Source organism: Marinobacter sp. (genome assembly GCF_041984545.1).
In the GTDB taxonomy this organism is placed as follows: domain Bacteria; phylum Pseudomonadota; class Gammaproteobacteria; order Pseudomonadales; family Oleiphilaceae; genus Marinobacter.
On sequence record NZ_JBHIXV010000024.1, the window covers coordinates 1 to 57,176 of the forward strand.

General features: G+C 60.3%; 51 protein-coding genes. 26 read left to right on the forward strand and 25 right to left on the reverse strand.

All coding sequences use genetic code 11. The features are described from left to right. Nucleotides 1-197 precede the first annotated feature (197 nt). From ACFC20_RS12035 to ACFC20_RS12045, 3 genes are read right to left on the reverse strand one after another with little or no spacing between them, the layout of a single operon-like run. Complete coding sequence (locus tag ACFC20_RS12035) at nt 198-899, reverse strand: hypothetical protein (protein ID WP_206855624.1); 702 nt, start codon at nt 897-899, stop codon at nt 198-200. A gap of 15 nt (nt 900-914) precedes the next feature. Beyond that, nucleotides 915-1,649, reverse strand: coding sequence for a HupE/UreJ family protein (locus tag ACFC20_RS12040; protein ID WP_011786636.1), 735 nt, complete (start codon nt 1,647-1,649; stop codon nt 915-917). A 48-nt stretch (nt 1,650-1,697) separates the two neighbouring features. Next, the gene (locus ACFC20_RS12045) at nt 1,698-2,081 is read right to left on the reverse strand and encodes a hypothetical protein (protein WP_041656491.1); all 384 of its coding nucleotides are present in this window, start codon (nt 2,079-2,081) and stop codon (nt 1,698-1,700) included. Nucleotides 2,082-2,161: 80 nt separating this feature from the next. Here ACFC20_RS12045 and ACFC20_RS12050 point away from each other — a divergent pair, with 80 nt between their 5' ends. Continuing rightward, nucleotides 2,162-2,440 carry a metal-sensing transcriptional repressor gene (locus ACFC20_RS12050; RefSeq protein WP_011786634.1) on the forward strand — a complete coding sequence of 93 codons (279 nt, stop codon included), beginning with the start codon at nt 2,162-2,164 and terminating at the stop codon, nt 2,438-2,440. A 31-nt stretch (nt 2,441-2,471) separates the two neighbouring features. Here the strand turns inward: ACFC20_RS12050 and dmeF are convergent, their stop codons facing one another. Further along, nucleotides 2,472-3,401, reverse strand: coding sequence for a CDF family Co(II)/Ni(II) efflux transporter DmeF (gene dmeF / locus ACFC20_RS12055; protein ID WP_011786633.1), 930 nt, complete (start codon nt 3,399-3,401; stop codon nt 2,472-2,474). A gap of 171 nt (nt 3,402-3,572) precedes the next feature. On the opposite strand from dmeF, the gene ACFC20_RS12060 reads away from it, so the two are divergent. The 4 genes from ACFC20_RS12060 (at nt 3,573) to ACFC20_RS12075 (ending at nt 7,095) form a co-directional block, all read left to right on the forward strand. After that, nucleotides 3,573-4,502, forward strand: a complete 930-nt coding sequence (locus tag ACFC20_RS12060) for a chromate resistance protein ChrB domain-containing protein (protein ID WP_206855621.1) — start codon at nt 3,573-3,575, stop codon at nt 4,500-4,502. Nucleotides 4,503-4,504: 2 nt separating this feature from the next. After that, nucleotides 4,505-5,956 carry a chromate efflux transporter gene (gene chrA, locus ACFC20_RS12065; protein ID WP_206855620.1) on the forward strand — a complete coding sequence of 484 codons (1,452 nt, stop codon included), beginning with the start codon at nt 4,505-4,507 and terminating at the stop codon, nt 5,954-5,956. A gap of 334 nt (nt 5,957-6,290) precedes the next feature. Then, nucleotides 6,291-6,593, forward strand: a complete 303-nt coding sequence (locus ACFC20_RS12070; RefSeq protein WP_375193216.1) for a DUF1778 domain-containing protein — start codon at nt 6,291-6,293, stop codon at nt 6,591-6,593. Continuing rightward, nucleotides 6,565-7,095 (forward strand): GNAT family N-acetyltransferase, encoded by a 531-nt coding sequence (locus tag ACFC20_RS12075; protein ID WP_375193217.1) that lies wholly within the window; start codon nt 6,565-6,567, stop codon nt 7,093-7,095. Before ACFC20_RS12070 ends, ACFC20_RS12075 begins: the two co-directional genes overlap by 29 nt. 62 nt (nt 7,096-7,157) lie before the next feature. Here the strand turns inward: ACFC20_RS12075 and ACFC20_RS12080 are convergent, their stop codons facing one another. The 6 genes from ACFC20_RS12080 to dctP form a co-directional block, all read right to left on the reverse strand. Then, on the reverse strand, nt 7,158-7,913 hold the full coding sequence (locus ACFC20_RS12080; RefSeq protein ID WP_375193218.1) for an Asp/Glu racemase: 756 nt from the start codon (nt 7,911-7,913) through the stop codon (nt 7,158-7,160). Nucleotides 7,914-7,934: 21 nt separating this feature from the next. Further along, the gene (locus ACFC20_RS12085; protein WP_375193219.1) at nt 7,935-9,464 is read right to left on the reverse strand and encodes a malonyl-CoA synthase; all 1,530 of its coding nucleotides are present in this window, start codon (nt 9,462-9,464) and stop codon (nt 7,935-7,937) included. After that, nucleotides 9,461-10,822 (reverse strand): malonyl-CoA decarboxylase, encoded by a 1,362-nt coding sequence (locus tag ACFC20_RS12090; RefSeq protein WP_375193220.1) that lies wholly within the window; start codon nt 10,820-10,822, stop codon nt 9,461-9,463. Before ACFC20_RS12090 ends, ACFC20_RS12085 begins: the two co-directional genes overlap by 4 nt. Nucleotides 10,823-10,844: 22 nt before the next feature. After that, nucleotides 10,845-12,182 carry a TRAP transporter large permease gene (locus tag ACFC20_RS12095; protein ID WP_375193221.1) on the reverse strand — a complete coding sequence of 446 codons (1,338 nt, stop codon included), beginning with the start codon at nt 12,180-12,182 and terminating at the stop codon, nt 10,845-10,847. Nucleotides 12,183-12,184: 2 nt separating this feature from the next. Next, nucleotides 12,185-12,706 carry a TRAP transporter small permease subunit gene (locus tag ACFC20_RS12100; RefSeq protein WP_375193222.1) on the reverse strand — a complete coding sequence of 174 codons (522 nt, stop codon included), beginning with the start codon at nt 12,704-12,706 and terminating at the stop codon, nt 12,185-12,187. Nucleotides 12,707-12,789: 83 nt separating this feature from the next. Further along, a complete protein-coding gene (dctP, locus tag ACFC20_RS12105) occupies nt 12,790-13,788 on the reverse strand; it encodes a TRAP transporter substrate-binding protein DctP (protein ID WP_375193223.1) in 999 nt (332 codons plus the stop codon). A 144-nt stretch (nt 13,789-13,932) separates the two neighbouring features. Between dctP and ACFC20_RS12110 the strand changes: the two genes are divergently transcribed. Then, complete coding sequence (locus tag ACFC20_RS12110; RefSeq protein ID WP_091992034.1) at nt 13,933-14,607, forward strand: GntR family transcriptional regulator; 675 nt, start codon at nt 13,933-13,935, stop codon at nt 14,605-14,607. Nucleotides 14,608-14,627: 20 nt separating this feature from the next. On the opposite strand, the gene ACFC20_RS12115 is transcribed toward ACFC20_RS12110, so the two are convergent. Both ACFC20_RS12115 and ACFC20_RS12120 read right to left on the reverse strand, forming a co-directional pair. After that, nucleotides 14,628-15,479 (reverse strand): universal stress protein, encoded by an 852-nt coding sequence (locus ACFC20_RS12115; protein ID WP_375193267.1) that lies wholly within the window; start codon nt 15,477-15,479, stop codon nt 14,628-14,630. A 70-nt stretch (nt 15,480-15,549) separates the two neighbouring features. Further along, nucleotides 15,550-17,037: a SulP family inorganic anion transporter gene (locus tag ACFC20_RS12120; protein WP_375193224.1), complete on the reverse strand. Its 1,488-nt coding sequence runs from the start codon at nt 17,035-17,037 to the stop codon at nt 15,550-15,552. Nucleotides 17,038-17,202: 165 nt separating this feature from the next. Between ACFC20_RS12120 and ACFC20_RS12125 the strand changes: the two genes are divergently transcribed. Then, the gene (locus ACFC20_RS12125) at nt 17,203-18,483 is read left to right on the forward strand and encodes an MgtC/SapB family protein (RefSeq protein WP_375193225.1); all 1,281 of its coding nucleotides are present in this window, start codon (nt 17,203-17,205) and stop codon (nt 18,481-18,483) included. 17 nt (nt 18,484-18,500) lie between these two features. Here ACFC20_RS12125 and alkB read toward each other — a convergent pair whose 3' ends face one another. Next, complete coding sequence (alkB, locus tag ACFC20_RS12130) at nt 18,501-19,151, reverse strand: DNA oxidative demethylase AlkB (RefSeq protein WP_375193226.1); 651 nt, start codon at nt 19,149-19,151, stop codon at nt 18,501-18,503. A 112-nt stretch (nt 19,152-19,263) separates the two neighbouring features. Between alkB and ACFC20_RS12135 the strand changes: the two genes are divergently transcribed. Together ACFC20_RS12135 and djlA are read left to right on the forward strand one after the other, a co-directional pair. Then, nucleotides 19,264-22,089, forward strand: a complete 2,826-nt coding sequence (locus ACFC20_RS12135; RefSeq protein ID WP_375193227.1) for an HD domain-containing phosphohydrolase — start codon at nt 19,264-19,266, stop codon at nt 22,087-22,089. A gap of 48 nt (nt 22,090-22,137) precedes the next feature. Further along, entirely contained in the window at nt 22,138-22,920 is a 783-nt protein-coding gene (gene djlA / locus ACFC20_RS12140) for a co-chaperone DjlA (protein ID WP_375193228.1), read from the forward strand. Between the two features lie 23 nt (nt 22,921-22,943). On the opposite strand, the gene ACFC20_RS12145 is transcribed toward djlA, so the two are convergent. Beyond that, the gene (locus tag ACFC20_RS12145) at nt 22,944-23,552 is read right to left on the reverse strand and encodes a methyltransferase family protein (protein WP_375193229.1); all 609 of its coding nucleotides are present in this window, start codon (nt 23,550-23,552) and stop codon (nt 22,944-22,946) included. Between the two features lie 178 nt (nt 23,553-23,730). Between ACFC20_RS12145 and ACFC20_RS12150 the strand changes: the two genes are divergently transcribed. Further along, on the forward strand, nt 23,731-25,218 hold the full coding sequence (locus ACFC20_RS12150; RefSeq protein ID WP_375193230.1) for an amidase: 1,488 nt from the start codon (nt 23,731-23,733) through the stop codon (nt 25,216-25,218). Between the two features lie 149 nt (nt 25,219-25,367). Continuing rightward, complete coding sequence (locus tag ACFC20_RS12155; protein ID WP_375193231.1) at nt 25,368-27,227, forward strand: putative bifunctional diguanylate cyclase/phosphodiesterase; 1,860 nt, start codon at nt 25,368-25,370, stop codon at nt 27,225-27,227. Here the strand turns inward: ACFC20_RS12155 and ACFC20_RS12160 are convergent. From ACFC20_RS12160 to ACFC20_RS12170, 3 genes are read right to left on the reverse strand one after another with little or no spacing between them, the layout of a single operon-like run. After that, complete coding sequence (locus tag ACFC20_RS12160) at nt 27,215-27,961, reverse strand: pseudouridine synthase (protein WP_375193232.1); 747 nt, start codon at nt 27,959-27,961, stop codon at nt 27,215-27,217. The genes ACFC20_RS12155 and ACFC20_RS12160 overlap by 13 nt on opposite strands. Then, on the reverse strand, nt 27,961-31,044 hold the full coding sequence (locus ACFC20_RS12165; protein WP_375193233.1) for an efflux RND transporter permease subunit: 3,084 nt from the start codon (nt 31,042-31,044) through the stop codon (nt 27,961-27,963). The genes ACFC20_RS12160 and ACFC20_RS12165 overlap by 1 nt, the downstream gene beginning before the upstream one ends. Nucleotides 31,045-31,049: 5 nt before the next feature. After that, nucleotides 31,050-32,132, reverse strand: coding sequence for an efflux RND transporter periplasmic adaptor subunit (locus tag ACFC20_RS12170; RefSeq protein WP_375193234.1), 1,083 nt, complete (start codon nt 32,130-32,132; stop codon nt 31,050-31,052). Nucleotides 32,133-32,411: 279 nt separating this feature from the next. Here ACFC20_RS12170 and ilvG point away from each other — a divergent pair, with 279 nt between their 5' ends. After that, complete coding sequence (ilvG, locus tag ACFC20_RS12175; protein WP_375193235.1) at nt 32,412-34,112, forward strand: acetolactate synthase 2 catalytic subunit; 1,701 nt, start codon at nt 32,412-32,414, stop codon at nt 34,110-34,112. Continuing rightward, nucleotides 34,109-34,387 (forward strand): ACT domain-containing protein, encoded by a 279-nt coding sequence (locus ACFC20_RS12180; RefSeq protein WP_375193236.1) that lies wholly within the window; start codon nt 34,109-34,111, stop codon nt 34,385-34,387. The genes ilvG and ACFC20_RS12180 overlap by 4 nt, the downstream gene beginning before the upstream one ends. 474 nt (nt 34,388-34,861) lie before the next feature. Here the strand turns inward: ACFC20_RS12180 and cynS are convergent, their stop codons facing one another. From cynS to ACFC20_RS12200, 4 genes are read right to left on the reverse strand one after another with little or no spacing between them, the layout of a single operon-like run. Beyond that, on the reverse strand, nt 34,862-35,305 hold the full coding sequence (gene cynS / locus ACFC20_RS12185) for a cyanase (protein ID WP_091992003.1): 444 nt from the start codon (nt 35,303-35,305) through the stop codon (nt 34,862-34,864). A gap of 28 nt (nt 35,306-35,333) precedes the next feature. Then, nucleotides 35,334-36,230, reverse strand: a complete 897-nt coding sequence (locus ACFC20_RS12190) for an ABC transporter ATP-binding protein (protein ID WP_375193237.1) — start codon at nt 36,228-36,230, stop codon at nt 35,334-35,336. Between the two features lie 55 nt (nt 36,231-36,285). Further along, nucleotides 36,286-37,113, reverse strand: a complete 828-nt coding sequence (gene ntrB / locus ACFC20_RS12195) for a nitrate ABC transporter permease (protein WP_113861203.1) — start codon at nt 37,111-37,113, stop codon at nt 36,286-36,288. 2 nt (nt 37,114-37,115) lie between these two features. After that, a complete protein-coding gene (locus tag ACFC20_RS12200; protein ID WP_375193238.1) occupies nt 37,116-38,537 on the reverse strand; it encodes an ABC transporter substrate-binding protein in 1,422 nt (473 codons plus the stop codon). 315 nt (nt 38,538-38,852) lie between these two features. Between ACFC20_RS12200 and ACFC20_RS12205 the strand changes: the two genes are divergently transcribed. After that, nucleotides 38,853-40,766 (forward strand): sigma 54-interacting transcriptional regulator, encoded by a 1,914-nt coding sequence (locus tag ACFC20_RS12205; protein ID WP_375193239.1) that lies wholly within the window; start codon nt 38,853-38,855, stop codon nt 40,764-40,766. Between the two features lie 20 nt (nt 40,767-40,786). On the opposite strand, the gene ACFC20_RS12210 is transcribed toward ACFC20_RS12205, so the two are convergent. The 3 genes from ACFC20_RS12210 to ACFC20_RS12220 form a co-directional block, all read right to left on the reverse strand. After that, complete coding sequence (locus ACFC20_RS12210) at nt 40,787-41,968, reverse strand: thiolase family protein (protein ID WP_375193240.1); 1,182 nt, start codon at nt 41,966-41,968, stop codon at nt 40,787-40,789. Nucleotides 41,969-42,153: 185 nt separating this feature from the next. Then, the gene (locus ACFC20_RS12215; RefSeq protein ID WP_375193241.1) at nt 42,154-43,305 is read right to left on the reverse strand and encodes an acyl-CoA dehydrogenase family protein; all 1,152 of its coding nucleotides are present in this window, start codon (nt 43,303-43,305) and stop codon (nt 42,154-42,156) included. Between the two features lie 23 nt (nt 43,306-43,328). Continuing rightward, complete coding sequence (locus tag ACFC20_RS12220) at nt 43,329-44,090, reverse strand: SDR family NAD(P)-dependent oxidoreductase (protein WP_375193242.1); 762 nt, start codon at nt 44,088-44,090, stop codon at nt 43,329-43,331. Nucleotides 44,091-44,194: 104 nt separating this feature from the next. Here ACFC20_RS12220 and ACFC20_RS12225 point away from each other — a divergent pair, with 104 nt between their 5' ends. The 11 genes from ACFC20_RS12225 to ACFC20_RS12275 all read left to right on the forward strand — a co-directional run bounded on the left by ACFC20_RS12225 (nt 44,195) and on the right by ACFC20_RS12275 (nt 54,892). Continuing rightward, nucleotides 44,195-44,638 (forward strand): MerR family DNA-binding transcriptional regulator, encoded by a 444-nt coding sequence (locus ACFC20_RS12225; protein ID WP_375193243.1) that lies wholly within the window; start codon nt 44,195-44,197, stop codon nt 44,636-44,638. A 26-nt stretch (nt 44,639-44,664) separates the two neighbouring features. Next, the gene (locus ACFC20_RS12230) at nt 44,665-45,834 is read left to right on the forward strand and encodes an isovaleryl-CoA dehydrogenase (RefSeq protein ID WP_375193244.1); all 1,170 of its coding nucleotides are present in this window, start codon (nt 44,665-44,667) and stop codon (nt 45,832-45,834) included. A 284-nt stretch (nt 45,835-46,118) separates the two neighbouring features. Beyond that, complete coding sequence (locus tag ACFC20_RS12235) at nt 46,119-47,726, forward strand: carboxyl transferase domain-containing protein (protein ID WP_375193245.1); 1,608 nt, start codon at nt 46,119-46,121, stop codon at nt 47,724-47,726. Between the two features lie 14 nt (nt 47,727-47,740). Next, nucleotides 47,741-48,547 carry an enoyl-CoA hydratase-related protein gene (locus tag ACFC20_RS12240; protein ID WP_375193246.1) on the forward strand — a complete coding sequence of 269 codons (807 nt, stop codon included), beginning with the start codon at nt 47,741-47,743 and terminating at the stop codon, nt 48,545-48,547. A 2-nt stretch (nt 48,548-48,549) separates the two neighbouring features. Then, the gene (locus ACFC20_RS12245) at nt 48,550-50,547 is read left to right on the forward strand and encodes an acetyl/propionyl/methylcrotonyl-CoA carboxylase subunit alpha (protein ID WP_375193247.1); all 1,998 of its coding nucleotides are present in this window, start codon (nt 48,550-48,552) and stop codon (nt 50,545-50,547) included. Further along, nucleotides 50,547-51,455 carry a hydroxymethylglutaryl-CoA lyase gene (locus ACFC20_RS12250; protein WP_375193248.1) on the forward strand — a complete coding sequence of 303 codons (909 nt, stop codon included), beginning with the start codon at nt 50,547-50,549 and terminating at the stop codon, nt 51,453-51,455. Before ACFC20_RS12245 ends, ACFC20_RS12250 begins: the two co-directional genes overlap by 1 nt. A gap of 145 nt (nt 51,456-51,600) precedes the next feature. Next, a complete protein-coding gene (locus ACFC20_RS12255) occupies nt 51,601-52,179 on the forward strand; it encodes a peroxidase-related enzyme (protein WP_375193249.1) in 579 nt (192 codons plus the stop codon). 53 nt (nt 52,180-52,232) lie between these two features. Beyond that, nucleotides 52,233-53,921: an AMP-binding protein gene (locus ACFC20_RS12260; protein WP_375193250.1), complete on the forward strand. Its 1,689-nt coding sequence runs from the start codon at nt 52,233-52,235 to the stop codon at nt 53,919-53,921. A 188-nt stretch (nt 53,922-54,109) separates the two neighbouring features. Continuing rightward, nucleotides 54,110-54,400 carry a nucleotidyltransferase family protein gene (locus tag ACFC20_RS12265; RefSeq protein ID WP_375193251.1) on the forward strand — a complete coding sequence of 97 codons (291 nt, stop codon included), beginning with the start codon at nt 54,110-54,112 and terminating at the stop codon, nt 54,398-54,400. Continuing rightward, nucleotides 54,393-54,746 carry a DUF86 domain-containing protein gene (locus tag ACFC20_RS12270; RefSeq protein ID WP_375193252.1) on the forward strand — a complete coding sequence of 118 codons (354 nt, stop codon included), beginning with the start codon at nt 54,393-54,395 and terminating at the stop codon, nt 54,744-54,746. The genes ACFC20_RS12265 and ACFC20_RS12270 overlap by 8 nt, the downstream gene beginning before the upstream one ends. Next, on the forward strand, nt 54,746-54,892 hold the full coding sequence (locus tag ACFC20_RS12275) for a DUF2959 family protein (protein ID WP_375193268.1): 147 nt from the start codon (nt 54,746-54,748) through the stop codon (nt 54,890-54,892). Before ACFC20_RS12270 ends, ACFC20_RS12275 begins: the two co-directional genes overlap by 1 nt. Before the next feature lie 39 nt (nt 54,893-54,931). Here the strand turns inward: ACFC20_RS12275 and ACFC20_RS12280 are convergent, their stop codons facing one another. Continuing rightward, complete coding sequence (locus ACFC20_RS12280) at nt 54,932-55,987, reverse strand: MFS transporter (protein WP_375193253.1); 1,056 nt, start codon at nt 55,985-55,987, stop codon at nt 54,932-54,934. Between the two features lie 138 nt (nt 55,988-56,125). On the opposite strand from ACFC20_RS12280, the gene ACFC20_RS12285 reads away from it, so the two are divergent. Further along, the gene (locus tag ACFC20_RS12285) at nt 56,126-57,169 is read left to right on the forward strand and encodes a TauD/TfdA dioxygenase family protein (RefSeq protein ID WP_375193254.1); all 1,044 of its coding nucleotides are present in this window, start codon (nt 56,126-56,128) and stop codon (nt 57,167-57,169) included. The last annotated feature ends 7 nt before the right edge of the window (nt 57,170-57,176 follow it).

Genomic DNA, 57,176 nt, shown 5'->3' on the forward strand with positions numbered 1-57,176 from the left:
TCCACTCCTGGAGGTGAGCTAAACTGACTGAAAATGCGGGTTTCTGGATGGGCACTAATTAATTGCTGTATGCATGACATTCATGAGCTGATTCATAACCTCTGGTTTTGCTCCATTTCATGAACCTTCGCTTCGTTTCTCGCAGCCGGCCATTGTCTGACCGGCTCCAAAAAAAATTGCAATTTATGCCTGCGTGATCAAAGCACTTTCTTCAGTTGTCCGTAGTCTCCACCGGTACGAAGGACGAGAGTAATGTCATTGTCATTCCGGTTTCTGAAGAACCAGCCATGGTTGCCGGTAAAAGCGGCTTCCAGTTGGCCTTCGTCTTCCGGTACGCCCCGGCCTTTCTCGTATGAAATTGACTGGCCGCCTCCATCGCCATGGGTATCAAAGTTGATTGGGCCACCCTCGGATACCCAAGAGAAGCGAGCCACAGCACCTTCTTCCATGGTGAGCTTAAACTCAGTACCTTCGCCAGGCGTAAGAACCACTCGCACTTCGTCCTGCCATTGTGTTTCTGCAGGTGCTGGTTCTGATGCTTGTTGTTCTTGCACGGCCGCAGGTTCTGGTTCTGGTTCTGGCTCTGGAGCAGCTTCCTGAGCGGGTTCTTCGGCTTCAGGCTGTACTGCTTCGGTTTCCTGCTGATCGCTTGAGGATTGCACGGCAACCATCTGTGCCTCCTCGTCAGCGGCAGCTTCATCAGCCAGTTGTTCCTTGATTTCGCCCATTTCGGTCAACCCCAGCAATCTGCCGGCACCGGTCGGGTCCAGGGCGTACTCGGCGGGCATGACCACGGTCACCAGCAGAATCAGCGCCACAATAGCTGCGATGATGGTTGATCGAATAAGTTTGGCAGTGCTGGGCAGTTCTTCACGGTTGGGTATATCGGTGTTGTACATAGCAAATCTCCAGAATCAGGCGACAAAGTAACCCGTGAGCTGATAGCCAAAGAGCAGGAAACCTGCACTCATCATGGCAACGTTGGCTGTATAGGCGTGGCGGAAAAAGCCGTCGGTTTTACGCCAGAAGCTGATGGCAATCAGGATCATGGCCAGGGCGATCAACTGTCCGATTTCCACGCCCACGTTGAAGGCGAGGAGGTTCGGAATCAGGCCGTCCGGCGAGATGTCGTATTCGATGATCTTGGTGGACAGGCCGAAACCATGGAAGAACCCGAAAATCAACGTGGCGGCCTTGGTGTTGGGCTGGAAGCCAAACCACCGCTGGTAGGCACCGATGTTGTCCAGTGCCTTATAGACGATGGACAGGCCGATAATCGCATCAATGATGTAGCTGTTGATGCCCACATTGAAGTACACCCCCAGCAGCATTGTGGTGGAATGTCCCAGGGCAAACAGGCTCACGTAGATCGCGATGTGCTTCATTTGGTAAAGGAAGAAAATGACACCCAGCAGGAACAGCAGGTGGTCATAGCCGGTGACCATGTGTTTGGCCCCCAGATAGATGAACGCAATAAGGTTTATCCCGGTAATTTCCTGGATGTAGCCCCTGTCGCCCTGAGCGACTGCGTGGGCAAGCACATCGGTACTCATACCCAGAAAGCCCAGGGTCAGAAATGTCCAGAACAGACGACTGCCTGTGCCCGTTGAGGGCACACCACGGCAACCGCCAAGCAAGCTTGACAACATAAAGACTCCAATTGAATTTGTTTTCTCGGGCCACGTAAGCGGCAAGAATCAAGCGGGAATAGAGGCTTTTGGAGGGCGTTCAAGCCGATAGCGCAAACTGCGGGGAGAACCTCCGGCAAAGGGCACGGGCTGCCGGAGAACGGTCAGGCTTTGGGAAACAAACGGAACCCTGAGCTGGTCCACGGTCTCGTGAGTATGATTGCCAGCATCATGATGCACTGAGGATGTCTCTGGCTCTTCGTCAAAATCGTGGGTGTGTCCATGCGCACCATAACTGCCTGGGTGGCCGTCAGGCTGCGATTCCCAATCGCCTGCCAAGTTGGCCACACCGTGAGAGAATGACTCGCCAATCACCGACAGCGACAGGCCCGCCAATGCGAACAGCATGACGAGCGTCGGAAGCAGTTTTCTTTGATGGAGGGCCGAAATCATCAGTCTCAATGGTCGAGTCGGTGGTTGGATTTCAACGAAGCAAGAGGATACCATCCCCCCACGGGGGATAGGAATTAAACATGATAAATGATCACACGCATCAATCGCATCCGAATATCATCAAACGCCTGAAGCGGGCCAACGGCCATCTTGAAAGCGTGATTGGCATGATGGATCAGGGGAAGCCCTGCCTGGAGCTGGCACAGCAGCTTCACGCTGTGGAAAAGGCCATCCAGCAGGCCAAGCGCGTCTTGGTACAGGACCACATTGAACACTGCCTGGACGATGCCATCGGACCGCTGGAGCCGGAGCAGCAGCGGCGCGTCGACGAGTTCAAAGCAATCGCCCGTTATCTTTGATCTCGTTACTCTCTAATTTGCGTTCTCTCCGTTAATCACAGCGAAGAGGTTCCACCGTCACGTGGACCAGGGACTGGCAGTGTGCCTGAATGCGCTCCTTATAAACTGCGGGCGACTCGGGCTGATGCGAGACGACTGAGACAATAGCGGCATGAATGTTTGGGCCTATTGCCCACACATGCAGATCACTGACTTTGGCATCGTCGTCTTCGACGGCCTCTTTAACAGCGTCCTCCATGTCCTGATGTTGCTCGTCGAGAAGGATTTTTGAGGTGTCTCTTAAAAGTTGCCAGGACCAACGGGTTACCAGAATCGCACCGATAATCCCCATCATCGGGTCCATCCAGTTCCACCCGGCATATTTACCCGCCAGAAGGGCAACAATGGCAAGGACTGACGTCAACGCATCTGCAAGCACATGCAGGTAAGCGGCCCGTCGGTTGTGGTCATGGTGATGATGGTGGTGACCGTGATTATGCCCGTGACTGTGACCATGGTCATGACCTGCATCCCCCAGTATCCACGCTGACACCCCGTTGACCACCAGGCCTATGATGGCCACAAATATGGCCCCATCGAAAGAAATGGGGACGGGCTGGATAAAACGCCCAACACTCTCGATGACCATGTAGAGCGCAAAGACAGCCAGCAGAATGGCTCCGGTAAAGCCGCCCAGCGCATTGACCTTCCCCGTCCCGAAAGAGAATCGGGCGTTGCCTGCGTTTTTCCTGGCGTATGCATAGGCGAAGGCGGCAATACCCAGGGCCACCGCGTGCGACCCCATGTGCAGCCCATCGGCCAGCAAGGCCATCGAGCCATAAACGATCCCGGCCAGGATTTCCCAGACCATCATCGCCAGCGTTAGGCCCACCACGATGAGCGTTCGGATTTCTCCGGGGCGCTTCCGATCCTGGCCAAAGACATGCTTATGTTGCCAATGATCGAGTCGTTCGTGGTGCATCACAGTGTTCCTAGCGTGGCTGATGATTTGGTAAGTCTGGGGTCAAAACCAGCTTTTAACCTATCCCCCGTGGGGGGATATATGAGAATGCTACTGTAGTCAGATGGCCATCACAACCGTTCAGCCATAAAAGTGTTGTGATTGCTACAAACACGTAGTAGATTCTACAGAATGTCATGGCTTCTACTGATTCTGTCACTTCCTACAGAAAATGCGACGGTGCGTATGCGGGCCTGGCGCTCTATTAAGGCATGGGGCGCGGCTTCACTTCGCGACGGCGTCTATTTACTGCCAGCTCACCCCGATCACGTCGAGAAGTTGGAGGCTGTGGCCCATGACGTGCGTGAAGCCGGCGGTGTCGCCCATGTTGTACCCACTGACGGCCCGGATGCTCATGAATTCCCCGCTTTATTCGATCGTGCGGACGACTATGAGGCCTTGCACTCGGACATCGCAGAACTACGGGCAACGCTGCTGCCAGAATCGGCCATGGAGGTTATTAGGGAGACCCGGAAACTGCGTAAGCGCTTCACGCGCGTGTCACAGATTGATTTTTTTCCAGGTGCTGCCCGTGAACGGGTCGATCGGGCGTTGCAGGAACTGGAAACCGACGCAAATCGGGTGCTGTCGCCTGATGAGCCGCTACCTGTTTCAGGCACGGTCGCTCTCCTCAACCGTGCCGACTACCTGGGAAGGGTATGGGCAACTCGTCGCCGACCGTGGGTGGACCGCCTGGCCAGCGCCTGGTTGATTAAGCGATTCATCGATCCGGAAGCGAATTTTCTATGGTTAAGCTCTCCAGCTGATTGCCCTGATCACGCGCTGGGTTTTGATTTCGATGGAGCGGCCTTCACCCATGTAGCTGACAAGGTCACCTTTGAAGCGTTGCTGGCGAGCTTTGGCCTGCGCCAGGTGGCACTGCAGCGGATCGCGGAACTGGTGCATTACCTCGATGTTGGCGGCCATCAGCCACCGGCGGCCACTGGAGTTGAATGCGTATTGATGGGCTTTCGCGAGTCTCATCATAACGATGATCAGCTGTTACTGGCTGCCAATCAGGTGTTCGACAGTTTGTACACAACCTATACGAAGGGGAAGTAAGCATGCCGGAGTCGTCCCACTCCACCGATACAGCCCACAGAACCCAACAAGACACTGTGCCATCGGGTGGCGATCGCAACGAGTTTGGTCATGAGATTACGTTTGGGGAAGCGGTGCGCGTCTGGCTAAGGATTGCAATGCTGAGTTTCGGCGGTCCTGCCGGCCAAATCGCCGTCATGCATCGTATTCTGGTGGATGAAAAGCGATGGGTCAGCGAAAGCCGGTTTCTGCACGCCCTGAACTACTGCATGGTACTGCCCGGGCCGGAAGCCCAACAACTGGCTACTTATATCGGCTGGCTGCTGCATGGCGTCAAGGGTGGGCTCGTGGCCGGCGGACTGTTTGTGTTGCCGGGTTTTTTGAGCATCCTGGTGTTGAGCGTGCTTTATGCGGGCTTTCAGGATGCAACCCTGGTGCAGGCGCTTTTCTTCGGGATTAAAGCGGCGGTGTTGGCGATCGTGATTCAGGCCGTCATCCGGATCGGTAAGCGCGCGCTCAAGAATGCCTATATGTACATCTTGGCGGCCCTTGCTTTCATTGCCATCTTTTTGTTGGCTGTCCCGTTCCCGGTAGTGATCCTGACTGCTGCCGTTATTGGCCTGCTGGGGCGGTACATGGACCCGGAACGATTCGTGGTCATCAAGGGACATGACACGCCCGAGGATGGTGAACGGGCGATCGACACCATGATGGATGGCGGTGCCGCACATCATACCAAGGCAACGCGCAAGCGGGCGCTCAAGGTACTCGCGGTCTGGCTACCGCTGTGGTTCACACCGCTAGTTGTATTGGCTGTATCGCTGGGCTTTGACGATGTCTTCACCCAGATAGGGCTTTTCTTCAGCAAGCTGGCCGTCGTCACCTTCGGTGGTGCTTATTCAGTATTGGCTTATATGGCACAGGAGGCCGTACAGAACTATGGCTGGCTTGCGCCAGGGGAAATGCTGGATGGTTTGGGCATGGCAGAGACCACGCCCGGCCCCTTGATTCAGGTAGTACAGTTCGTGGGCTTCATGGGCGCTTTCCGCGACGCAGGCCCCCTCGATCCTTTTACAGCGGGCATTCTTGCATCGATTCTGGCTACCTGGGTGACCTTTGTTCCCTGTTTTCTGTGGATATTCCTGGGCGCACCCTATGTAGAAAGGCTGCGCGGGAACCAGGCGGTGAGTGCTGCGTTATCGGCGGTCACCGCCGCCGTTGTGGGCGTGATGCTGAACCTGGCTATCTGGTTCGCGGTGCATGTCGCTTTCGCCGAAGTAGATACGGTTCGGACCTTTGGCATGCAGTTAATGGTGCCGACATGGGGCAGTATTCAGATCGCCAGTGTGGTGCTTGCACTGGCCGCCTTTATTGCCATGTTACGCTTCAAGGTGGGCATGTTGCCGGTGATCTTAGTCAGTTCGCTACTGGGCATCGCTTATTACCTGTTGTTCGGAGGCACGCCGAGCCTGTGAGCAGCGTGTCAGGCCTCTTTTTAGGAATGTCCACAGTAACGGGGTAGAACCCATTAAGCGCAGGCGCGACGAAGCCCATTTCATTGCGCCTTCGGTTCCATTCCATGGGCGCGCATACTGCAAGCGCTATTCGTCTTACTCGAATGTCCGCTTTGCGACCCTCACGCAACTCAGAGCCTGATGGGCTTCGTGTGCCAAAATGACACACAACGTTGATTGGCAATGTTGGGTATGCCAATATGGCACACGTAGATTGGATCCGTTGAATCACTTTTATCAAGGAAGAGCGTTTTCCTGGGTTCCAGTCGAGCTTACCCCACCATCGGTGAAGAATATGATGAACACACAAGGTAAAGACACTCGCCTGGTCGCTCGTGTTGATGAAGAAACACAGAGACTAATTGCTCATGCAGCAGAGTTAACGGGCCGCAGCTTGAGTCAGTTCCTGGTCTACGCTGCGAAGAAAGAAGCACAAGAGGCCGAACGTCAGGCGCTTCAAATTCAGGTCTCCCGGCAAAGTGCTGATCGTATGCTGGAACTGCTGGATAACCCTGAGCCAATTAACCCAGAGCTTCGGGAAGCTGCACTCAACCACAGGAAGTTGGCTGGTGACTTTAAGAACCGAAGAAATCAGTAAAAAACACAATCGGCGAAAGTTTGACTGCGGTACGCCTGCACTCAACGAGTTCTTAAAGAAAATTGCCCGGCAAAGCAGCCAGAAGATGGCGACTCGGACTTATGTACTGATCGAAGATGAGGTCGACCCGACGGAGATCCTGGGTTATTACACTCTTCTTCCCAGCACCGTTGTCTTCCCCCAGGGGCATCCCCTGCAAAAACGGTTTCCGTCGGATCCGCCGGTTTACCGCCTGGCACGGCTTGCGGTTGATAACTCTGTGAAAGGGTATGGATTAGGAGCATTCCTGCTGATCGAGTGCCTGAGGCGAGTTGTAGATGCGTCGATTTCAGTGGGAGGTATAGGTTGTGCGGTAGATGCCAAAGACAACGACTCAAAAAGATTCTACGAGAAGTTTGGGTTCGTTGCGATTGATGCCGTTGAGGGTGACTCTCTAGCTCTTTGGCTACCTTTTGAACAATGTCTCGAAGCAGTCGAACTCTCACAGACAAGTGGACGGTAGTCCGGCGTCGCCGCAGGCAACGACGCCTGACTCCAGGGCGCAGCCTTCACTACCTCTATTACCTAGCGATAACGCCCGCTCAGCAATCTCCCCGCGTTCGGAACCACGGTATCGAGGCCCAGCGCCTTGAGGATCTGGAACGTGGTGCAGGTGGCCGCCGACACCACAGGCTTGCCGAGGGCGTCTTCCACCTGCTGGATGGACGCCAGCGAGGGCATCTGCACGCAGGCAGACAGCACAACGGCATCCGCCCCCTGGGTGTCCAGACGCTGGACGATGTCGGTCAGCGCCAGCGGATCCTGGCGGCCCACCTCAAGGTTGTCCGGTATCTCCAGCGCGATGCTATCAACCACCTGGAAGCCTTCGGCCTCGATGTAGTCGATGACCATGTCTGTCAGCGGTCTCATGTAAGGCGTGATGATGGCGACCCGTTTGGCGCCCAGGACAGCCAGCCCCTGGGTGAGCGCGCCTGCACTGGTAACCACCGGAGTCGGATGTCCGTTGGACTCGGCAACACCCTGCAGGCGGGCCTGCGACTCCCGATGGTAGCCAGCGCCGCGGCTCATGATGGCAACCAGGCAGGCGTAGCCCATCACGTTCACAGCGGCATCAGAAAGTTCCAGGGCACAGCGATCAGACTCGTCATCCATGGCCGCCAGCTCTTCCCGGGTCACCTTTTTCATGCGCATGCGGCTTGAGTGGAAGGTAAAGCGTTCGGGTTCAACGGCTTCCCGGGCTCTCAGCATGGCCGGGATTTCCGTTTCCATGGTGGTATTGGAACTCGGCACTATCTGGCCGATCCGGTAGGTTTTCATCATAGCAGGTCTCCGGTTCCCGAATCAGGCGTCCTGGTAAATGTCTTTGTATTCGTCCCGAAGCTGCTTCTTCTGGACCTTACCCATGGTATTGCGGGGCAATGCCTCAACAAAGAACACGCGCTTGGGTTGCTTGAACTTCGCCAGGTGGCCGGCCAGTGCGTTGATCACATCCGCTTCTTCCAGCTTCTCACCGGGCAACAACACCACCACGGCGGTCACACCCTCACCAAAGTCCGGATGCGGCACGCCAATGACGGCGGATTCCATGACCCCGGGCATGGCGTCAATGACCTGCTCCACCTCTTTGGGATACACGTTGAAGCCGCCGGAAATCACCAGATCCTTGTCGCGCCCGACAATCTGCACATAGCCGCGCTCGTCGATCAGGGCAAGGTCACCGGTGATGAAGAATCCGTCGTCCAGGAGCTCCGCTTTGGTTTTCTCGGGCATGCGCCAGTAACCCTTGAACACGTTCGGGCCGCGAACCTCCAGCATGCCGATTTCGCCCGCTGGCAAGGGTTTGTGGTCCCCCGTCTCCGGATCGGTAATCCGTATTTCCACGCCCGGCAGCGGCATCCCAACGGTGCCGGCGATGCGGTCCCCGTCGTAGGGGTTGGAAGTGTTCATGTTGGTTTCTGTCATGCCATAGCGCTCGAGGATGGCATGCCCCGTGCGCTCTTCAAAGCGTTGATGGGTCTCCGCCGTGAGCGGCGCCGAGCCGGAAGTAAACAGGCGCATGTTGGCTGTGAGCTCCGGCGTCAGGCGATCGTCCTGCAGCAAGCGGGTGTAGAACGTGGGGACTCCCATCAGAGAAGTGCCATCGGGCATGGCCTCAATAATCATGTCGACATCGAATTTGGACATGAAGTACAGGCTGGCACCGGTGATCAGAATGACGTTACACGCCACGAACAGACCGTGAGTGTGGAAGATGGGCAGGGCGTGAATCAGGCGATCCTTCTCGGTGAAACGCCAGGCCTCCGCCAGGCTCTGACAGTTCGAGCCGAGGTTCCTGTGGGTCAGCATGGCGCCTTTCGAGCGGCCGGTAGTACCGGAGGTATACAGGATAGCCGCCAGGTCGTCGTCGGCGCGCTGCTCGATTCCGGTATAGGCATCGGCCTTGCCGACCTTGTCCATCAACGAGCCGTCCGCGTTAACACCGAGCGTCTCAACGCAGGGACACCCGGTTTCCTTCGCGATGGCTTTGGCTGCTTCAAGGGCTGCAGGCTGACACACGAACAGGGCGGGCTCCGCATCGCCCAGGAAATAGCCGATTTCATCGGCGGTATAGCCAGTATTCAGCGGCAGATAAACGCCACCGATCCGCAGCGTTGCCAGATACAGCAGAATGGCCTCGGGGCTCTTGTCGACCTGAACCGCAACCCGGTCGCCGGGTTCCACGCCCAGGCTCTTGAGAGCGCCGGCGATCTGCTCGGTGGTGGAGAGGGCCTCAGCGTAGGAGTAGGTCTTGCCTTCCGGCGTGGTAATGAAGTTGGCTGTTCCCCGCTCCTGCATCTTCGCTGCGAATGTTGCAAACAGGTTGTTATTCATTTCTCGGCTTCTCCTTTGAACAGTTTCCGACCCAGCCTGCTCAGCTCGCGGACACTGGGGGAACAGACAATTTCACCGTTGGCAGTGAATTTTTCATTGTTGCGCTCAATGTTCTCGAGCACGTACAGGTAATTGACCATCAGCCCGGCCGACTGCTTCATGCCGTTTGCGGACACATCACCCAGCCAGTTGATCCGGTGCAGCTCTGCGCCATTGCCCAGATGGAATCTGGCGACCGGATTCATGGGGAGACCGGCGCTGTTTTTCTCCTTCAGCAGATACCGGGCGGCGAGCGGCCGCACAACCTGGTTCAGCCGTTCAGACAGTTCCGGGTGATTGATCCACTCGGGGTTATCCAGGTGGCTGAGCACCTCCTGGGCTTCCGGCTTGAGCAGTCCTGAGTCGGGGTGATAGGTCTGCTCAAGCCAGCTCCGGAACATTGGCAGCGGCGACAGCGTGACAAAGTTCTTCAGGTTGGGCAGTTCCTGCTTGAGCTCCTGCACCACCTGCTTGATCAGGAAATTGCCAAAGGAAATACCACGCAGGCCAACCTGACAGTTGCTGATTCCGAAGAACGCGGCCGAGTCGGCCAGCTCCGGGTCGTCGATGTCGTAATGGTCATTGGAAAGAATGGGCTGAATCCTGTCCGGCAGCCCCTTGGTGAGCGCAACCTCTACAAAGATCAGCGGCTCATCACCGATGGCCGGGTGGAAAAACCCGAAACACCGCCGGTCCCGGTTATCCAGCCGGCGGCGCAGGTCCTCCCACCCCTGGATCTTGTGAACCGCCTCGTACCGGATGATTTTTTCCAGGATGGAAGCGGGTGTTGTCCAGTCAATGCGCCTCAGAACCAGGAAGCCGCGATTGAACCAGGAGCCGAACAGATGCACGAAATCGGCATTGATCGGTTCAAAGTCCTTGTGACTTTTCATCAGCGCCAGGAAATCCTGGCGCATTTTTACCAGCTCGTAGGTCGCACCACGGCCCAGGTTCAGTCGGCGGAAGAGTTCCTGTCGCAGCGGCTCCGACACCTCGAAAAGCGCCGCCAGGTGCTTGTTGGAGCGGTCTTTGCTGTACACCCGGTAAGCCTGGTCAATCTTGTCAGGATCGGCGGCGAAGTCCTTTGCCAGGACACAGAAGAACGCCTTCTTCTCCTCGTCATCCAGAGACTGATAGATTTCCAGGGCCCGGCTGGCCATGACAATGCTGGCGGCTTCGCCATCACTCTGCAGCAGTTCCTGGCAGGCCTCTACCATGTGGCCGTGGCTGTAATGGTTCTTCTTGCCGCCGAACCGCCGTTGCAGCGCGTCCCGGTGCGTAATGCTGCTGAACAGCTCCTGCAGAAAACTCATATTCATGAGGAACACTCCTTTTCCGGGATCATGAACCCGCGCCCATGATCAGATCGGGCAGCCAGAGCGCAATCTGCGGGAAGAAACACAGCAGGATGATGCCGAGAATCATGCACAGCGCGTACGGCAGGCTGCCCAGCAGGATGTCGCGCAACGCAATATCCGGCGCAATCCCCTTGATGATGAACAGGTTGAGTCCCACCGGTGGCGTAATCAGGCCGATCTCGAGGTTGATCGTGAGAATGACGGCAAACCAGTAGGGATCGAAGTCCGCGGCAACAATGATCGGCAGCAGTATCGGTGCGGCCATTACGATCACGGCCACCGGCGGCAGGAAGAACCCGGCCACCAGCAGGAACAGGTTGATCACCGCCATCAACACCCAGCGATTCACCTCCAGATCCGCAATGGCACCGGCAACTGTCTGGGTAATGAACAGGGACGACAGGGCAAAGGCAAAGATCTCGGCGGTTGCGATGATCAGCATGATCATCACGCTTTCCCGCAGGGCATCGCGCATGATGTTGCCCACGGGTTTGGCCTGCCACATGCGATACACCGCAATGGCCAGCACCAGGCACAGGAAGGCCCCGACACCCGCCGCCTCGGAGGGTGTCGCCACGCCGCCATACAGCGCAAACAGGATGCCCATCACCACCAGCAGGAACGGGAGCACCCGAACCAGAGCCTTGAGGTTGCCCTCGACGTTCTCCTTGACCTGGGCCGCCACCTGCGCAACCGGGTTGGGCGTGTTGTAGCCCCCTGCCAGCTTGCAGGCAATCAGGGTCCAGACCATGAACAGAACCGCCAGCATGAGTCCGGGAATGGCGCCAGCGATAAACAGGCGGCCAATCGAGGTTTCCGTGGAAATACCGTAAACAATCATGGTGACCGAGGGCGGAATGAGAATGCCAAGGGTACCGCCTGCGGCAATACAGCCGGCCGCCACCCCGTCCGGGTAGCCCCGCTTACGCATTTCAGGAATGCCGAGCTTGCCGATTGCCGCACTGGTGGCCGGTGATGAGCCGGACAGCGCCGCAAAAATGGAGCACGCGGCAATGTTGGATATCGCCAGACCGCCGGGCAGGCGCCCCATCCAGAGATCAAGCGATCGATACAGGTCTCGCCCGGTGGGGGACGAAGCAACGGCTGCCCCCATCAGGATAAACATGGGAATGGCGACAAAGCCGAACGAGGCCACGCTGCCAAAGAAGGTTTCCCCGAAGTAGACAAGCTCACCGAGACCGCGATCCAGTAACAGTGCACCGAGCGACACCGCACCCAGGGCAAAGGCAATGGGCGTTCCGATGGCCATGAGCACGAGCAGGAAGATGACAACAAGAATACCGCTGGTAACCGGATCCATGATCAGAGCTCCACTCGAAGAATTTCAGCCACATATTGCAGCGACAACAGGGACGCCCCGACCGCCACAGGCAGAATGGCCGGCCACAGGGGCGGGTTCCAGACCGTACCGGTGGTCCAGTCAAACGCGTAGGCTTCGTAGAAGTAGTACCAGCAGCCGTAGGCCAGGGCGAGACAGAACGCCAGGCCAACCAGCGAGGCGGCAATTCGCATCAGGCGCTTGGGCAGGCCGTGCAGTGCGTCCGGCAATACGGTCACCGCAACATGCCCTCCGGTCTTCAGAACATAGGGCGTGCCCAGCAACATCGATGCGGTGATGGCAAACGTGGTGAATTCGGTCTGCCAGATCGTACTTTCGCCCATGACATAGCGAACAAACACCATGTGCACGACAGAAAGAACGCCCAGCGAAAGAAGAAAGCCCGCCACTATGGCGACAGCTACCGAGAGTGTGTCCATCAGGCGGATATAGCCGCCGACAACTCCCCGACCGGCGGCTGGTTGATAACCAGTAGATTCAGACATAAAGAGAACCCGAAAGATGAAGCGAATACCTGCCCCGGTGAAGCACCGGAGCAGGTAGACCGGAACGAACGCGCAGTTACCGGTTATTCGACAGCCAGTGCAGCATCAATCAGCGCCTGGCCGTTGGGGACGTTTTCCGCGAAGGTCTTGTAGGAGCTCTTCTTGGCGATATCGAGCCAGGCCTGGTAGTTTTCCGGAGACATGTTGACGACCTCAACACCGTTCTCCTTGAACACGTCGATCATCTTCTGGTCCAGACCGGCCGCCTCTTTGGCGAAGTACTCTTCCGCCTTCTGGCCGGCCGCCGCCAGTGCCGCCTGCTGTTCTTCATTCAGGCTGTTCCAGCTGCGCTCGGAGATGAGTACCGGCTCATACATGAACCACAGGGCGTTTTCTCCCGGGGCTGTCAGGCAGGTCACCTGCTCGTAGATGCGGTAGGACACGAAGGAACCGGAGGAAGTGTTGGCGCCATCGAGAACGCCGGTCTGCATCGCGGTGTAGATTTCCGAGGACGGCATGGAGGCAATGGAGGCACCAGCGGTAGCCAGCATTTCGTCGAAGGCCGGCCCGGCGGCGCGCAGGGTCTGGCCCTGAACGGTATCCGGCGAGGTGATGCACTGCTTGTTGGAGGCGAAGCCACCGGCCAGCCAGGCGTCAGCAAGAACCCGGGCGCCGGCGTCATTGATCACTTTCTTGATCATGCCCATGAATTCTGAATCGTTCAGGCGGGCGGCACGTTCGTGGTTACGGACCAGACCCGGCATCAGGGTGGCGGAAAATTCGGGATGGCGACCGCTGGCGTAGTCCAGAGGCAGAGACGTCATATCAAGACGGCCACGCACCAGAGCGCCCCACTGTTCCTTGGCCTTGAACAGGGACTGCCCCGGGTAGACCTGGAGCTCCAGGCCCACATCCGCGGCCGCAACTTCACGGGCCATCAACTGAACCATTTCGTCCCTGACATCACCCTTGCCACCGGGGAACTGATGGGACACCCGAAGCACGGTTTCTGCAACGGCAACACCGGAAACGAGAATAGACAGAGAGGCCGCCATGGCCACTTTCGCGAATGGCATTTTCATCGTTTTGTCTCCAAAGTTGTTTTTGTAGTATTGATCAGATAAATCTGATGTATACATCATTAGCCTTGATGTATATTAATGTCAACAGGAATTGACTAAAGTATGATCATCACGATTTCGAACCACCCAAACCGGCACTGACTTATGAAACGCTCCAACGCCCAGAAACTGAAAGACGCGCTTGAGGAAGACATCATCAATGGGCGCCTTCTGCCCGGCGACAAGCTCGACCACGACGCGCTGGCAGAAAAATACAACGTCTCAAGAACACCGATTCGGGAAGCCGTTCAGCAGCTGGTGGTGAGCGGGTTGGTGATCGTCAAACCCAAAAAGGGCACGTTCGTCGCGAAGGTAGGCTTTGATCAGTTGATCGAAATGTTTGAGGTCATGGCCGAACTTGAGGGGATGTGCGGTCGGCTGGCCGCCAGAAGGATTCAGCCTTCCGAGCTGGAACGGCTGCGCACCGCCCTGGAGCGATGCGAGGATCGTGACGTGATGTCCGACCCGGACGAATACTATTACGAGAACGAGGAATTCCACAGCTGCATCTACGATGCCAGCCACAACGGCTTTCTGGCATCCGAAGCGAGGCAGCTCAAGCAGCGGCTGAAGCCCTATCGCCGCCTCCAGCTCCAGGCCCGGAACCGGGTCTCGAATTCTGCCGCCGAGCACCGCCGCATTTACGACGCCATCGCCAGCGGTAATGAGCTTGAGGCTGAACGGGCCCTGAAAGAGCACGTCCTGATCCAGGGCACCCGCTTCAGTGACTTTGTATCACAGATCAGAAAGTTCGGGCATGCCACCCCGGCCACTGCCTGAAACGGTAAAAAACCCTCACGCTAGCGCAGTACCACCAGGGGTTTGTCGGCAGTCTTGAGCATAGTGGTTGTGGTACTGCCCACCAGGAACTGCCGGATTCGGGAATGACCGTAGGCACCCATTACCAGGATGTCGATGTCGTGCTCTTCCTGGTAGGCGTGCAGGGCCGGCTCCACATCACCGGCGCGAATGGCCAGGGTGATCTCGGTGCCCAGGCCTGCCAGCATCTTCTCGGCCTTCCTGAGCTGTTCCCAGCGATCATTGGTATCCGGACCAATCATTACCAGGTGCAGGGGCATGCCCCGGAGCACCGGGCTGCCTGCCAGCAGTTCCACACCCTTGAACGCCGTGGCGCTGCCGTCGAAGGCGAGCATGGCACTGCGGGGCTCACGGTATTCATCCGGCACCAGCAGGATCGGCCGATGCATGCTGCGAATCACCGTCTCCAGCTGGCTGCCAATGTGGGTGTCCCGTTCGGAACTGCTTTCACCATGCAGCCCCATCACCAGCAACCTTGTCTGATTCTCCAGCGCCAGCAGAGACTCGGCGAGCCCGCCATGACGCTGGCGCTGGATCACGTCCTCGATGCCAGCCGCGCTGACTCTTCGTTGCGCCTCATCCAGCAGGTGATGGCCGTGTTCGAGAGCCAGCTTTGCACGCTTGCGGTCCAGCTCAGCGAGGTCCTCGAGCAACTGCTCACGACTGCCGAGGCCAATGTTGCCAACCAGGTCCGGCTCCGCCGGGTAGCGCTCCTCATCCAGCACGTGCAGCAGCATCATGGGCGTTTCCATGTGCCTGCTCGCCCAGGCGGCGTAATCGCACACCGCGGGCGCGGCCTGGGAGCCGTCAATACAGGCAACTACTCGTAACATCTCCACCTCGCCTTCGTGTTCTTCGTGATTATTCTTCTGGCCGTGGTCGTTCACCGATTGCGGAGGCATATCAGTGCCCCATCAACTGGTCGACGGCGTCCGGCTTGTCGTGCACGCCAAAGCGGTCAACGATGGTGGCACTGGCTTCGTTCAGGCCAATCACCCGGACCTCCGAGCCTTCACGCCGGAACTTGATCACTGCCTTGTCCAGGGCGCCCACCGCGGTGATGTCCCAGAAGTGCGCGCGACTCAGATCAATCACCACATTATCGACTGCTTCCTTGAAATCAAAGGATTCCATGAACTTTTCCGAGGAGCTGAAAAATACCTGGCCAATCACGCGGTAGGTCCGGGTATCGGTGGTTTCATCCAGTTCGGAGGTCACCAGCATGTAGTGGCCCACCTTGTTGGCAAAGAACAGCGCCGCCAGCAACACGCCGGCAAGAACACCAAATGCCAGGTTGTGGGTGGCCACAACCACCACAACGGTCACAAGCATCACAATGTTGGTGGAGAGGGGATGTTTGCGAAGGTTGCGGATGGAGTCCCAGGAGAAGGTACCGATAGACACCATGATCATTACCGCCACCAGGGCGGCCATGGGAATCTGCACCAGCACGCTGTCCAGCAGCAGAACCATAACCAGCAGGAAGAGGCCCGCCGTGAGGGTGGACAGACGCGTCCGGCCGCCGGACTTAACGTTGATAATGGACTGGCCAATCATCGCACAGCCGGCCATGCCACCGATCAGGCCAGAGCCGATGTTGGCGATACCCTGCCCCTTGCATTCACGATTGCGGTCGCTGGTGGTGTCGGTCAGATCATCCACGATGGTGGCGGTCATCATGGACTCCAGCAGGCCAACGATGGCCAAAGGCACCGAATACGGCAGGATAATCATCAGGGTTTCCAGGTTCAGCGGCACGTCCGGCCACAGGAACACCGGCAGGGTGTCCGGCAATTCGCCCATATCGCCCACGGTTCGAATATCGAGCCCCGTCACCACCGCCACGGCGGTGAGAACCACGATGCACACCAGCGGCGAAGGCAGCACCTTGCCCACCACCGGCACCAGCGGAAACAGGTAGATAATGCCGAGCCCCGCGGCGGTCATGGCATAGACGTGCCAGGTCACATTGGTAAGCTCCGGCAACTGGGCCATGAAGATGAGAATGGCCAGAGCGTTTACAAAGCCAGTCACTACCGATCGCGAGACAAACCGCATCAGGCTACCGAGTTTCAGATAGCCGGCGATCACCTGCAGCACGCCGGTCAGCAGGGTGGCAGCCAGCAGATACTGCAGACCATGCTCCTTTACCAGCGTTACCATCAACACCGCCATCGCCGCCGTGGCGGCCGAAATCATTCCGGGCCGCCCGCCCACGAAGGCAATGATCACCGCAATACAGAAAGAGGCGTAAAGACCGACTTTCGGGTCCACACCGGCAATAATCGAGAAGGCGATGGCCTCCGGGATCAGCGCCAGTGCCACCACGATACCGGCGAGCACATCGCCCCGGATGTTCGAAAGCCAGTTGGCCTTGAGGGAATTCACCATAGATTCGGATGTCCAGCTTGCTACCATTTCAGAGGCCGCGAAGCTTATCAGCCGCCTGAACGGAAAGTAAGGCTCTTAGGGGTATTTTCTTAGAGCTCTAACGACCTCCCGCGCAGGCTGCTATGATCATGATATCCATTGCGTAACAGGAGCTTGCACCACCCCATGGACGACGTTGCTGCCCAATTTCTGGCTGGAAACCGAACCACCCTCAACCTCGCCGTGGCCCTTCTGCTGGGCGCCATCATCGGCCTTGAACGAGGCTGGGACGCCCGCGAGCAGAAATCCGGCGAGCGTATTGCCGGTATCCGAACCTTTGCACTGGTGGGCCTGCTGGGCGGTATCTCGGCGCTTCTGGCGGAGGAAATCACCGAATGGGCATTTCCGGTGCTGCTGGTGAGCGTGGTGGCGATGGCCATCGTCGCCTACAGCGAGCGGCTTCAGCACATTCGCAACTTCAGCATCACCGGCATGGTGGGCATGGTGCTCACGTTCTGCTTTGGCGCGGTAGCAGTGGCGGTGGACCCGGTAATCGCGACAGCCGCCGCAGTGGTTACGGCAATCATCCTGGACAACAAGGAAAAGATTCACGGGTGGGTCAACCGGCTGATGGAGCACGAACTGGATGCGGCATTGAAACTGTTGCTGATTTCCGTGGTCATGCTGCCCATCCTGCCGGACGAAGCGATGGGGCCGGGCGGCGTTCTCAACCCCCGGGAAATCTGGTGGATGGTGGTGATGATCGCCTCCATTTCCTTTGTCGGCTATTTCGCCATCCGGGTGGCAGGTACCCGCAAGGGCATTCTCTTTACCAGCCTGTTCGCCGGACTCAGTTCATCCACCGCCCTGACTCTGCATTTCGCCCGCCAGGCCTCGAAAAATCCCCAGCTTAATGCCCAGTTCGCCACCGGCATCCTGATTGCCTGCGGCACCATGTTCCCCCGCATCCTCGTGTACTGCCTGGTGATCAACCCGGGCCTGCTTCCAACCCTGATGGGTCCGGTGCTCGTTATGACGGTGCTTCTCTATCTGCCCGCCATTGTCATCTGGCGCAGCAATACCCACAGCTCGGAGGTCAGCCAGCCCACCCTCAACCAGAACCCGCTGGACCTGACCTCGGCGCTGGTCTTCGGCGTTCTGCTTACGGTCATCCTGCTGCTGGGTGAATTTCTCCGCAACTGGCTGGGCAATGCCGGTATCTATGCGCTGGCGGCCACCTCCGGCATTGCCGACGTGGACGCCATCACCCTGTCACTGACGCGCATGTCCACCGACACACTGGCCATGACCACCGCCGTTATCGGCATCGTACTGGCGGCTGCCTCCAACAATCTGGTGAAGTCAGCCATGGCCTGGGTAATTGGAAACCGCAAGATCGGGCTGCTGGTCGGCGGGCCGATGGTGTTGTCCCTCGCAGCCGGACTGTTGACGGCCTGGCTGCAGTAGGGAGCCAATAAAGGACACTAGAGCGCGCGACGGAAGGTGAGATTGTAGCGATAGGGGCCGGTCAGCGGGTGATGGCCGGTCTTTAGGGTCAGCACCCCGTGGTAGTTCAGGCGGGATGGGCCGCCCCAGACCACCACATCACCGTGTGCCAGGGGCACCTTCAAGGGGCGATCGCTGCGTTTACGGCCGCCAAACTGGAACACCATCGGCAATCCCAGGGAAACAGACACGATCGGCTGGCTGAAATCCCGCTCGTCCCGGTCCTGGTGCAACCCCATTTTGGCCCCTCTCTGATAGCGGTTGATCAGGCAGGCGTCCGGCTCGAACCCCGGATAACCGGCGTCTTCGGCGGCCTCCGCGGCCAGTCTACGGAACACCCCCGGCATCGCGGGCCAGGGATTACCCGATTCCGGATCCTCTGCCTGGTAACGATACCCTCGCTGGTCGGTCACCCAGCCCACATGGCCACAAGCGCTCATGGCGGCCGACATGGCATGGCCTGCAGGGGTTCTCATGTGCCGGAAGGGCGCCTGTTGGCTCACCTCGTCAATGGCCTGCAGCAGAGCCTGTTCGTTGGCAAGCGCGAACCCCCGGAGCACCACAGCGCCTTCGGTGATGGTCTCCCGGATGGGCTCCCCGGGCTGGTCGGAAAACAGATCAGATGTCATCGCTCTCGATTTTACGGCATATGCATGAAAAAAGCCGGACAACGGCTACGCTTGCAGTAGTGGGCGCCCGCTTCGCTGGTATTACGCCTATCCACGCCTTCAAGGATCATCCATGGAACGAACACGCCAGTCAGCCCAGGTGTCACTACCTTTTCTGATCGCATCCGCCATTACCCTGGGAATGCTGGTGCTGACCGTGGTATTGATTGGCCAGAGCTTCCGGGGCATGGAGGCCGCAAAGGTGTCAGCGGCAAGCGCCGCCGCCCGACAGCTGGCCATCAGCGTGGACGACCGTATCCACGCCATCACCGCACCGCCCTCAACGGCCCTGGCGGTACTGAGCCACGATGCCCTGGGCGAGGCTGAAAACCTCAAGCAGCGCCTGGACCGGTTACCGGTGTTGGCCGACATTCTGGCCAGCAGCGAGATTGTCAGCGCGGTCTACGCCGGCTATCCAGACGGCGATTTCGTGCTCTTGCGCAAGGTGCTCAGCTCCGGCACCCTGCAGTTCCCGGATGCCCCCGAGGGCACCCGTTACCTGCTCCAGACCATCACCCAGGGTCGGGAAGGTGTCCCTGGCGAATGGCGGTTCTACAACGCCGACATGGAACGGCTGGAACAACGCAGTGTGCCCAGCTACCGCTACGACCCGCGAACCCGGCCCTGGTACAGTGCAGCCCGGAGCTCGGAGTCCACCGAACTTTCGGCACCCTACCTGTTCTTCACCACCCAGGAAACCGGCATTACCCTGTCTCGGCGCGCAGCTTCCGCGACCGCCGATACGGGCGCGGTATACGGCATCGACGTTACGGTCACCGACCTCAGTCGTCAGCTGGCCGAGCTTCGGCAGACCCCGGACACACGTATTACCATCGTCAATCGCAATCAACAGGTTCTGGCCGATTCCGGCAACCGGCAACAGCCCGGCCCCGCCATCAGCAAGGTTCTTTCCGGCACTGGCGAGATCATGGATGGCAGCCCGGTGTCCCGGTTCAGCGCAGACGGCAAAGACTGGTATGGCATGGCCGAATCCCTCGATGCCCTGGAAAACGAGGGGCTGAGCATCGTGGTGGCCATACCCTCGGATGAGCTGCTGGCGGAAGTCTGGCAGGCCCTCGCACGCCAAACCGTGATTGCCGGTGTGATTGCCCTGCTCCTGCTGGTTATTGGCTGGTTCCTTGGGCGCCAGGTGGGCCGACCGCTGGAGCACCTCACCAACCAGGTCAGCCGGCTTTCACGCTTCCGGTTCGATACCCCGGTCCGGTCTGATTCGCACATACGCGAAGCCCGCCAGCTCAGTGTGGCCCTGGACGACATGGCCCGGACCATCCGCAGCTTCCAGAGCATCGCCACGGTCCTGAACCGGGGCCAGGACCTGAACAATCTGCTGCGGGACATACTCGAACAGATTGTGCACATTGTCGGCCAGGCCCGGGGCGGCATCTACCTGTTCAGCCGCCAGCACCAACAACTGACCCTGGCGGTGAACCAGAACCTCACTCTGCCGGCAACCATTGAAGACGTGTCCTCGAATGACGACGACAGCGACATCATTCGGGTGCTCCGCCAGCAGATCACGGGCAACCCGGTCTTCGCCATTCTGCGCAACCGCCGAAAACGCCTCATCGGCGTGCTCACGATCGAGATGGAGCACGGCGACAATACCCAGCTCAGCGATGACCTGATCGTGTTCGTGGATGAAATCGCCGGGTCTGCCGCCGTGGCCATCGAAACCCGGGAGCTCATTGAAAGCCAGCAGGCCCTTCTGGAGGGTATTATCCGTCTCGTGGCCAACGCCATTGACGCCAAATCCCCTTACACCGGAGGCCACTGCGAGCGCGTACCCAAACTGGCGCAAATGTTGGTGAATGAGGCGATCCAGAGCGACAGCCCGGCGTTCCGGTCGTTTTCCATGACCGAGGAACAACTCCAGGAATTCCACCTCGCCGCCTGGCTACACGATTGTGGCAAGATCACCAGCCCGGAGTACGTGGTCGACAAGGCGGTTAAACTGGAAACCATCCATAACCGGATCCACGAAATCCGGACCCGCTTCGAAGTCCTCCATCGGGACGTCGAGATCGAATACCTCAACAAGCGACTGAATGGCCAGGATGACGCCCTTGCGAGGCAGGAACGGGAGCAGGCCTGGCAGGATCTGCAGGACGACTTTGCTGTGGTTGCCCGGGCCAATCACGGCGGCGAGTTCATGGCCGAAGCGGATATTGCGGAAATACGCCGCATTGGCAAGAGAACCTGGCAGCGCCATTTCAATGACCGGCTGGGCCTGACCCCGGACGAACAGGAAGCCCTGGCCGGCATCCCGGAAGCGCCCCTTCCGGCGACCGAACAGCTGCTTGCTGACAAACCCGAGCATCTCCGGGCCTGGGGCGAACACCTGCCACCCGTGCGCAAGGACGACCCCCGCAACCAGTGGGGCTTCGACATGGCCTTGCCCGAGTATGCCTACAACCGGGGCGAACTGCACAATCTCACGATTGCGCGGGGCACGCTCACGCCGGAGGAGCGCTTCAAGATCAACGAGCACATTGTGCAGACCATTTGCATGCTGGACGCCCTGCCCCTTCCCGACCGGCTGGCCAACGTTCCCAGGCTCGCCGGCACCCACCATGAACGCATGGATGGCAAAGGCTATCCCTGTGGCCTGTCGGCCGGGGACATGGGCATACCCGAGCGCATCATGGCGGTGGCCGATGTGTTCGAGGCTCTGACGGCCGTTGACCGGCCCTACAAGGAAGGCAAAACCCTCACCGAATCCCTCACCATCCTCGATCGAATGGCCGACGAGGGACACATCGACCGCCCGGTGTTCGAGCTGTTCATTCGGTCAGGAACCTATCGGCGTTACGCCCGGCAGTTCCTGAAACCCGAACAGATCGATGACGTCGATGAAAGCCTGTTCATGAAGCAGGACTGAAAAACACGTATATTCTATGGCCTGTTTTCCGCTTTAAAGGATTTATGGATGCTGTTTGCAATCATCGTCGGCGGCCTGATTGGCTATGCCTTTGGAAAATTCCCTGGATTCCTGGTGGGCGCTGCCATCGGCGCCTTCCTGCTCAATCGCCTCAAACGCCGCCTGATCGGTAAACTGCAAAGCATCCAGTCCGGGTTCATCGATTCCGTCTTTGCGGTCATGGGTGCTCTTTGCAAGGCCGATGGCGTGGTGTCGCGGGATGAAATCCAGATGGCGGAAACCATGTTTGTGCGCTTCCGCCTGAATGAAGTCCAGAAGGCCCAGGCCAAAGCGGCGTTCACCCGGGGCAAACAACCGGACTTTGATCTTGAGGCAGAGCTGGGACGCTTCCTGCAGGCCAGTGGCCGCCAGCCGGCATTGCTGCAGATGTTTCTTCAGGTGCAGGTATCCGCTGTGGCCGCCGATGGCACCGTGCACCCGGCAGAGCATGACATGCTGCTTCGCATCGCGCGGGGGCTGGGCCTGCCGGAAAGCCAGGTGGACCAACTGGAAGCCATGCTTCGGGGTGGCGCCCATTCAGGCCAGGCCGGTGCCGGTCAGCGGTCCTCTGCCGACCAGATCAGTGACGCCTACAAAGTGCTCGGCGTGTCGCCTTCGGTGAGCGATGAAGAACTCAAGAAGGCCTACCGCAAACTGATGAGTGAAAACCACCCGGACAAGCTGGCGGGCAAGGGGTTACCGGAAAGCATGCGAGAGATGGCGGAAGAGCGCACCCGGGAAATCAGCCACGCCTACGATGTCATCAAGGAAGCCCGCAAACGCCAGGCATGAGCCATACCCGTTAGCGTTGCGGCTCAGAGCCAGCGCGGGACCCTCACCCGATAACGCTCGTATTCATCGCCGAATTTCTCCGCCAGGGCCTTTTCCTCCTCCCGGGCCTGGCGGGTAATAACCAGCACCCCGGCCACCAGACACACCAGCGAGAATACACTTGGCAGCGCCAGGAAAAATCCCAGCTGGCCGGCGATCACGGCCATGAACAGCGGGTTGCGCGATCGGGCAAATGGCCCCTCGGTCAGCAGCTTGCTGCGGTTTTTGCGGGGGTCGATCCCCGAACGCCAATCCTCATGCATGTACGCCTGCAGGTAGTTAACAACCGCAAAGGACCCGAGCAACAGGGCCATCCCGGCCGCCAGCACCGGCCACTGGTACAACCAGCCAAACACCCCCAGCCAGCCGTCAATGTCTGCAAAGATACGCACCACGCACACGGTAAGAATCAGCGCCCGGAACACATTGAAAATGTGCCTGTGCCACCAGGGTGCGGAACCACGCTCACCATAATTGATATGGGAGAAGTGCATGCGGCTGTATAGCCCAAGGCTGCGACCAGCAAACTGCAGGCCGATCATCAGGAAAAAAATGCCGAGAAAGTGGCGTACAAGGGGTTCTGTGATTTCCATCGTGATCGCTAACCAAGACTCAAACCACCAGCTTATTACCTGAAAACACGGATGAAAAGAGCCTTTTTTCGGACTTTTATCACGCCCATGCCTCCGCTTCCCGAAATGACATGTTGCCACGCCGGGGATTACCGTAGAGTAAATTCTGAACTGGCCACCAGACAGACAGGGAAGCACCATGCCCAATGCCCAGGCTCCAAAGACCTGCTCTACGTTCAAAAACGATGCGCTGGGACACGATGACGCCACGGCCCTCGCCCGCCGCCTGAGGTCCGGGGAGGTGTCTGTGGCGGAAGTGACCCGGGCCGCCATCGACCGTGCAAACGCGGCACACCCCCTGCTGCAGGGCGTGGCCGCAGAGGACTACGAGCGGGCCATGGCGGAGGCAAAAGCCCTGGACAACCACGACCGCCCCGCATCCTGGCCATACTTCCGGGGTGTGCCTACGTTCATCAAAGACAACACCAACGTTGCCGGGCAGACCACGCAACATGGTTCCCTGGCCGTTCCGGCCGCCCGGGCCACCGACACCAGTCCTTTCGCCCGCCAACTGCTGGCCCAGGGCTTCGTTTGCCTTGGCAAAAGCACACTGCCCGAGTTCGGATTCAATGCCACCACCGAACCTGCCCATGCGCCTGCCACCCGCAACCCCTGGAACCTGGCGTATTCTGCAGGCGCCTCCTCCGGTGGGTCTGCTGCGCTGGTGGCCGCCGGGGTGGTGCCCGTCGCCCACGCCAACGACGGCGGCGGCTCCATCCGGATACCCGCGGCCTGCTGTGGGCTGGTGGGCCTCAAGCCTACCCGCGCCCGCCTGCTGGACAACGAAGCCGCGGCCTCGCTGCCACTGAACATTATTGGCGAAGGCATTGTTTCCCGTTCGGTTCGGGACACCGCGAATTTCCTGGAACAGGCCGAGCTTTTTCACAGGAACACCAGGCTGGCCGCCGTTGGCCACAGGGAGGGCCCTTCGGATCGAAAGCTGACCATTGGCCTGGTGCTTGACTCCATCAATGGCCACAGGACGGACGACATTACCCGCAAGACCGTGGAGCAAACCGCCCATACCCTGGAGAAACTCGGCCACCGGGTCGAACCGGTCCCCGTGCCGGTACACCGTTCTTTCCCGGAGGATTTCGCACTCTACTGGGCACTCCTGGCCTTCGGGGTTCGGGCCAATGGCAAGAAACTGCTGCATCCCGGGTTTGACAAACACCGGACGGACGGCCTGACCAACGGGCTGGATGCCATGTTCCGGAGGCAGTTCTGGCGCCTGCCCGCCGCCCTCTGGCGGCTCAAACAATCCCAGCGGGACTACACCCGAGCAATGAAGGGATACGACGCGGTGCTAACGCCCGTCCTTGGCCATACCACGCCGGAACTTGGCCACCTGAGCCCGGACATTCCCTTCGAGACCCTGTTTGAGCGTCTGCGGCGCTATGTCAGTTTCACGCCATTGGCGAACGCAACCGGCGCGCCCGCCATCGCCCTGCCCATGGGACGCACCCCGGAAGGCCTGCCGGTTGCCGTGCAGTTCATGGGGCAACACGGCGGTGAAGGCACCCTGCTGGACATAGCGTTCGCACTTGAGGCGGAGGCGCCTTGGCCACTTCTTTACTCCGCTGAGGCCACCGGTAACGCCGGCCAGCCTGTGCCGGACACGGTGTGAGCGCGCCCGGCGTTGGACAAGAAACACCTGAACTGTCATATTCTTTAGGAAGCTCAGGACTGACCTGATCTGCTCTTGACCTTCCCGACAGAACCAGCAAACAGGGCCGCCCGTATTTCAATAACAAGGATCTGACATTGAGCCCGGCCATGCGCGACAGTGATGTTCTTGTGACCCACCATAAGGCACTGATGGAGCTGAGCCACAACACCAGCTTCATCGACCTCCCCAGGACCCGGAAACTCGCGGCTCTGCTGGAGCTTTGCGCCAACCGCCTGGGCCTCCGGCGTGCCAGCGTCTGGCAGTTCCCACCCGAGCGCGATCGTATTCGATGTGAATGGCTGCACGACCAGAGCGAAGCGCGCAGAAAAGCGCCCCCCGTAGCGCCGTCGGATATCCAGCTGTTCCGTTCCGACCACCCCGCGTATTTCAAGGCGATTACCGAGGAACGAGTGATTGCCGTAGAGGACGCCCGCAACGACCCTCGAACCAGTTCCTTCGATCGCGAATACCTGTCGGTGCAGAACATCCAGGCCATGCTCGACGCACCGATTTTTGACGGTGAACGGCTGAGCGGTGTTGTCTGCCTTGAGTCCGGTACCTGCCGGGCATGGACGGTACCGGACATCTCCCTGGCGGTCGCCATCGCTGACACCATCAGCCTGATGAACACCCACGAGGCCTGGCTGCGGTCTAAACGGGCCCTCGACTATGTCCGCCGCTACGATGCCCTGACCGGCCTGGCCAATATCGATTCTTTGCGGGATCGCCTGGAGCACCTGGTACGCAAAATCAAGCAGCGGGGTACTGGCAGCCTGGCCCTGCTGTGGATTGATGTGGATCGGTTGAAAACCATCAACGACGGGCTGGGGCCCCAGGCGGGAGACCAGGTGATTGCCGGCATCGGGCAACGCCTGAGAGAGCTCCAGCTTGCTGGAAAAGATTTTCTCGCCCGGATTGGCGGCGACGAGTTCGCCCTGGTAATCCGCAACTATACCCTGCCCGATTTCCTTGGTGAGGTTACTCGCGAAATCCAGGGTCGCATCCGCCAGCCCATCAAGGTTTCCGACCAGACCCTGAACATCAGTGCCAGCGTGGGCATCTGTCATTTCCCCGGTGACTGCGAAGAACCGGAGGAACTGCTCAGGGGCGCTGAAGCGGCCATGTACCACGCCAAGCGGCAGGGTCGGGACCGCTCAACCCTGTTCGATTCGGAAATACAGATGACCGCCCGATCCCGGTTTGCACTGGAGGGCGAACTGAGGGATGCACTGCAGCAACAGAGTCTCGATGTCTTCTTCCAGCCCATCATGGATCGCTCCGGGCAACACTTGGAGAGCATGGAGGCCCTGGTGCGGTGGCAGCATCCACGGCGTGGCTGGCTGTCTCCCATTGAATTTCTTGACGTTGCCCGAAGCGCCGGCCTGATGTACGAACTGGGGGCCTGCGTACTGGAACGGGTTTGCCGGCACTGGCGGGAAGGCAGGGACGCGGGCTTACGCCTGCCAACGATCTCCGTCAATCTGTCCGCGGAACAGGTGCTGGTTCAAGAGTTGCCGGAACTGGTCCGGAAAATTTGCGAACAGTATGAAATGCCCCTCACTGCACTTCAGTTCGAAGTCACCGAAGATTCCATACAGGGAGATTTCGAAGTAATCAGCGGGGTTCTGGAACAGCTGGTGGAGGCGGGCGCAGAGCTCGCCATCGATGATTTTGGCACCGGTTACTCGTCGCTTTCCCGCCTCAAGAGCCTGCCGTTCTCACGAATCAAGATAGACCGGTCGTTCATCAACAACCTGCCCGACGATGAAAACGACTGTGCCATCACGCTCTCGATCATAGGTCTTGCACGCGGGCTGGGCCTTTCCGTGGTAGCAGAGGGCGTGGAACTGGAGTCCCACGAAGCCTGGCTTTTCGACAAGGGTTGCGACTACCTCCAGGGCTACCGGTACAGCAAGCCCCCGCCCTTCGCGGACATTTGTGCCAAATTCCTCAATCATCCGGCCTGACCGGGCAACGCAAGGCCGGCAAATATCGACAGCACCTCCATAAAGCTTGCTTCCGGTCTCGCCCGCACCACCACAGACTCGCCCGAGACCGGATGTTCAAAGGCAATCGCCGTGGCCGCCAGCATCAACCTGCCCTGGCCGAAACGTTCGGCAAAGTAGCGATTTTGACGCCCGCGGCCGTGATTGGCATCTCCGATGATCGGGTGGTGAATGTGCTTCATGTGCCGCCGAAGCTGATGCTTCCGTCCGGTCTCCGGATACAGCTCCACGACCGCGTACCTGCTGCTTGGGTATTTCTCGATGGCCACCGGAATCTCGGTGGTTGCCAGGGTCCGGAAACGGGTTAAGGCCTCGCGAACCGGTTGCTCGGAACCTTTCAGCCGGCGATCCTCGGGCTCCTCCCTCAACGGGTGGTCAATCTCGCCCTGCGCTGGCGGCCACCCTCGCACCATCGCCAGGTAGGTCTTTCGAACCGATCCCGCCATCATCGCCAGCCCGAGGCGACGCGCCGTTTCGCTGTCTCTGGCAAACGCCAGGACACCAGAGGTCGGCCGATCCAGTCGATGCACCGGGTAAACGTGCTCTCCGCCATTCAGCGCCCGTGCATACTGCAGCGCAAACTCCGTTTCGTGTCGGTCAATCGGGCTTCGATGCACCAGCAGGCCTGCCGGTTTGTGAACCACAAGCAGGTACTCATCGCGGTAAAGAAGTGTCAGGGGGTTGGAATTCTGCATCAGGCGTTGCGCATCCGTCCGGCCAGACTCCTTAGCGACTGGCCGGCCCGGTTTCCCAGCACCAGCAGGGCCGGTGTCAGCAAAAGCGTCAGCACGGTGGCAAAGGTGAGCCCGCCGGCAATAGCGCTGGACAGCTGGGTCCACCACTGGGTGGAGGGCGCGCCCAGGCCCAGGGATGGCGTGAGCAGATCCACGTTGACACCAAGAACCATGGGCATCAGGCCCAGTACCGTCGTGATCGCGGTGAGCAGCACCGGCCTCAGACGCAGGCAGCCGGTTTCCAGCGCTGCCTCATAGGCGCCCAGCCCTTCCTTACGCATCTGGTTGTAGGTGTCAATCAGAATGATGTTGTTGTTCACCACAATTCCGGCCAGGGCAATGGTGCCCATGCCAACCATCACAATGCCGAAGGACTGGCCGTTCACCAGCAGCCCCAGCAGCACGCCGGCGGTGGACAGCACAATGGCGGAGAGAATCAGGAACGTCTGGTACAGGGAATTGAACTGGGTAACCAGGATCAGCAGCATCAGGCCAATAGCCACCAGGAACGCGGTGGCCAGGAAGTTTGAAGCCTGCTGCTGGTCTTCATTCTCGCCAGCGAACTTCACCGATACGCCCTCTGGCGGCTCAGGCATCGCGGCCTGGAGTGAGCGCAACAGTTCATCCACCCGACGGCCCTCGGCCAGCTCGGATTTGATGGTGACGGTACGCTGGCCATCCACCCGCACAATGCTGTTGGTCTTGTCACCCGGGCGCAGGTCCACGAATTCCGACAACGGCACCTGGCCCCTCGGCGTGTTGATGGTCTGCCGCTGTAGATGGTCCAGTTCCCGCCAGTTGTTGGGCACGCGGACCACAATATCGACTTCGTCCCGCACGTCTTCCGGCCGGTAGGTAGCCAGAACCAGGCCGTTGGTCACCAGCCTCACCGCACTGCCGATACCCAGTACGTCCGTGCCGAAACGCGCCGCTGCCTCACGGTCCACCTGCAGCCGCCACTCGATTCCCGGCAGGCTGCGGTCGTCCTCGATGTCCACGAAGCCGCCCAGCTCGCGCATCTTTTCCTTGATCTCATTCACGTAGCCATTCAGGTTTCCGGCACTGCGGCTGCTCACCTGCAGCTCAATGGGCTTGCCCTCGGCCGGTCCGCCCTCCTGTTTCCGGAACTCCAGCTCTATGCCGGGAATGTCCGCCGTCAGATCCCGGAAGTCCTCCAGAATGGCACTGGCCGGGCGACGGGTGAACCAGTCGGTAAACTGAAACTGCAGAACACCGATCACGTCCGGCGCCAGCTGGGAGCCGGGGCGAACCATTGAACGGGCGTATAGAGCCTTCACCTCAGGCATGCCACGCAGACGCTGTTCCACTTCCCGCACAATGGCATCCCGCTCCCAAACGGAGAGATCGCCCCGGGCCCTGACCTGCACCTGCGCCGAATCCGGCTCCACGCTCGGGAAAAACTCCACCCCATGGTTGAAACGTGCATAGGCCACGTAGATCACGCCAATCACCAGCAGCACGCCCACCAGAGTCAGACCCGGCGATTGCAGAAGCCTGGACAGCAACTGGCGATACCCTCGCATCAGCTGCCCGCCCGGCTGCGTGTTGAGCGACCGCCGGCCACCACTGACGCTGCCAAGCACTGGCAGGAACACCAGCGCCATCGCCAGGGAAGCGATAAGGCAGATGATCACCGTCAGCGGCAGGAACTTCATGAACTCACCCACCACACCGGGCCAGAACAGCAGTGGCAAGAATACCGCCAGCGTAGTCGCGGTGGAGGCGATGATGGGCCAGGCCATGCGGCTGGCCGCCTCGGCCCAGGCGTGCCTGACCGGATGGCCCTCGGTCAGGTTTCGGTCCGCCAGTTCAGAGACCACGATGGCGCCGTCCACCAGCATGCCCGCCACCAGAATCAGGCTGAACAGCACCACGATGTTGAGAGTGAGACCCATACTCCAGATCACCAGGATGCCGGTGAGGAAGGCGCCCGGAATGGTCAGGCCGACCATCACGGCCGACCTCGGCCCCATGGCCGCAATCACCACGATCAGCACCAGCACGATGGCCGTCAGCACGTTATTGAGCAAATCGCTGAGGATGTCCCGCACTTCCTGGGACTGGTCCATGATGTAGCGGATTTCCAGGGAATCGGGCAGTTGCGGCCGGGCCTCCTCGATCAGCGCCCGAACCCGGGCGATGGTCTCGATGATGTTGGCGCCGGCGCGCTTGGACACTTCCAGCACCAGGGCCGGCTCACCGTTGATGCGGGCAAAACCGTTGGGGTCCTTGAAGGTGCGCTGGAGCATGGCAACGTCGCCAAAGGTCACCACCGTGTCGCCGTCCACCTTCACCGGCATCGACATGACATCCTCGATGGTCTCGATCACCCCGGGTACCTTGAGGGCCATGCGGCCGTTGCCGGTGTCGAGAGAGCCTGCCGCCACCAGCTGGTTGTTCCGGGTAACCAGGGCGGCCAGCTGGTCAAAATCAATGCCGTAGCTCTCCAGCACCTGGGGGTCCACCACGATCTCGAGCAGATCCTCCCGGTCGCCGCCGATGTCGACTTCCAGCACTTCCGGAATGGACTCGATGGCATCCTGGAACCGCCGGGCAATGGTAATCAGCTCACGTTCCGAGAGCGGGCCAGAGAGCCCCACCGACAGCACCGGGAACAGCGATACGTTGATCTCGTTCACCCTCGGCTCGTCCGCCTCCTCGGGCAGCTTGGTGCGGGCCGTATCCACCTTCTCCCGCACGTCCTGCAGCGCTTTGTCCGGGTCGAAGCCGGCATCGAACTCCAGCATCACCGAAGCATGGCCTTCCGAGGCGGTACCGCGCATTTCCTTGATGCCTTCCAGGGTACGCAGCTCCTGCTCCATCGGGCGCACCAGTAAGCGCTCCGCGTCCTCCGGACTGATGCCATCTAGCGTCATGGAGACGTAGATCATCGGAATGGTGACGTCGGGATTGGCTTCCTTGGGGATGGTCTGGAACGCCACCAGCCCGCCCAGAATCAGGAACAGCAGGGTCAGCAACGTGGTCCGGCTACGATCGATGGCGGCAAAAATGAGGGTGCGCATCGGCTCTAGCCCCGGTTTTCAGCAGCATCAACGGGCACGACCTGCTCGCCAACACCGACAAACCCGCCGCCCCGGGTGATCAAGCGGATCTCATCCGGCAGACCGGTCACCCAGGCCCCCTCGGTGGACACGCTCAGCAGCTTCACCCGGCCGAACGCCACCTCATTGTCACCGTTCACGTACTTCACCCCGGGCCGTCCATCGTCGCCGAGCGAGAGATAGGCCGGCGAAATGAACATGGCCTTAACCTCCGGCAGGGCCACACGCAGGCTGGCGCTGCCGCCGGCGATCCGCTTGCGATCCGGGTTCTCCACCGCAATTTCCACCGCAAAACTGCGGGTTTCCGGTGACGCGGCACTGGCCACAAAGGTAACCACGCCCGAGAGCTGGCTGCCGTCCAGAAGATCCACCCGAACCGCCTGGCCCGGCGCGACATCGGCCACGGACTGCTGGGGCACCCGGGCGGTTGCTTTCAGGCGATCCACCTGTACCAGCTCAAGCAGCGGCGAGCCAATCTGCACCAGGTCGCCGGTATCCACGGATTTCTGGTTGATGATGCCATCAAAGGGCGCTTCCGGAGTCAGGTGGTCGACCACCTGCCGGGCGCTGGTCAGCTCGGCTCTCGCGGCGGCCAGCTCACTTTCCAGCCCCAGCACCTCGGATTCTGCCGCCAGGTTGCCCGACCGCAGGCGCCGGGCCGCCGCCAGATCAGCCTCCAGTTTCTTTACCCGGGACTGCCAGCGCAGAACCTCGGCACTGCGCCCTTCATCAGAGATCTCCAGCAGTTTCTGACCCTGGCGTACCTGTTCTCCCAGCCCCACAGAAAGGGATTCCACCCGGCCCGACACCTGGGCACTGAGCAGCACCGAACGCCAGGGCTCAAGCTGGCCCTGGAGCATAAGTCCGGGCTCATGGAGCCTGGCACTCAGGGTTTCCACCTGTACGCTGGTGAGCGAGTCTTCGGCGTTCTCCTGGCGTTCCGGCACTTCCTCGCTGGCCACCTTCACTTCTCCGGTCGCCATCCAGATCACCAGAACCACCACGATGAGAAGGGAGAGCCCGATCGACCCCCATTTTGCTTTCGTCATTGAATGCTCTCTGTAAATAAGGCTTGCGCCCGGCCAAAAACGTGGGTTAGATTCTACACAGAATCGTTTTATGAATTCAGAGCAGACCGTCGATTTTATGAATCTCAACTCAGTGATTGTCCTTGTGAAGCTCGTCCTGGTGGTCGTGGTACCGTCCGGGGGCTTTTGCGTGGACAAGCGGGTGAGATAGCGACAACCTGACAAGACACCAGAAACCCCCGGCACCGAAAGGTCCCGGGGGTTTCTTTTTTTACGGCAAAAGAAAAGGGAAAAACGACCATGAACGGCGCACAGCACATTCTTGAAGCGTTCCACCGCCACCACATCAGCACGGTTTTCGGTTACCCGGGCGGCTGCATCATGCCGCTCTACGACGCGCTGGTGGACGATGTGGGCGTGGAACACGTGCTGTGCCGCCACGAACAGGCCTGCGCCCTGGCCGCCGACGGCTATGCCCGGGCCAGTGGCAAGCTGGGCGTGTGCATTGCCACCTCCGGGCCCGGCGCCACCAACCTGATTACCGGCGTGGCCAACGCCCACCGGGATTCCATTCCCATGCTGGTGATCACCGGCCAGGTGCCCTCCGGGCTGATCGGCACCGACGCCTTCCAGGAAACCGACGTACTGGGTATGGCCCTGGGCATCGTGAAACACAGCTACCTGATCGACGATGCCGACAGCCTGCCCGGCATCCTGGAAGAGGCGATTGAACTCGCCCAGAGCGGTCGCCCCGGGCCGGTGTGGATTGATATCCCTAAGGACCTGTTGCTGACCGAAGTGGCCGACGCGCCCCTACCTCGACAGGCGACAGCCTCCAACGCCGCTCCGGATCTGACCGAGGTGCTGGCCATGCTGCGCGCCGCCCGCAAGCCCCTGCTCTACAGCGGTGGTGGCGTCAGCCTGGCCCACGCCGAGGACAGTTTCCGGACCTTCGCCGAAACCTCTGCCCTGCCTGCGGTTGTTACCCTGAAGGGCATCGGCAACCCCGGCAAACACAACCCCTACAATCTGGGCATGCTGGGCATGCACGGCTCCCGGGCCGCCAACAAGGCGGTGGACGAATGCGACCTGCTGCTGGTGATCGGCGCCCGCCTGGACGACCGGGCCACCGGCAAGCTGGACGGCTTCGCGCCGAACGCCCGGCTGATTCACATCGACGCGGACGCCGCCGAGATCAACAAACTGCGCCCGGCCGACATGGCTATACGAGGCGACCTGAACACAATCCTGAAGGGGCTGACCTGCGCACTTTCGGACAACCCTCTGGCCATCGGCCCCTGGCAGAAACAGTGCCGAACCTGGCATACCACCGGCGGTTTCCATGCGGCCGACAACGAGGAGCCCCTGGCCCCGATCACCGGCCCGGCCTTTATCCGCCAGCTGTCACGCATTGCCCCGGACGACACCGTCATCGCCTGCGACGTGGGCCAGCACCAGATGTGGGTTGCCCAGCACTACGAGTTCGACCACCCGCGCCACCACCTCACCAGCGGCGGCCTGGGTACCATGGGCTTCGGCCTGCCCGCGGCCATCGGCGCCCAGTTTGCGGATCGCAACAGCACCGTCATCAACGTCACCGGGGACGGCTCGTTCATGATGAACGCCCAGGAGCTGGCCACCATCCGCCGCTACAACCTGCCGGTGAAACTGATCGTCATGGACAACCAGTGCCTGGGCATGGTCCGCCAGCAGCAGGAGCTGTTCTACAACAACAGGGAAAGCCAGATAAACCTGGACGACAACCCCGACTTCGTGGCCATGGCCCGGGCCTTCGACATCCCGGCCCTGCACATCGAACGCACCGACCAGATCCGCCGGGGCATCGAAACCATACTGGCCTACAACGGCCCGATGCTGCTGCATGTGGCCATCAGCCGCGAGGAAAACGTCTGGCCCATCGTCAAACCCGGCGCCAGCAACATCGACATGATCGACGAAACCCGACGCACCGCAAACAACAAGCAGGAGCAAGTAGCATGAACCCGCAAAGCCAGCCAGCAACGCCCAGCTACACCATCCACTGCCGAATGAATCAGGAAGCGGCCGCCCTGGAACGCCTCTGCCAGGTGGTCCGCATCCGCGGGTTCCGAATCGCCACCATGGCGGTAGAAACTGCCGGTGAGCACCTGAACATCGCCCTCACCCTGGAGGGCACCCGGCCGATCGCCATGTTGCAGTCGCAACTGGAGAAGCTGCATACGGTTGCTGAGGTTGCCCTGGCGGCTGGTTCTGCTGCCCGTTCTCGTTCGGCTTGAGCTTTGGGGGACTGGCTTTTTCGTAGCCTGAGGTTTGGCGGGCAGGTACGCGGGTGGCGGTATTTTTTCTTCGGGGAAAAGAACTCGCTTCGCTCAGACATCTTTTCCCTGTCAGAAAAAATACCGCCACCCCCTACCGACGGGCAGAAACGATAGGCCGAATGAAAGACGAAGGAATTAATGCGGGAAGATAGAGCTTGTAGTTTGTAGGTCGGATTAGCGAAGCGTAATCCGACAAAAACCTGTTGGATTACGCCTGCGGCTAATCCAACCTACAAAAGCAAAAAATGTCTTTAAGTCGGTGAACCCGTGTTGCACGTCGGCGCGGGGTGGTAGGTGGATTTTTCGCCGGAAAAAGGTGTCTGAGCGAAGCGAGTTCTTTTTCCAAGAAAAATCCACCTGCCACCCCGCAGGCCCGCCCCTCAACCAACAGGCTAAAAAGGCGGGCCCAATCCGAAGTTATCGGCCGAACAGTTACCAGGCCTTATAGGGCAGGAACTTCCCGTTCATGGTGACCACCACCCGGTCGCCCTTCGGGTTCTCCTCCTTCTCGATGTCCATGGTGAAATCGATGGCACTCATGATGCCGTCACCGAACTTCTCGTGAATGAGTTCCTTCATGGTGTCGCCGTAAACGCCAACCACTTCATACAGACGGTAGATCAGCGGATCCTGGGGCACGGCACCATCCCAGGCTTTCTTCGGGCACACCTGCAGGGCTTCGGCCACCGGCTTTTCCAGGCCCAGGGTTTCGCACAGGGCGAACGCCTTGTCTTCGGTGAGGCTGTTCATGCCCAGGGCGGCCGAGGTGGTGAACACCGGGGACATGCCGATGGCTTCGGCAATGGCTTCCCAGGTCATGCCCTTGGCGACTTTGGCTTCCAGGATTTTGGCGGTCATCAGTTCTTTGTTCATCATGGCTGTTTTCCTCTCTTGGGTTGTTACGTCAGGCATTCACCGCGCGAGCGGCGGTATCGGATTCGGTGGCCTCGGGTGCCGGTTGGCTGAGGCCCTTGGCAGGTTCGGCGACTTTCGGGGTTCCGTCTTTTTCCGGCAGGGCCGAGCCGCTGCGGTTCACCAGGAAGTCCACCAGGTAATCCCGGGTCTTGTGGTAGGCCGGGTTCTGGAAGATGGTGGAGCGTGCCCGCGGGTGCGGGATGTCCACTTTCACGCTCTCGGCAATCCGCGCGTTGGGGCCGTTGGACATCAGGAAGATGCGGTCGGACAGCAGGATGGCCTCGTCCACGTCGTGGGTAATCATGAAGACGGTCTGGCGGGTTTCTTCCCAGATTTTCACCAGCTCGTCCTGGATCACGCCCCGTGTCAGGGCATCCAGCGCGCCGAATGGTTCGTCCAGCAGCAGCAGTTCCGGCTGGGTGGCGAAAGCCCGGGCGATGCTCACCCGCTGGCGCATTCCGCCTGAGAGCTGCGAAGGCTTGCGGTTCATGGCGTGCTCCAGGCCCACCATTTTCAGGTAGCGCTCGCTGTGCTCTCTCACCTTTTCCTTGGACCAGCTCGGCCAGCGCGCTTTCACGGCAAACACGATGTTGTTAAGGGCGGTTTTCCAGGGCAGCAGGCTGTAGTTCTGGAACACCACACCGCGCTCCAGGCCCGGACCCTTTACTTCCTTGCCGTTCATTACCACGTTGCCGGCGCTGGCTTCGTCCAGGCCTGCCAGCACGTTCAGGATGGTGGATTTGCCGCAGCCGGAGTGGCCGATGATGCAGACAAACTCCCCTTTCTCCAGGGCAAAGCGGACATCCTCGAAGACGGTCAGCTCACCGCCCTGGCCGTCCGGGTAGATCTTGGACAGACCATCTACTTCCAGGAATGATTTCGTCATAACAGGTCTCCGTTCGGAGGGTTGAGGCCGGCACCGAAAACCGGTGCCGGGCCGCTCATTCTTTGTATTCCACCAGTTTCTGGGCCTTGCCCAGGGCCAGGTCCAGCAGCATGCCCACCACCCCGATCATGAGGATGGAGAAGATCACACTGGCCAGATCCAGGTTGTTCCATTCGTTCCACACGTAGTAACCAATGCCAGTGCCGCCTACGAGCATCTCTGCGGCTACAATCACCAGCCAGGCGATGCCGATGGAGATGCGCATGCCGGTCAGGATGGTGGGCGCCGCGGCCGGCAGGATGACCGTGAGTGCGGTCTTAATGGGGCTGAGTTCGTGGGTGCGGGCCACGTTCACCCAGTCCTGCCGGACGTTAGCCACACCAAAGGCGGTGTTCAGCAGCATCGGCCAGATCGAGCAGATGAAGATCACGAAAATGGCCGAGGCGTCGGAATCCTGGATGATGAACAGCGCCAGAGGCATCCAGGCCAGGGGCGAAATAGGCCGCAGTACCTGAATGTACGGGTTCAGGGCTTTGTACATCAGCGGCGACATGCCGATCAGGAAGCCGACGGGCAGTGCGATGGCCATGGCCGCCAGGTAGCCGGTGAGTACCCGGTACACCGAGTAGGCCAGCTGGATGCCGATGCCCTTGTCGTTGGCGCCGGCGTCATAGAACGGGTTGGACAGCTCGGCCCAGGCCAGCTTGATCACCTCCGAGGGCGGCGGCACCCGGGATTCCTGGTCGGCCCCACCCATCAGGCGCTCGTACTCGGTCATGGCCGCGTCCGCTTCCGGCGGCTGGGTTGCCATTTCCCAGAGCCCCAAGGCCAGAATCAGGAACGACACCGACAGCAGGGCTGCGCGTACGTTCAGGGAAGCCATGGTTACACCCTCCCGATGGCAAAGCTGCGGGCGTACTCTTCCGCGCTGTCCGGATCGAAGGTCTTACCCATGATGGTGTGGGTCTTGTAGGTCTTGTCCGGCGCGCTGTAACCCATCTCTTCCATTAGCTTGCCGGTCTCACCGGCCAGGTAAACCTGCTCGGCGATGCCCTTGTAGTCCACATCGCCCTCGATGTAACCCCAGCGCTTCATCTGGGTGAGGATCCACACGCCCATGGAATGCCAGGGGAACGGGTCAAAATCGATGCGGTCGGGCACGTTCTTCACTTCACCCAGGCCGTCGGCGTAGTAGCCGGTCAGCACCTGCTGGATCACCGGAACCGGCTGGTTCAGGTAGTTCTTGGGCGCGATGGCCTCGGAGATTTCCTTGCGGTTCTCCGGGTTGTTGGAGTACTGCGTGGCATCAATGATGGCCCGCAAAAGAGCGCCATAGGTGTTCGGGTTCTCGGTGGCGAACTGCTGGCTGCAGGCGAAGGCGCAGCAGGGATGGCCTTCCCAGATGTCTTTGGTGAGCATGTGGATGAAGCCTACCTTCTCCCACACGGCACGCTGGTTGAACGGGTCCGGGCTCAGGTAGCCATCCAGGTTACCGGCGCGCAGGTTGGCCACCATCTCGGGTGGCGGAACCACGCGGATCTGCACGTCCTTGTCCGGATCAATGCCGTTCTCGGCCAGGTAGTAACGAAGCAGGAAGTTGTGCATGGAGTACTCGAACGGCACCCCGAACTTGAAGCCTTTCCACTGCTTGGGATCGCGCTTGTCCTTGTGATCGACGTGCAGCACGATGGCCTGGCCGTTGATGTTCTCTACCGCCGGCATGATGAATGGCTCCGGCGTGGAGCCTGCACCCATGGTCATGGCGAGCGGCATGGGAGTGAGCATGTGGGAAGCGTCGTATTCACCGGCCAGGGACTTGTCCCGGGCCACCGCCCAACCAGCGGTCTTGGTGACGGTTACATCCAGGCCATAGCGCTCATAGAAGCCCATGGGGTGGGCCATGATGATCGGCGTGGCGCAGGTAATGGGCACAAAGCCCACGTTCAGTTTGGTTTTTTCCAGTTTGCCGAGGGATTCCTTCACCGCGGCCTTGGCCTTGTCCATAGGGAACACGCTGCCGAGCAGTGCGGCCGCGGTGCCGGCGCCCATCATCTTCATGAAGCTGCGGCGGCTGTGGTCGTTGTGGCCGAACACGGAGCGCACCACGGCACTCTCGATGGCGCGGTCCATCATCGCTTCGGAGTCCATTCGCTCCTCTGCTGCGCCCTGGTGGCTGGCCGCAGGTTTCAGGTCAAGTGAAATGGACGGCGCACTGTCACCGGGCTGGCACTCATGGCAGCCGCAGTTTTTTGCGTGAATCAGGGACTTGTCACCGTCAAAGGGATTTCCAAGGCTTTTCGTGGTCATTGGGCACTCTCCTGGGTATTGGACCTGGTTTTCAGGGTGTTTCTGCACTCTTTTGGTGCTACTAACGGTGCGGCTCGGACCCGGTGGCGACATCGCATCGGGTCGGCTACGCGTTCTGAAGGTGATATGGCAGGGTTTGTGCCAAGTCCGAATATTTTTTCAAGGCACTGTTTTCTTTGCTTTTTTATGGGTACCGCTGCTTAACCGTGCACTACGATTTTTCGTAATTAACGATTTTTCGTAGTGCTGATTGCGATATTTCGTAGTTGGCATGGGGTTTGTACTGACCAGTTCAGACTGACCCAGGACATCGCCATGAACACCGACACTCGCATTGCGCTCTTCGACAACCTGGAGTGGATTGATCACCTGCCGGAAGCGGCCCTGCTGGTGGATGCCGGCCGCGACCTGATCCTCGCTGCCAACGGCGCCATGGGCCGACTGATCGGTACTGATCGCAAGTCGATAAGCGGTAAGCCCTGCACTCAGCTTTTCACCGATCAACGCCCGCAGCTGATTGCCTTTACCGAGGAAACCCTGTTCCGCAGCCAGGGCTGGAGCCGGGATTTCTTCCTGCAGCACCGGGACGGCCATACGGTGGAACTGGAAATTTCCTCCTCGCGGGTAGGTGAGGCCGAATCCCAGAACCTGCTGTTGCTGCTGCGGGACCGGCGCCAGCTGCGCACCCTGAGGGAGCGTCACGATGCCAACCACTACCACCGGGGCGGCCTGCTGGAATGGCGCCGGGTGGAGGAACTGTTCAAGGACATGGAGCGGGAAAACCAGCTGATCCTGCATGCGGTGGGCGAAGGCATTTACGGGGTGGACGCCGAGGGCCGCACCACCTTCGCCAATCCGGCGGCAGAACGCATGCTGGGCTGGCGCATTGATGAGCTCATGGGGCGAGTAATCCATCGGGTTGTGCATCACTCCCACGAGGACGGCTCCATTTTTCCACTCAAGGAATGCCCCATCTACGCCGCCTTCCGGGATGGCAGCGTCAAGCGTGTGGGTGAGGACTGGTTCTGGCGCAAGGATGGCAGCGGTTTCCCGGTGGAATACACCAGTACGCCCATCCTCGATAACGGTCATCCGGTGGGCGCCGTCGTTGTGTTCCGGGACATCTCCTCCCGCCTGGAAGCGCGCAAAGAGTTACAGGAGGCGCTGAAGGAAGTGGAGTCCCTCAAACACCGCCTGGAAATGGAAAACGCCTACCTGCAGGAGGAACTGAGCGCCGAATACCACTTCCACGAGATCTTCGGCCAGAGCGATGCCATCAAGGCCATTGTGCGGCGCATCGGCATGGTGGCTCCCACCGATGCCAACGTGCTGATCACCGGCGAGTCCGGCACTGGTAAGGAGTTGATTGCCCGCGCCATCCACCAGTCCAGCAGCCGGCGCGACCGCCCTCTGATCCGGGTGAACTGTGCTGCCATTCCCAAGGACCTGTTCGAGAGCGAGTTCTTCGGCCACATCAAGGGCGCCTTTACCGGTGCCGTCAGCGACCGGGTGGGCCGGTTCGAGCTGGCCGACGGCGGCACCCTGTTCCTGGACGAAGTGGGGGAAATCCCGCTGGAACTTCAGGGCAAACTGCTGCGGGTGCTGCAGGACCAACAGTTCGAGCGGGTGGGCGAAAACCGGACCCGCGGCGTGGACGTGCGGGTGATTGCCGCCACCAACCGCGACCTCAAAGCCGAGGTCCAGCAGAAGAGCTTCCGGGAGGACCTCTATTTCCGACTGAACGTCTTCCCCATCGAGTCCGTGCCCCTGCGACGTCGCCTGGAGGACATCCCGATTCTGGCCCAGGAATTCCTCAACCGGGCCTGCCAGAAATTCAACCGCCCCACCCTGGTCCTGCGGGAAAAGGACGTGGAAACCCTGAAGGCCTACCACTGGCCGGGCAACGTGCGGGAGTTGGAGAATGTGATTGAGCGTCAGGTGATCACCGCCGACGGGCGCCTGGATCTGGATCTGCTGGGGCAGGATACAGCCGCCCTGACGCCCAGCGTACCAACACCGCCGACCAGGCATTTTGACGGTGATTTGCTGACAGAAGAGGAACTTCGGGAACTGGAGAAGCGAAACCTGGTTCGTGCGCTTAGAATCAGCGGCGGGCGGGTGTTTGGCGACGATGGCGCCGCGGCGCTTCTCGGCGTAAAGCCCACCACCCTTACATCAAGGCTGAAAAAACTGAAAATCGAACCGAGGCATTATCAGGCCGGGGCGTGATGCCCCGGCCCGAAGCGAGTTTACATCAACTCGATGGCAACAGCGGTACCCTCACCACCCCCAATACACAGTGAAGCCACGCCACGCTTGAGGCCACGCTGCTTGAGCGCGTTGATCAGTGTCACGATGATGCGCGAGCCCGAGGATCCAATCGGGTGCCCCAGGGCGCAGGCGCCGCCGTGCACGTTGACCTTCTCCGCCGGCAGCTTGAGCTCATTCATGGCGGCCAGGGTCACCACCGCGAAAGCCTCGTTGATCTCGAACAGATCCACGTCATCCTTGCTCCAGCCGGCTTTCTTGAGCACTTTCTCGATGGCACCAATCGGCGCCAGGGTGAATTCGGCCGGCAGGCGGGCGTGGGTGGCGTGGGCCACAATTCGGGCCTGGGGCACCAGGCCGCGGGCATCGGCTTCGCCTGCAGAAGCCAGTACCAGCGCGGAAGCGCCGTCGCTGATGGAGCTGGAGTTGGCTGCGGTTACCGAACCGTCCCTGGCGAAGGCGGGCTTCAGGTGCGGAATCTTCTCGGGCTTGGCGTTGCCCGGCTGTTCATCGGTATCCACCTCGGTATCACCGCTGCGGCCAGACACGGTTACCGGTACGATTTCGTCGCGGAACCAGCCGTTCTCGATCGCCGCCAGGGATTTCTGCAGGGAGGCGATGGCAAATTCGTCCATGGCCTGTCGGCTGATGTCGAACTTGTCGGCGGTGCGCTGGGCAAACACGCCCATCAGGCCGCCCTCGTAGGCGTCTTCAAGGCCATCGAGGAACATGCTGTCGAGCACCTGGCCATGGCCCATGCGCATGCCGCCGCGGGCCTTGGGCAGCAGGTACGGCGCCTGGCTCATGTTTTCCATGCCACCGGCGATCATGACGTTGTTGGTGCCGGCCTTGATCTGGTCGTGGGCCATGATGACGGCCTGCATGCCGGAGCCACACATTTTGTTGATGGTGGTGCAGCCGGAGCTGTCCGGGATGCCAGAGGCACGGGAGGCCTGGCGCGCCGGGGCCTGGCCGAGGCCGGCGGGCAGCACGCAGCCCATGATCACTTCCTGGATATCCGCCGGCTGCAGGCCGGCCCGCTCGATGGCGGCCTTGATGGAGATGGCGCCCAGCTGCGGGGAGCGTACCGAGCTCAGGGAGCCCATCATGCCGCCCATGGGGGTTCTTGCGGAGCCTGCGATTACCACATCATTGCTGTTCATTGGGTTGTCCTCCTGATTGGGTGTAGGGCCCGACCAGGGGGCTGGCTTCCCGGGACACGCTGTGAATACGTCCGTGTAAGCTTGGCTGCAGCATCCATGCTGCAGACAGTCCCGGGAAGCCAGCCCCCTGCCCGGCCCCCGAGCATTCGAGTTGCCTTCTTCAGGCCTTAAAAGCCTCTATTTCGTCAGGCTTTGCCCAGCACAGAGCGGGCAATAATTTCTTTCATCACCTCCGAGGTGCCGCCGTAAATCCGCTGCACCCTGGCGTCGATGAAGTTCCGGGAAATCGGGTATTCGGTGGTGTAGCCGTAGCCGCCGAACAGCTGCAAACAGCCATCGGCCACCCGGCACTGCATCTCGGTGGCGCTGTACTTGGCCATGGAGGCGGTGGGCGCATCCAGCTCGCCACGGTCGTACTGGTCGATGCACTGGTCCACGAACGCCTTGTTCACTCGGTAGTCGGTTTCCATGCGTGCGATTTCAAAGCGGGTGTTCTGCAGTTGGGCTAGTTTCTGGCCGAACAGTTCCCGCTCCTGGGCATAGGCAATGGTCAGGTCCAGGGAGCCACGGGCAGCGGCCACGCCAAGGGCGCCGATCACCAGGCGCTCTCGGGGCAGCTCGCGCATCAGGTACACGAAGCCCTGGCCTTCCTCACCAAGCAATGCAGACGCGGGAATGCGCATGTCGGAGAAGAACAGCTCGGAGGTGTCGCCGGAATGCTGGCCGATCTTGTCCAGGTTGCGGCCCTTGCTGTAGCCCGGCAGCGAGGTGTCTACCAGGAACAGGCTGATGCCACGGGCGCCGGCTTTCGGATCGGTTTTGGCGGCCACGATCACCATGTCGGCGTGCTGGCCGTTGGTGATGAAGGTCTTGGAGCCGTTGAGGATGTAATCGTCGCCGTCTTTGACCGCGCTGGTGCGGATGGCCTGCAGGTCACTGCCGGCGCCGGGTTCGGTCATGGCGATGGCACCAACGGCCTCGCCGGATACCAGTTTGGGCAGCCACTGCTGCTTCTGCGCTTCGTTACCAATGTGGCTCAGATACGGGGCAACAATGTCGGAATGCACCATCACGTTGGTGGACAGTGCGCCAAAGCCCATGCGGGCCAGCTCTTCGCCTACCACCACGGAAAACTGGAAGGGCGCGCCGATGCCGCCGCAATCCTCGGGCACGTCCACGCACAGCATGCCGGCGTCGCCCAGGGTGTTCCAGAGTTCTCTCGGTACCAGCCCGGATTTTTCCCAGGCTTCGTAGTGCGGCGTCACTTCCTTTTCCAGGACCTTGATGACGGACTCCCGGAACATCGTCAGTTCTTCTTTATCAACAGACACGGTCATGAATGTCTCCTGCTGTGAATGCTTTACTTGGGCGCCATGCGCAACGCGCAGTCGAGACGAATCACTTCGCCATTGAGCACCGGGTTTCGAACCATCTGGTCCACCATCATGCCGAACTCCTCCGGCTTGCCGAGGCGCTTGGGGAACGGCAGCGTGGCCGCCAGGCTCTCCTGCACTTCTTCAGGCATACCTGCCATCATGGGGGTCATGAACAGGCCGGGGGCAATCGTATTTACCCGGATGCCCTCGCGCGCCAGCTCACGCGCGGATTGAAGCGTCAGCGACACCACCCCGCCCTTGGAGGCACTGTAAGCGGCCTGGCCGATCTGGCCCTCGTAAGCGGCAATGGAGGCGGTATTGATAATCACGCCTCGCTCGCCCTCGGCGTTGGGCTCCCGCTGGGCCATGTCGGCGGCGGCCAGGCGCAGGATGTTAAAGGTGCCGATCAGGTTCACCTGAATCACCTTGCTGAATTTCTCCAGCGGCATCACACCCTCGCGGCCCAGGATTTTGCCAGCGGTGGCAATACCGGCGCAGTTCACCGCAATACCGCAGGGGCCGTGGGCTTCGCGGGCAGCATTGATGGCCGCCTCGGCGCTGTCGGCGGAGCTGACATCGCATTCCAGGAAGATCCCGCCGATGTCCTCGGCCACCTTTCGGCCCTGCTCCTTCTGCAGATCGAGAATCGCCACCTTGCAGCCGGCAGCGGCCAGCGCACGGGCCGCACCCTCACCCAGCCCGGACGCACCGCCTGTTACAATGGCCGGAACATTCTTGAATTCCATGGTTCACTCCTCTTTTCCGAATTCTGTTTGTTGAAAATTGGACCAGAAAACTACTTTACGTTTACGTAAACTTTATCTAACCTAAGTCGAAAAAGGAAATCGCAATGGTCGAAAAAAGAACGTTCAGCATCAGCGAACTCTCACAGGAGTTCGATGTCACGACTCGAAGCATCCGCTTCTATGAGGACCAGGGGCTTCTGAAGCCACGGCGCCGTGGACAGACACGCATCTTCAGCACCAAGGATCGTGTCCGCCTGAAACTGATCCTCCGTGGCAAGCGCATGGGCTTCACCCTGGCAGAAACCAAGGAGCTGTTCGACCTGTGGGACGAAACGCTCACCGGCAATGAAAAGCAGCTGCTGAAGATGCTCGAGATCCTCGAAGGCCGTAAAGCCATGCTGGAACAGCAGAAGAACGACATTGCCCAGGCAGAAATGGAAATAGACACCGCGGAAGCCCGGTGCCGGGAGGCACTGGCTGAGCTGCAGAAAAAGAAAGAAGCGCAGGCGCCGGCCAACGACGAAGCCAGGCAGCCCGCTGAAACCTGATAACAGAAACGCAAAGGTAGCCAACGATGAAATCACAGTACTCAGAGCTCAACTTCGGCCTCGGCGAAACCCTCGACATGCTCCGCGAGCAGGTCAACGGCTTCGCTGCCGCTGAAATCGCGCCCCGCGCCGAGGAAATCGACCGCAACAACGAATTTCCCATGGACCTGTGGCGGAAAATGGGCGACATGGGTCTGCTGGGTATCACTGTGAAAGAAGAATACGGCGGATCCGACATGGGCTACCTCGCCCACGTGATCGCCATGGAAGAAATCAGCCGTGCTTCCGCCTCCGTTGGCCTCTCCTACGGTGCCCACTCCAACCTCTGCGTGAACCAGATTCACCGCAACGGCACTGAAGAGCAGAAACAGAAATACCTGCCGAAACTCGTCAGCGGCGAGCACGTCGGCGCCCTGGCCATGTCCGAGCCCAATGCTGGCTCCGACGTTATCTCCATGAAACTGAGCGCCCGCGACGAAGGCGACCACTTCGTCCTGAACGGCAGCAAAATGTGGATCACCAACGGCCCGGATGCCCACACCTACGTTATCTACGCCAAAACCGACACCCAGGCCGGCTCTCGCGGCGTAACCGCCTTCATTGTTGAGCGCGACTACCCGGGCTTCAGCCGCCACCAGAAACTCGACAAACTCGGCATGCGCGGCTCCAACACCTGTGAACTGGTGTTCGAAGACTGCAAGGTTCCCCGCGAGAACATCCTCGGCGGCGAAGGCAACGGCGCCCGCGTACTCATGAGCGGCCTCGACTACGAACGCCTGGTCCTCTCCGGCGGCCCCCTGGGCATCATGCAGGCGGCCATGGACGTGGTGGTTCCCTACATCCGCGAGCGCAAACAGTTCGGCCAGGCCATCGGTGAGTTCGAACTGGTACAGGGCAAAGTCGCCGACATGTACACCTGGATGAACACCGCCAAGTCCTACGTCTACATGGTGGCCATGTCTGCCGACCGCGGCGGCGAAACCACCCGCAAAGACGCCGCCGGCGCGATCCTCTACTCCGCCGAAATGGCCACCAAAATCGCCCTTGACGCCATCCAGCTGCTCGGCGGTAACGGCTACATCAACGAATACCCGACAGGCCGCCTGCTGCGCGACGCCAAACTCTACGAAATCGGCGCGGGCACGTCTGAAATCCGCCGCATGCTGATCGGCCGCGAGCTGTACCTGAACAAGTAAGCAGCAGCGACAAGGCGAGGCCGTCCAATCCCTGCAGAGAGGACGGCCTGCTCCCAAGTTAAGACGAGGGAGTGGCAGGGTGTCTTTCCGGGAATGTCGGCGGCCATGGATGGCCGACGCCAAGCGCACATGGGTGAGGCAAGCGTTTATGAAGCGGAGCTTCATGCGCAGCCGAACGACAGCAATCTGCGATTGCTGGCCGGACCCCGCAAGGGGTGCTCGTAGCGGTTCCCGGGAGGAACGCCCGCCACACCCGGATGCCCCCGAATAAGAAGGCAGGGAAAATGACCATACTCCAAAGCAAAATCAATCCGCGGTCCGAAGAGTTCCAGGCCAACCAGGAATCCATGGCCAAGGCCGTCGCCGACCTCCGCGACAAAGTCGCCACCATCCAGCAGGGCGGCGGCCCCGACTACCAGAAGCGCCACACCGACCGGGGCAAACTGCTCCCCCGCGAGCGCATCAACCGCCTCCTGGACGACGGCTCCCCGTTCCTGGAAATCGGCCAGTTCGCCGCCTACAACGTCTACGGTGAAGAAGTCCCCGCAGCAGGCGTGATCGCCGGCGTGGGCCGCGTCTCCGGCACCGAGTGCATGATCATCGCCAACGACGCCACCGTAAAAGGCGGCAGCTACTACCCGCTGACGGTCAAAAAACACCTCCGGGCCCAGGAAATCGCCCTGGAAAACCGCCTGCCCTGCATCTACCTGGTGGACTCCGGCGGCGCCAACCTGCCCCGCCAGGACGAAGTCTTCCCGGATCGTGACCACTTCGGGCGCATCTTCTACAACCAGGCCCGCATGAGCGCCGACGACATCCCCCAGATCGCCGTTGTAATGGGCCTGTGCACCGCCGGTGGCGCCTACGTGCCCGCCATGGCCGACGAATCCATCATCGTACGCAACCAGGGCACCATCTTCCTGGCTGGCCCGCCGCTGGTAAAAGCCGCCACCGGTGAAGTGGTCAGCGCCGAAGACCTCGGCGGCGCCGATGTACACTGCAAGATCTCCGGCGTAGCCGACCACTACGCCGAAAACGACGCCCACGCCCTGGAAATCGCCCGGCGCAGCGTTGCCAACCTCAACCGCCGCAAGCCGGTACCCGTGGAAGTCCAGAAGCCCCGGGCACCGCTGTACGACGCCGAAGAAATCTACGGCATCGTGGGCACCGACCTGCGCAAACAGTTTGACGTGCGCGACGTGATTGCGCGCATTGTCGACGGTTCCGAGTTCGACGAATTCAAACGCTATTACGGCCAGACCCTGGTCACCGGCTTTGCCCACATTCACGGCTACCCGGTGGGCATCATCGCCAACAACGGCATTCTGTTCAGCGAAGCGGCCCAGAAAGGCGCCCACTTCATTGAGCTCTGCTGCCAGCGCAACATTCCGCTGCTGTTCCTGCAGAACATCACCGGCTTCATGGTTGGCCAGAAATACGAGGCCGAGGGCATTGCCAAGCACGGCGCCAAGATGGTCATGGCCGTGGCCTGCGCCAACGTGCCCAAGATCACCGTGCTGATCGGTGGCTCCTTCGGTGCAGGCAACTACGGCATGTGTGGCCGCGCCTACAGCCCCGACTTCCTGTGGATGTGGCCGAACGCCCGCATCTCCGTCATGGGTGGCGAGCAGGCCGCCGGCGTACTGGCCCAGGTGAAGCGCGAAGGCATGGAGCGCAAGGGCCAGCAGTGGAGCGCCGAAGAAGAAGCCGAGTTCAAGAAGCCGGTCATCGACAAATACGAAGAGCAGGGCCACCCCTACTACGCCAGCGCCCGCCTGTGGGACGACGGCGTAATCGACCCGGCCCAGACCCGGGAAGTGGTCGCCCTGAGCCTCTCTGCCACCCTTAACCGACCCGCCAAGCCCACGCGCTTTGGCGTGTTCCGGATGTGATCGGGGAGACTGCCATGACAGACAACGAAACCGCAGTCCTGCTCAACCGGCGCGACGATGGCGTGGCCGAGGTGGTGCTTAACCGCCCGGACAAACGCAACGCCTTCGACGACGTGATCATCCAGCAACTGATCGGCGCCCTAACCGCCGTGAACGCCGACGACAGCGTAAAGGTGGTGATCCTGCGCTCCGAGGGCAAGCACTTCTCCGCCGGTGCCGACCTTGGCTGGATGCGCCGCATGGCCGAGAACACCCGCCAGGAAAACCTGGACGACTCCCGGGAACTGGCGCGGCTGATGAACGTGCTCAACCACCTGTCCAAGCCGGTGATCGGTCTGGTACAGGGCGCCGCCTTCGGTGGCGCGGTGGGCCTCGCCGCTTGCTGCGACATTGTCATCGCCACCGAGAAATCCAGCTTCTGCCTGAGCGAAGTAAAGCTGGGCCTGATTCCGGCGGTGATCAGCCCCTACGTGGTGCGCGCCATCGGCGAGCGCCAGGCCCGGCGGTATTTCATCTCCGCCGAAGTGTTTACCGCAAAGCAGGCACAGGAATACGGCCTCGTGCACATCGTCTGCGACGACGTCGACACCATGAACGCCCGCTGCAACGACATGCTCCAGCAACTGGCCATGAACGGGCCCGAGGCCATGAAAGCCGCAAAGGACCTGGTATTTGCCGTCAGCCACAAGCCCATCAGTGCCGACGTGATTGACGACACCGCACACCGCATCGCGGATATCCGGGTGGGTGAAGAAGGGCAGGAAGGGCTCAGCGCCTTCCTGAACAAGCGCAAGGCCAACTGGGTTCCGGAGGAAGAATAACAATGTTCAGCAAGATTCTGATCGCCAACCGGGGCGAAATCGCCTGCCGGATCATACAAACCGCCCACCGCATGGGCATCCGCTGCGTCGCGGTTTATTCAGACGCAGACGCCAACGCCCGCCACGTGGCCATGGCCGACGAGGCTTTCCACATTGGCCCGGCACCCAGCGGTGAAAGCTACCTGAAGGCCGAGAAGATCATCCAGGTCGCGAAGGAAAGTGGCGCCCAGGCCATCCACCCGGGCTATGGCTTCCTGTCGGAGAACACCGGCTTTGCCGAGGCCTGCGAGGCCAACAACATTGTGTTCATCGGCCCGCCCTCCTCGGCCATTGCCGCCATGGGCTCCAAGTCCGCGGCCAAGGCCATCATGGAGAAAGCCGGCGTCCCGCTGGTACCGGGCTACCACGGCGACGACCAGTCGGTGGAAACCCTGCGCGCCGAAGCCGAGAAATGCGGCTTCCCGCTGCTGCTCAAGGCCGTGGCCGGCGGCGGCGGTAAAGGCATGCGCGTGGTACAGAGCATGGCCGAGTTCGACGACGCCCTGGCCGCGGCCAAGCGTGAAGCCAAGAACGCCTTCGGCAACCCGGACATGCTCATCGAACGCTACCTGACCCAGCCCCGGCACGTGGAAATCCAGGTGTTCTGTGACCAGGACGGCAAAGGTGTGTACCTGGCCGAGCGCGACTGCTCCGTACAGCGCCGCCACCAGAAAGTCCTGGAAGAAGCCCCGGCCCCGGGCCTGAGCGAAGACACCCGCAAAGCCATGGGCGAAGCCGCCGTGCGCGCGGCCCAGGCCATCAACTACGTGGGCGCCGGCACCGTCGAGTTCCTGTACGACGTGGACGGTTCCTTCTTCTTCATGGAAATGAACACCCGCCTGCAGGTGGAGCACCCGGTCACCGAAATGGTCACCGGCCAGGACCTGGTGGAATGGCAGCTGAAAGTGGCCTGGGGCGAGCCCCTGCCCCTGGAACAGTCGCAGGTGAAAACCCGGGGACACGCCCTGGAAGCGCGGATCTACGCCGAAGACCCGGACCAGGACTTCCTGCCCGCCACCGGCAACCTGCGCTACCTGAGCACGCCGGATGAAAGCGCCCACGTACGGGTAGACACCGGCGTGACCGAAGGCGACGACATCAGCATCCACTACGACCCCATGATCGCGAAGCTGATCGTGTGGGACGAAACCCGCGACCAGGCCATTAACCGCATGGTGCAGGCTCTCGAGCACTATCGCATTGCCGGCGTGAAAACCAACATCCGGTTCCTGCACGCCCTGGCCGACGCCCAGCCGTTCCGGGAAGCGGACCTGACCACCGGGTTTATCGAAGATCACCGGGAACTGCTGTTCCCGAAATCGAAGCTCGACACCCACAAGGCCCTGGTGCTGGCCGCCGGTTTTGTACTGGAGCAGCGCAAATCCTCCGAGCCGGTCACCGCCGACCCCTGGTCGCCGTTTAGCCGCAAGAACAGCTGGCGCATGAACTCCGAGTACGCCCAGCCGCTGAAACTGCAAGTGGGCGAAGAGGTGCACGAACTCAAGATCCTCGAGCGCGACGACCGCTACCAGGTGTTCGTGGGCGACAGCATCTACCACCTGAACGCCAAACTGGATGACGACTACCTGCAGGCCGTGATCAACGGCCACCGCATCAGCATCCACGGCAACCTGCACAACGACCAACTGGTGCTGTTTTACGAAGGCGACACCTTCAACTGCACCGTGTACAAGGAAAGCTATGGCTTCGAGGAAATGGCCGGCGATGGCAGCCTGGCTGCGCCCATGAACGGCGCCATCGTCGCGGTGCAGACCAAGGTTGGCGACAAGGTTACCGCCGGCCAGAGCCTGGTGATCATGGAGGCCATGAAAATGGAACACGCCATCAAGGCCCCGGCCGACGGCGTGGTGACCGAGATCTTCTTCGCCGAAGGCGACCAGGTCTCCGAAGGTGCCGAGCTGATTGCCATTGAAGTCACCGAAACCGAGGAGGCAGGCTGATGGCCTTTCCCAAACAGGTACGCCTGGTTGAGATGAGCCCCCGGGACGGACTCCAGAACGAGCCCGGCCCGGTGATTGCCACCGACATCAAGACCGGGTTGATCAACCGCCTGGCCGACACCGGCCTGAGCCACATCGAAGCCGCCAGCTTCGTGTCCCCGAAATGGGTGCCACAGATGGGCGACGCGGCAGAGGTTATGGCCGGCATCCACCGCAAGTCTGGCGTGCGCTACTCCGCCCTCACCCCGAACCTCAAAGGCTTCGAGGGTGCCCTCGCGGCCAGGGTGGATGAAGTCGCTGTGTTCGGCGCCGCCTCCGAATCCTTCACCAAAAAGAACATCAACTGCACCATCGCCGAAAGCCTCGAGCGCTTCGCCCCGGTGGTGGAAGAAGCCCGCAAACACGGCATTCCCGTGCGCGGCTACGTGTCCACCGTGATGGGCTGCCCGTACGAAGGCGACATCGCGCCAGAACAGGTGGCCGCCGTGGCCAAAGCCCTGTACGACATGGGCTGCCACGAAATCTCCCTGGGCGACACCATCGGCGTGGGCACACCGCTGAAAGCCAAACGCATGCTCGAAGCCGTTGCCGCCCACGTGCCCATGGACAAACTCGCTGCCCACTTCCACGACACCTACGGCCAGGCCCTGGCCAACCTGTACGCGGTGCTGGAAGAAGGCGTGTCCGTTATCGACGCCTCCGTCGCCGGCCTCGGCGGCTGCCCCTACGCCAAAGGCGCCTCCGGCAACGTCGCCACCGAAGACGTGCTATATCTGCTTAACGGTTTAGGTATTGAAACGGGCGTCGATCTGGACAAACTCGTCGCCACCGGCGACTGGATATGCGGCCAACTGAACCGCCACAACGGCTCAAAAGTCGGCCAGGCCTTAGGCGGTAGCTGCCAATGATTGAACTGGCAGGTGGGGTGCAACCTCCCGGGACTGTCTGCAGCATGGATGCTGCAGTCAAGCTTACATGGACGTATTCACAGCGTGTCCCGGGAGGTTGCACCCCGCCTGCCAGCGCACCAAGACAAGAAGGCTAGGAGCAGTCATGAACCAGAACAAGAATGTGGTAGCCCTGGACCTCCCGATACCGGAGATCAAAGATCTGCCAGAAGACACCCAGAAGTACTTCCAGATCTGCCAGGAAAAACTCGGCATGATCCCGAACGTACTCACCGCCTACAGCCAGAACCTCAAACAGCTGGAAGGCTTCACCCGCCTCTACAACGAGCTCATGCTCGGCGAGGGTGAACTCTCCAAACTGGAGCGGGAAATGGTGGCCGTGGTGGTCTCCTCCGAGAACAAATGCTTCTACTGCCTGGTGGCCCACGGCGCCGCCGTGCGGGTACTCAGTGGCGATCCGCAACTGGGCGAGCACCTGGTGATGAACTACCGCAGCGCCAAACTCGACAAGCGCCAGCGGGCCATGCTCGATTTTGCGTCGCACCTCACCCGCTCCCCGGCCACCGTCACCGAAGAGCACATCCAGGCCCTGCGCGATGCCGGCTTCAGCGACCGCGCTATCTGGGATCTCAGCAACCTGGTGGGTTTCTACAACATGTCCAACCGCGTGGCGATTGCCAGCGATATGCAACCAAACCCCGAGTATCACAATCAGAGTCGCTAGCAGGTAAACTCCCCCTGCTCGCCCTCGACTACAAAAACAATGGAGGCAGAGAAATGAGCAAGACTCTACCCAGCTATACCAGCGGAACCGCAGACGTGCCCCTGCTGGGCATGACCATCGGCGAAATGCTCGACCGCACCGCCGAGAAATACCCGAGCACCGAAGCCCTGGTGTGCCTGCACCAGGACATTCGCTGGACCTACAAAGAATTCGTGGAAAAAGTGAACGAAGCTGCCCGCGCCTTCATGGCCATCGGCGTGAAGCGCGGTGACCGCGTGGGCATCTGGTCGCCGAACCGCTACGAGTGGACCGTTACCCAGTTCGCCACCGCCAAGGTCGGCGCCATCCTGGTAAACATCAACCCGGCCTATGGCGTGCATGAACTGAAGTACGCCCTCAATCTTGCCGGCATCTCGGTGCTGGTCACCGCCGACAGCTTCAAGGCCTCCAACTACCGCCAGATGATTTACGAGCTGGCGCCAGAGCTCAAGAACTCCACCGCCGGCAAACTCAAGGCCGAACAGGTGCCCGAGCTGCGCGCCGTGATCAACGTGCACGAAGACAAGCACGACGGCATGTGGAGCTGGAAAGAGTTTCTCGGCTTCGCCGGCGAGGTTACCGAAGCGCAACTGTACGAGCGCCAGGACCAGCTGCAGTTTGATGACCCCATCAACATCCAGTTTACCTCCGGCACCACCGGCAACCCCAAGGGCGCAACCCTCACTCACCACAACATCCTGAACAACGGGTACTTTGTGGCGGAGAGCCAGCTGTTCACCGAGAAAGACCGCCTGGTGATCCCGGTGCCGCTGTACCACTGCTTCGGCATGGTGATGGGCAACCTGGGCTGCATTACCCACGGCTCCACCATGATCTACCCGGGTGAGGGCTTTGAGCCCAAATCGGTACTGCAGGCCGTGCACCAGGAGAAGGCCACCGCGCTGTATGGCGTGCCCACCATGTTCATCGCCGAACTGGCCGACCCGGACTTCGAAACCTACGACCTCTCCACCCTGCGCACCGGCATCATGGCCGGCTCCATCTGCCCGGCGGAGGTCATGAAGAAGGTCAACGGCAAGATGAACATGAAGGAAGTGCAGATTGCCTACGGCATGACCGAGACCAGCCCTGTATCCACCCAGACCAGTTCCCTCGACCCGTTCGAAAAGCAGGTCACCACCGTGGGCCGCACCCAGCCGCACCTGGAAACCAAGATTGTCGATCCGGGCACCGGCAACGTGGTGCCCCGTGGCGAGATTGGCGAGCTGTGCACCCGGGGCTACAGCGTGATGCTGAAGTACTGGAACAACGAAGAAAAAACCCGCGAGGCCATCGACGACGCCGGCTGGATGCACACCGGCGACCTGGCCACCATGGACGAAGACGGCTACATCCAGATTGTTGGTCGCATCAAGGACATGGTGATCCGCGGCGGGGAAAACATCTACCCGAAAGAAATCGAAGAGTTCCTCTACACCCACCCGGCCATCGAGGAAGTGCAGGTCACTGGCATCCCGGACGAGAAGTACGGCGAAGAACTGATCGCCTGGGTAAAGCTGGCCCCCGATGCGGCGCCTGTGACCGCCGAGGACCTGCAGGCCTTCTGCAAGGGCAAGATCGCCCACTTCAAGATCCCGAAGAACTACAAGTTCGTGGACGAGTTCCCGATGACGGTGACCGGCAAAATCCAGAAGTTCAAGATGCGGGAGATTTCGATCGAGGAGATGGGGCTGAAGAAGTAACGGTCCACTAGCCTCCGAGAGCCTCCCGGCTCCCCACTGCTCACTTCAGGCCCGGCTCTATGCTGGCCGGCGCCTGAAGTGGATGTATTACCTGTACAATCCTGGAAATCACAAGCCCCGCCTTCTCAAGGTCCATGTTAGACTTGCAAGCAAGCGAAAGCCGTAGCTGTTCCCCCTGAGGTTGAGCCATGGATAAGAAGCGAGCAATTGAACTGCTGACCAGAAGCAAGCCGGAACTCCAAACCCGCTTTGGTGTAACGAGTTTGGCGCTGTTTGGATCTACTGCCCGAGATACTGCAAGCAGTGGCAGCGACGTTGATGTCTTGGTGGCATTTGACGGCCCGGCAACCTCCGAGCGCTACTTCGGCGTGCAATTCTTTCTGGAAGATCTGTTTGGCTGCCCAGTTGACCTCGTGACTGAAAAGGCGCTCAGAGCAGAGCTGCGCCCTTACGTAGAGAGGGAGCAGGTACGTGTCTGATGGTTTTCAGCGCGAATGGCGCTTCTACCTCGACGACATGATAGGCTTTTCCGAAAAGGTCCTGGCTTACACCAGAGAACTTGATCAATCGGAATTTCTCCAAAGCGAAATAACCTACGACGCCACACTTCGAAACCTCGAATTGATCGGCGAAGCCGCCACACATATTCCCGAAGACATCAGGGGTGCAAACCCGCAAATTCCTTGGCGGATGATTGTTGCGACCCGAAATCGTTTGATCCACGGGTATCTTGGTATCGACGATGACACCATCTGGAGCATTATCGGGGACGACGTTCCAGCGTTACTTCCGTTGCTGAAGGAATTGAGAGCCAAAACCAGCTGATCCGTCGTACGCACGACGCCGAGGACCGCAGGGAACCGGTACTGCAGGCGTTTGAAGACCAGGTGCTTTACCTCAAGCACAACCTCAATGCACAAGCCATTGGCGCGCTGGAAAACGAACTGGCAACCATTCGCCAGGGCGGCTAGGGGCTCCCCCGGCCGGGTTCCCCACCGTCCGCTGACCGGTCAGTAGCTTTCGCTCTTACCGGTCACAGGCGTGAGAGGCTCCCCTTCCTCATTCTGCAGCTGGTAGTCGTAAGCGGCCTGCAGACCGGTATCCAGCTCGCCCTCTTCCTCTGGCTCGTATTCCAGGTAGCGCGGGTAGAACGGCGACAGCATGGCCACCACAATGCCGATCACACAGAACAGGGCGAAGGCATCCGCATAGCCAATGCTGGCAGCCAGCATCATGAGCATCAGGGCCTGGGTGATGGGCGGGTTGTTGCGATCGGCCAGGTCTGCCACCACGGCCCCGCCAAGACCCGCGATACCCACGCCCAGCCACAGCCAGCCGGTATAGTCGGATGACATTTCGCCAAGATTAACCACCAGATCCGGTGCGAAAATCCAGTACGCGGCCGACACAAACCCCATCATGAACCCGAACAGCGAGAGCCGGAACAGGCGCCACCACTGGTCGGCACTGATGGGCGCTGCCGGCGCGGCGTTTGAGGGCACCACCCGGGACACTGAGGGAATAAAGAACCAGGTGGCCAGCACCCCTATCAGAGCGAGCACGGCGAACGCCGCGTAAGCGAAGCGCCAGGCGCCGGAGAGAAACAGAATGGTAGGCACGGCAACCACCACACCGATACTGGTGCCGGCATTCATCACCGAGCTCACCCGGCCATGCAATGAGCGCCTCACCAGGGCCTGCATGGCTGCCGTAAGGGCGGGCATCATCAGCCCCGTACAGATGCCACAGGCAATCACCCCCAGCCCCAGCGAAATGGCACCACCGGCCTGACTGATCAGCCCAAGGCCAACCACACCGAAAAGCCCGGACGCCATCGCGGTGTTACGGGCACCGAGCCGATCGGCCGAGAAAGGCGCAAGTATCGTGGCAAACACAAAGCTGATCAGTGGCAGCGCACCAATCACACCAATCACATCCGGCGCCAGCCCCAGATCGGCCCTGATGGGCGGAACAAACAGACCAAAGGCAAAACGCGCCAGCCCATAGCTGATGGCAATCAGAGCGGCACCGAGTAACGCAAAGGCTGTGCTTGATGGAAACTTCATTCCACTTCCAGATCACTGGCTTTTGTGTTGGCATCCACAGTCAGCGTAGCCGCCGGGTCAATCATCGACCAGATTTGAATTGGAAAATCCGCCTGGGTTAGTCTGTCCAAAAAACAGACACGAGGGTGACCCGCAGAAATGGCAACCGTTCCCCCGCTCAGCGCCAACCGTGTTTCACTGATTGAGGAAGCAGGACTGACCATCAGACAGATCGAACCCATGGGGGCAGAGATCTACGGCGCCGATGTTCGAACGCGATTGCCCGAGAACGTGATCACAGCCCTGGAACAGGAAATGGCGAACCGGGGCTTTATCGTTTTCAAGCACCAGACCAACCTTTCCCCGGATGAACTGGTGGAGGCCAGCCGTTGGTGGGGCGCCCATGAAATTCACTCCACCCACGGCGTTCATCCGGCAACACCGGGCCGCAACCGGCACATCTTCCGGTGCTCCAACGACGCCCGTCACGGCATTCTGGGCGTTGGCCCGCAATGGCATAACGATGGCAGTTTTGAAGCCGCCACCTTCTCCCACAGCGCCTATTACATGGCCCGGGCACCGGAGCGCGGCGGCGGCACCCACTTTGCCCACCAGGGCGCGGCGTTCGATGCCCTGCCACCCCAGAAGCAGGACTTCTGGCAACGGCTGGTGTCAGTCAATTCCGCCTCCAGCGTGACCCACCCCGTGGTGCACACCCACCCCATCTCCGGCCGCAAAAGCGTGTGGCTGCACCTGGGCATGACCGGCGCTGTCATCGAACGACTGCCCGACGACCAGCTGACACTGGACCAACTGAGAATGCTGCCGGCCGACGCCGACAAATTCCGCCTGCTCGATGAACGGGCCATGAAAGAACTGTTCAACGACTACAACGAGCTGCTGAACAATTCCTTCGAGGGAGGCTACGGCACCCGTTACCAATACGACACCGGCGACCTGCTGTTTGTCGACAACTGGGCGGTGGCGCACCAGGCCGCGCCGGAAGCCCACCTGCCCGCCGAACAGCAGGGCCTGCGAATCATGGACCGGGTAACGGTAAAAGCCAGGCAGAACCTGGCGCCCCACTTCGGGCTGCCGCAGTACATCAACATCACCGGCCCACATCCCTTCAACAAGGATGGCGTGTGGCAGGCCGGAGGCGTGGGATTCCGCTGGAAAGACGACATTCGCATGCAGAACTGAAGGGCAG

Coding starts and splice junctions, on each gene's coding strand:
- ACFC20_RS12285 (WP_375193254.1), top strand. CDS start 56,126: ATGGCAACCGTTCCCCCGCTCAGCGCCAACCGTGTTTCACTGATTGAG.
- ACFC20_RS12155 (WP_375193231.1), top strand. CDS start 25,368: ATGCGCGACAGTGATGTTCTTGTGACCCACCATAAGGCACTGATGGAG.
- cynS (WP_091992003.1), bottom strand. CDS start 35,305: ATGATGAACAAAGAACTGATGACCGCCAAAATCCTGGAAGCCAAAGTC.
- dctP (WP_375193223.1), bottom strand. CDS start 13,788: ATGAAAATGCCATTCGCGAAAGTGGCCATGGCGGCCTCTCTGTCTATT.
- ACFC20_RS12215 (WP_375193241.1), bottom strand. CDS start 43,305: ATGACCGTGTCTGTTGATAAAGAAGAACTGACGATGTTCCGGGAGTCC.
- ACFC20_RS12255 (WP_375193249.1), top strand. CDS start 51,601: ATGAACCAGAACAAGAATGTGGTAGCCCTGGACCTCCCGATACCGGAG.
- ACFC20_RS12040 (WP_011786636.1), bottom strand. CDS start 1,649: ATGTTGTCAAGCTTGCTTGGCGGTTGCCGTGGTGTGCCCTCAACGGGC.
- ACFC20_RS12265 (WP_375193251.1), top strand. CDS start 54,110: ATGGATAAGAAGCGAGCAATTGAACTGCTGACCAGAAGCAAGCCGGAA.
- ACFC20_RS12120 (WP_375193224.1), bottom strand. CDS start 17,037: ATGGTGAATTCCCTCAAGGCCAACTGGCTTTCGAACATCCGGGGCGAT.
- dmeF (WP_011786633.1), bottom strand. CDS start 3,401: ATGCACCACGAACGACTCGATCATTGGCAACATAAGCATGTCTTTGGC.
- ACFC20_RS12110 (WP_091992034.1), top strand. CDS start 13,933: ATGAAACGCTCCAACGCCCAGAAACTGAAAGACGCGCTTGAGGAAGAC.
- ACFC20_RS12150 (WP_375193230.1), top strand. CDS start 23,731: ATGCCCAATGCCCAGGCTCCAAAGACCTGCTCTACGTTCAAAAACGAT.
- ACFC20_RS12235 (WP_375193245.1), top strand. CDS start 46,119: ATGACCATACTCCAAAGCAAAATCAATCCGCGGTCCGAAGAGTTCCAG.
- ACFC20_RS12115 (WP_375193267.1), bottom strand. CDS start 15,479: ATGTTACGAGTAGTTGCCTGTATTGACGGCTCCCAGGCCGCGCCCGCG.
- ACFC20_RS12045 (WP_041656491.1), bottom strand. CDS start 2,081: ATGATTTCGGCCCTCCATCAAAGAAAACTGCTTCCGACGCTCGTCATG.
- ACFC20_RS12070 (WP_375193216.1), top strand. CDS start 6,291: ATGATGAACACACAAGGTAAAGACACTCGCCTGGTCGCTCGTGTTGAT.
- ACFC20_RS12095 (WP_375193221.1), bottom strand. CDS start 12,182: ATGGATCCGGTTACCAGCGGTATTCTTGTTGTCATCTTCCTGCTCGTG.
- ACFC20_RS12050 (WP_011786634.1), top strand. CDS start 2,162: ATGATAAATGATCACACGCATCAATCGCATCCGAATATCATCAAACGC.
- ACFC20_RS12100 (WP_375193222.1), bottom strand. CDS start 12,706: ATGTCTGAATCTACTGGTTATCAACCAGCCGCCGGTCGGGGAGTTGTC.
- ACFC20_RS12205 (WP_375193239.1), top strand. CDS start 38,853: ATGAACACCGACACTCGCATTGCGCTCTTCGACAACCTGGAGTGGATT.
- chrA (WP_206855620.1), top strand. CDS start 4,505: ATGCCGGAGTCGTCCCACTCCACCGATACAGCCCACAGAACCCAACAA.
- ACFC20_RS12225 (WP_375193243.1), top strand. CDS start 44,195: ATGGTCGAAAAAAGAACGTTCAGCATCAGCGAACTCTCACAGGAGTTC.
- ACFC20_RS12170 (WP_375193234.1), bottom strand. CDS start 32,132: ATGACGAAAGCAAAATGGGGGTCGATCGGGCTCTCCCTTCTCATCGTG.
- ACFC20_RS12090 (WP_375193220.1), bottom strand. CDS start 10,822: ATGAATATGAGTTTTCTGCAGGAGCTGTTCAGCAGCATTACGCACCGG.
- ntrB (WP_113861203.1), bottom strand. CDS start 37,113: ATGGCTTCCCTGAACGTACGCGCAGCCCTGCTGTCGGTGTCGTTCCTG.
- ACFC20_RS12280 (WP_375193253.1), bottom strand. CDS start 55,987: ATGAAGTTTCCATCAAGCACAGCCTTTGCGTTACTCGGTGCCGCTCTG.
- ACFC20_RS12135 (WP_375193227.1), top strand. CDS start 19,264: ATGGAACGAACACGCCAGTCAGCCCAGGTGTCACTACCTTTTCTGATC.
- ACFC20_RS12180 (WP_375193236.1), top strand. CDS start 34,109: ATGAACCCGCAAAGCCAGCCAGCAACGCCCAGCTACACCATCCACTGC.
- ACFC20_RS12190 (WP_375193237.1), bottom strand. CDS start 36,230: ATGACGAAATCATTCCTGGAAGTAGATGGTCTGTCCAAGATCTACCCG.
- ACFC20_RS12165 (WP_375193233.1), bottom strand. CDS start 31,044: ATGCGCACCCTCATTTTTGCCGCCATCGATCGTAGCCGGACCACGTTG.
- djlA (WP_375193228.1), top strand. CDS start 22,138: ATGCTGTTTGCAATCATCGTCGGCGGCCTGATTGGCTATGCCTTTGGA.
- ACFC20_RS12240 (WP_375193246.1), top strand. CDS start 47,741: ATGACAGACAACGAAACCGCAGTCCTGCTCAACCGGCGCGACGATGGC.
- ACFC20_RS12245 (WP_375193247.1), top strand. CDS start 48,550: ATGTTCAGCAAGATTCTGATCGCCAACCGGGGCGAAATCGCCTGCCGG.
- ACFC20_RS12220 (WP_375193242.1), bottom strand. CDS start 44,090: ATGGAATTCAAGAATGTTCCGGCCATTGTAACAGGCGGTGCGTCCGGG.
- ilvG (WP_375193235.1), top strand. CDS start 32,412: ATGAACGGCGCACAGCACATTCTTGAAGCGTTCCACCGCCACCACATC.
- alkB (WP_375193226.1), bottom strand. CDS start 19,151: ATGACATCTGATCTGTTTTCCGACCAGCCCGGGGAGCCCATCCGGGAG.
- ACFC20_RS12210 (WP_375193240.1), bottom strand. CDS start 41,968: ATGAACAGCAATGATGTGGTAATCGCAGGCTCCGCAAGAACCCCCATG.
- ACFC20_RS12085 (WP_375193219.1), bottom strand. CDS start 9,464: ATGAATAACAACCTGTTTGCAACATTCGCAGCGAAGATGCAGGAGCGG.
- ACFC20_RS12035 (WP_206855624.1), bottom strand. CDS start 899: ATGTACAACACCGATATACCCAACCGTGAAGAACTGCCCAGCACTGCC.
- ACFC20_RS12250 (WP_375193248.1), top strand. CDS start 50,547: ATGGCCTTTCCCAAACAGGTACGCCTGGTTGAGATGAGCCCCCGGGAC.
- ACFC20_RS12260 (WP_375193250.1), top strand. CDS start 52,233: ATGAGCAAGACTCTACCCAGCTATACCAGCGGAACCGCAGACGTGCCC.
- ACFC20_RS12145 (WP_375193229.1), bottom strand. CDS start 23,552: ATGGAAATCACAGAACCCCTTGTACGCCACTTTCTCGGCATTTTTTTC.
- ACFC20_RS12230 (WP_375193244.1), top strand. CDS start 44,665: ATGAAATCACAGTACTCAGAGCTCAACTTCGGCCTCGGCGAAACCCTC.
- ACFC20_RS12160 (WP_375193232.1), bottom strand. CDS start 27,961: ATGCAGAATTCCAACCCCCTGACACTTCTTTACCGCGATGAGTACCTG.
- ACFC20_RS12125 (WP_375193225.1), top strand. CDS start 17,203: ATGGACGACGTTGCTGCCCAATTTCTGGCTGGAAACCGAACCACCCTC.
- ACFC20_RS12060 (WP_206855621.1), top strand. CDS start 3,573: ATGTCATGGCTTCTACTGATTCTGTCACTTCCTACAGAAAATGCGACG.
- ACFC20_RS12200 (WP_375193238.1), bottom strand. CDS start 38,537: ATGACCACGAAAAGCCTTGGAAATCCCTTTGACGGTGACAAGTCCCTG.
- ACFC20_RS12080 (WP_375193218.1), bottom strand. CDS start 7,913: ATGATGAAAACCTACCGGATCGGCCAGATAGTGCCGAGTTCCAATACC.